Annotated in this window: 42 protein-coding genes and 2 pseudogenes; 19 read left to right on the forward strand and 25 right to left on the reverse strand. The window is 37.3% G+C overall.

Annotated elements, in window-relative coordinates; translation table 11 throughout:
* Window positions 1-239: 239 nt before the first annotated feature.
* The 6 genes from cas5d to AN490_RS05635 form a co-directional block, all read right to left on the reverse strand.
* Entirely contained in the window at window positions 240-998 is a 759-nt protein-coding gene (cas5d, locus tag AN490_RS05610) for a type I-D CRISPR-associated protein Cas5/Csc1 (protein ID WP_300000756.1), read from the reverse strand.
* 3 nt (window positions 999-1,001) lie between these two features.
* Window positions 1,002-2,027, reverse strand: coding sequence for a type I-D CRISPR-associated protein Cas7/Csc2 (gene cas7d / locus AN490_RS05615; RefSeq protein WP_300000757.1), 1,026 nt, complete (start codon window positions 2,025-2,027; stop codon window positions 1,002-1,004).
* Window positions 2,028-2,055: 28 nt separating this feature from the next.
* Window positions 2,056-4,785 carry a CRISPR-associated protein Csc3 gene (locus AN490_RS05620; RefSeq protein WP_300000758.1) on the reverse strand — a complete coding sequence of 910 codons (2,730 nt, stop codon included), beginning with the start codon at window positions 4,783-4,785 and terminating at the stop codon, window positions 2,056-2,058.
* Complete coding sequence (locus AN490_RS05625) at window positions 4,778-5,221, reverse strand: DUF86 domain-containing protein (RefSeq protein WP_300000759.1); 444 nt, start codon at window positions 5,219-5,221, stop codon at window positions 4,778-4,780. Before AN490_RS05625 ends, AN490_RS05620 begins: the two co-directional genes overlap by 8 nt.
* Complete coding sequence (locus tag AN490_RS05630; RefSeq protein WP_300000760.1) at window positions 5,218-5,706, reverse strand: nucleotidyltransferase domain-containing protein; 489 nt, start codon at window positions 5,704-5,706, stop codon at window positions 5,218-5,220. The genes AN490_RS05625 and AN490_RS05630 overlap by 4 nt, the downstream gene beginning before the upstream one ends.
* 78 nt (window positions 5,707-5,784) lie before the next feature.
* Window positions 5,785-5,979 (reverse strand): hypothetical protein, encoded by a 195-nt coding sequence (locus AN490_RS05635; protein ID WP_300000761.1) that lies wholly within the window; start codon window positions 5,977-5,979, stop codon window positions 5,785-5,787.
* Window positions 5,980-6,464: 485 nt separating this feature from the next.
* On the opposite strand from AN490_RS05635, the gene AN490_RS05640 reads away from it, so the two are divergent.
* The 3 genes from AN490_RS05640 (at window position 6,465) to AN490_RS05650 (ending at window position 8,289) form a co-directional block, all read left to right on the forward strand.
* Window positions 6,465-7,337, forward strand: coding sequence for a WYL domain-containing protein (locus AN490_RS05640; protein WP_300000762.1), 873 nt, complete (start codon window positions 6,465-6,467; stop codon window positions 7,335-7,337).
* A 326-nt stretch (window positions 7,338-7,663) separates the two neighbouring features.
* Window positions 7,664-7,879 (forward strand): hypothetical protein, encoded by a 216-nt coding sequence (locus AN490_RS05645; RefSeq protein ID WP_300000763.1) that lies wholly within the window; start codon window positions 7,664-7,666, stop codon window positions 7,877-7,879.
* 2 nt (window positions 7,880-7,881) lie between these two features.
* On the forward strand, window positions 7,882-8,289 hold the full coding sequence (locus AN490_RS05650; protein WP_300000764.1) for a type II toxin-antitoxin system VapC family toxin: 408 nt from the start codon (window positions 7,882-7,884) through the stop codon (window positions 8,287-8,289).
* 76 nt (window positions 8,290-8,365) lie between these two features.
* On the opposite strand, the gene AN490_RS05655 is transcribed toward AN490_RS05650, so the two are convergent.
* The 3 genes from AN490_RS05655 to AN490_RS05665 all read right to left on the reverse strand — a co-directional run bounded on the left by AN490_RS05655 (window position 8,366) and on the right by AN490_RS05665 (window position 9,853).
* Entirely contained in the window at window positions 8,366-8,656 is a 291-nt protein-coding gene (locus tag AN490_RS05655) for a hypothetical protein (protein ID WP_300000765.1), read from the reverse strand.
* Window positions 8,657-8,872: 216 nt separating this feature from the next.
* A complete protein-coding gene (locus AN490_RS05660; RefSeq protein WP_300000766.1) occupies window positions 8,873-9,355 on the reverse strand; it encodes a DUF29 domain-containing protein in 483 nt (160 codons plus the stop codon).
* A 30-nt stretch (window positions 9,356-9,385) separates the two neighbouring features.
* Window positions 9,386-9,853 carry a DUF29 domain-containing protein gene (locus AN490_RS05665; RefSeq protein WP_300000767.1) on the reverse strand — a complete coding sequence of 156 codons (468 nt, stop codon included), beginning with the start codon at window positions 9,851-9,853 and terminating at the stop codon, window positions 9,386-9,388.
* 414 nt (window positions 9,854-10,267) lie between these two features.
* On the opposite strand from AN490_RS05665, the pseudogene AN490_RS05670 reads away from it, so the two are divergent.
* Together AN490_RS05670 and gatB are read left to right on the forward strand one after the other, a co-directional pair.
* Window positions 10,268-10,387 (forward strand): annotated as a pseudogene (locus AN490_RS05670) (toxin-antitoxin system HicB family antitoxin); the annotation flags it as partial.
* Between the two features lie 60 nt (window positions 10,388-10,447).
* Window positions 10,448-11,929: an Asp-tRNA(Asn)/Glu-tRNA(Gln) amidotransferase subunit GatB gene (gene gatB / locus AN490_RS05675; protein ID WP_300000768.1), complete on the forward strand. Its 1,482-nt coding sequence runs from the start codon at window positions 10,448-10,450 to the stop codon at window positions 11,927-11,929.
* A 290-nt stretch (window positions 11,930-12,219) separates the two neighbouring features.
* Here gatB and AN490_RS05680 read toward each other — a convergent pair whose 3' ends face one another.
* From AN490_RS05680 to AN490_RS05705, 6 genes are all read right to left on the reverse strand, one after another.
* A complete protein-coding gene (locus AN490_RS05680; protein ID WP_300000769.1) occupies window positions 12,220-13,176 on the reverse strand; it encodes a hypothetical protein in 957 nt (318 codons plus the stop codon).
* Window positions 13,177-13,193: 17 nt separating this feature from the next.
* Window positions 13,194-14,360 carry an AAA family ATPase gene (locus tag AN490_RS05685; RefSeq protein ID WP_300000770.1) on the reverse strand — a complete coding sequence of 389 codons (1,167 nt, stop codon included), beginning with the start codon at window positions 14,358-14,360 and terminating at the stop codon, window positions 13,194-13,196.
* A 213-nt stretch (window positions 14,361-14,573) separates the two neighbouring features.
* Complete coding sequence (gene leuS, locus AN490_RS05690) at window positions 14,574-17,150, reverse strand: leucine--tRNA ligase (protein WP_300000771.1); 2,577 nt, start codon at window positions 17,148-17,150, stop codon at window positions 14,574-14,576.
* A gap of 195 nt (window positions 17,151-17,345) precedes the next feature.
* Window positions 17,346-18,233 (reverse strand): DUF4351 domain-containing protein, encoded by an 888-nt coding sequence (locus tag AN490_RS05695; RefSeq protein WP_300000772.1) that lies wholly within the window; start codon window positions 18,231-18,233, stop codon window positions 17,346-17,348.
* 238 nt (window positions 18,234-18,471) lie between these two features.
* Entirely contained in the window at window positions 18,472-20,613 is a 2,142-nt protein-coding gene (locus AN490_RS05700; protein WP_300000773.1) for an SUMF1/EgtB/PvdO family nonheme iron enzyme, read from the reverse strand.
* On the reverse strand, window positions 20,606-21,001 hold the full coding sequence (locus tag AN490_RS05705; RefSeq protein WP_300000774.1) for a hypothetical protein: 396 nt from the start codon (window positions 20,999-21,001) through the stop codon (window positions 20,606-20,608). Before AN490_RS05705 ends, AN490_RS05700 begins: the two co-directional genes overlap by 8 nt.
* A 750-nt stretch (window positions 21,002-21,751) precedes the next feature.
* Between AN490_RS05705 and AN490_RS05710 the strand changes: the two genes are divergently transcribed.
* A complete protein-coding gene (locus tag AN490_RS05710) occupies window positions 21,752-22,147 on the forward strand; it encodes a hypothetical protein (protein WP_300000775.1) in 396 nt (131 codons plus the stop codon).
* A gap of 100 nt (window positions 22,148-22,247) precedes the next feature.
* Here the strand turns inward: AN490_RS05710 and AN490_RS05715 are convergent, their stop codons facing one another.
* A complete protein-coding gene (locus tag AN490_RS05715) occupies window positions 22,248-24,440 on the reverse strand; it encodes a recombinase family protein (RefSeq protein ID WP_300000776.1) in 2,193 nt (730 codons plus the stop codon).
* A 145-nt stretch (window positions 24,441-24,585) separates the two neighbouring features.
* Between AN490_RS05715 and AN490_RS05720 the strand changes: the two genes are divergently transcribed.
* The 3 genes from AN490_RS05720 to AN490_RS05730 all read left to right on the forward strand — a co-directional run bounded on the left by AN490_RS05720 (window position 24,586) and on the right by AN490_RS05730 (window position 28,610).
* A complete protein-coding gene (locus AN490_RS05720; protein ID WP_300000777.1) occupies window positions 24,586-25,827 on the forward strand; it encodes a transposase in 1,242 nt (413 codons plus the stop codon).
* A 69-nt stretch (window positions 25,828-25,896) separates the two neighbouring features.
* Window positions 25,897-27,210: a proton extrusion protein PcxA gene (locus AN490_RS05725; protein ID WP_300000778.1), complete on the forward strand. Its 1,314-nt coding sequence runs from the start codon at window positions 25,897-25,899 to the stop codon at window positions 27,208-27,210.
* A gap of 194 nt (window positions 27,211-27,404) precedes the next feature.
* Window positions 27,405-28,610 (forward strand): MltA domain-containing protein, encoded by a 1,206-nt coding sequence (locus tag AN490_RS05730; RefSeq protein WP_300000779.1) that lies wholly within the window; start codon window positions 27,405-27,407, stop codon window positions 28,608-28,610.
* A 242-nt stretch (window positions 28,611-28,852) separates the two neighbouring features.
* On the opposite strand, the gene AN490_RS05735 is transcribed toward AN490_RS05730, so the two are convergent.
* Window positions 28,853-29,050, reverse strand: a complete 198-nt coding sequence (locus AN490_RS05735; protein WP_300000781.1) for a hypothetical protein — start codon at window positions 29,048-29,050, stop codon at window positions 28,853-28,855.
* Between the two features lie 165 nt (window positions 29,051-29,215).
* Here AN490_RS05735 and AN490_RS05740 point away from each other — a divergent pair, with 165 nt between their 5' ends.
* Complete coding sequence (locus AN490_RS05740; protein WP_300000783.1) at window positions 29,216-32,857, forward strand: Ig-like domain-containing protein; 3,642 nt, start codon at window positions 29,216-29,218, stop codon at window positions 32,855-32,857.
* Here the strand turns inward: AN490_RS05740 and AN490_RS05745 are convergent.
* Complete coding sequence (locus AN490_RS05745) at window positions 32,810-34,066, reverse strand: transposase (protein ID WP_300000809.1); 1,257 nt, start codon at window positions 34,064-34,066, stop codon at window positions 32,810-32,812. The two genes, AN490_RS05740 and AN490_RS05745, sit on opposite strands and share 48 nt — an antisense overlap.
* Window positions 34,067-34,450: 384 nt before the next feature.
* Between AN490_RS05745 and AN490_RS05750 the strand changes: the two genes are divergently transcribed.
* The 6 genes from AN490_RS05750 to AN490_RS05775 all read left to right on the forward strand — a co-directional run bounded on the left by AN490_RS05750 (window position 34,451) and on the right by AN490_RS05775 (window position 40,069).
* Window positions 34,451-34,909 (forward strand): hypothetical protein, encoded by a 459-nt coding sequence (locus AN490_RS05750; RefSeq protein WP_300000785.1) that lies wholly within the window; start codon window positions 34,451-34,453, stop codon window positions 34,907-34,909.
* Window positions 34,906-36,189, forward strand: a complete 1,284-nt coding sequence (locus AN490_RS05755; RefSeq protein WP_300000787.1) for a pesticin C-terminus-like muramidase — start codon at window positions 34,906-34,908, stop codon at window positions 36,187-36,189. Before AN490_RS05750 ends, AN490_RS05755 begins: the two co-directional genes overlap by 4 nt.
* The gene (locus tag AN490_RS05760; protein WP_300000789.1) at window positions 36,129-38,171 is read left to right on the forward strand and encodes an Ig-like domain-containing protein; all 2,043 of its coding nucleotides are present in this window, start codon (window positions 36,129-36,131) and stop codon (window positions 38,169-38,171) included. Before AN490_RS05755 ends, AN490_RS05760 begins: the two co-directional genes overlap by 61 nt.
* A 40-nt stretch (window positions 38,172-38,211) precedes the next feature.
* The gene (locus AN490_RS05765) at window positions 38,212-39,174 is read left to right on the forward strand and encodes a hypothetical protein (RefSeq protein WP_300000791.1); all 963 of its coding nucleotides are present in this window, start codon (window positions 38,212-38,214) and stop codon (window positions 39,172-39,174) included.
* Window positions 39,175-39,594: 420 nt separating this feature from the next.
* Complete coding sequence (locus tag AN490_RS05770) at window positions 39,595-39,867, forward strand: BrnT family toxin (protein ID WP_300000793.1); 273 nt, start codon at window positions 39,595-39,597, stop codon at window positions 39,865-39,867.
* A 4-nt stretch (window positions 39,868-39,871) separates the two neighbouring features.
* Window positions 39,872-40,069, forward strand: coding sequence for a hypothetical protein (locus tag AN490_RS05775; protein ID WP_193964000.1), 198 nt, complete (start codon window positions 39,872-39,874; stop codon window positions 40,067-40,069).
* Window positions 40,070-40,262: 193 nt separating this feature from the next.
* On the opposite strand, the pseudogene AN490_RS05780 reads toward AN490_RS05775, so the two are convergent.
* Window positions 40,263-40,811 (reverse strand): annotated as a pseudogene (locus AN490_RS05780) (transposase); the annotation flags it as partial.
* 16 nt (window positions 40,812-40,827) lie between these two features.
* On the reverse strand, window positions 40,828-41,130 hold the full coding sequence (locus tag AN490_RS05785; protein ID WP_300000797.1) for a hypothetical protein: 303 nt from the start codon (window positions 41,128-41,130) through the stop codon (window positions 40,828-40,830).
* Between the two features lie 107 nt (window positions 41,131-41,237).
* Here AN490_RS05785 and tnpA point away from each other — a divergent pair, with 107 nt between their 5' ends.
* The 3 genes from tnpA to AN490_RS05800 all read left to right on the forward strand — a co-directional run bounded on the left by tnpA (window position 41,238) and on the right by AN490_RS05800 (window position 42,731).
* Window positions 41,238-41,639: an IS200/IS605 family transposase gene (tnpA, locus tag AN490_RS05790; protein WP_300000799.1), complete on the forward strand. Its 402-nt coding sequence runs from the start codon at window positions 41,238-41,240 to the stop codon at window positions 41,637-41,639.
* Window positions 41,640-41,746: 107 nt separating this feature from the next.
* Window positions 41,747-42,169 (forward strand): VapC toxin family PIN domain ribonuclease, encoded by a 423-nt coding sequence (locus tag AN490_RS05795; RefSeq protein ID WP_366925022.1) that lies wholly within the window; start codon window positions 41,747-41,749, stop codon window positions 42,167-42,169.
* 4 nt (window positions 42,170-42,173) lie between these two features.
* On the forward strand, window positions 42,174-42,731 hold the full coding sequence (locus tag AN490_RS05800) for a Uma2 family endonuclease (RefSeq protein ID WP_300000801.1): 558 nt from the start codon (window positions 42,174-42,176) through the stop codon (window positions 42,729-42,731).
* A 194-nt stretch (window positions 42,732-42,925) separates the two neighbouring features.
* Here the strand turns inward: AN490_RS05800 and AN490_RS05805 are convergent, their stop codons facing one another.
* The 5 genes from AN490_RS05805 to AN490_RS05825 all read right to left on the reverse strand — a co-directional run bounded on the left by AN490_RS05805 (window position 42,926) and on the right by AN490_RS05825 (window position 46,556).
* On the reverse strand, window positions 42,926-43,582 hold the full coding sequence (locus AN490_RS05805; RefSeq protein WP_300000803.1) for a polysaccharide deacetylase family protein: 657 nt from the start codon (window positions 43,580-43,582) through the stop codon (window positions 42,926-42,928).
* Between the two features lie 135 nt (window positions 43,583-43,717).
* Window positions 43,718-44,908 (reverse strand): TRC40/GET3/ArsA family transport-energizing ATPase, encoded by a 1,191-nt coding sequence (locus AN490_RS05810; RefSeq protein ID WP_148764960.1) that lies wholly within the window; start codon window positions 44,906-44,908, stop codon window positions 43,718-43,720.
* A gap of 43 nt (window positions 44,909-44,951) precedes the next feature.
* A complete protein-coding gene (locus tag AN490_RS05815) occupies window positions 44,952-45,344 on the reverse strand; it encodes a DUF2358 domain-containing protein (protein WP_168697187.1) in 393 nt (130 codons plus the stop codon).
* A 77-nt stretch (window positions 45,345-45,421) separates the two neighbouring features.
* A complete protein-coding gene (locus tag AN490_RS05820) occupies window positions 45,422-45,901 on the reverse strand; it encodes a hypothetical protein (RefSeq protein ID WP_015080011.1) in 480 nt (159 codons plus the stop codon).
* Window positions 45,902-45,992: 91 nt separating this feature from the next.
* Window positions 45,993-46,556, reverse strand: a complete 564-nt coding sequence (locus AN490_RS05825) for a hypothetical protein (RefSeq protein ID WP_168697186.1) — start codon at window positions 46,554-46,556, stop codon at window positions 45,993-45,995.
* Window positions 46,557-46,904: the final 348 nt, after the last annotated feature.

Consider the following 46,904-nt stretch of genomic DNA (forward strand, 5'->3'; position numbering starts at 1 on the left):
ACTTTTCAAACACCCTCTAACAGTCAAGTGATAGGGGTAAAAACCAGAATATTATTCAGTATCTTTTGTCAGACTATCAACCAGGTATTTATTTATTGGAGGGAGTGTTACAAGAAGATAATGGTAGCCAAATTAGTCAAAAACTTAGTTACACTGGGAGAGCTTTTTTACTCACTCACCGACTTTTCAAACATCCTCTTATCCTTTCATAAAGGGAGCGGTAGAACCATAAATTTTGATTACTCATTTCTGTTTTCTCTACCACAATAATGTAAACCTGCGGGTACAATCATTTCGCCAATTTGCCAAGCTGCACCTCGAAAATGAAGATTTTTTAATATCGGTGCAGGAGGTATAGAGATTAAATCAAAAGCAAATATTTCTATTTGTCTTGGTAAATCAGCAACATTTAGATAAAATTGACTTTTATATTCGCCTTCTGGGAGTAAAGTTATAGGAAACTCTTTTAAGACATTCACTTTAACTTTACTAGCGAATTTTCCCACACGAATATAATCTGGTAATTGTTGATTTCCAAATACTAATGTTTGGAATTTATTACCCCTTTCAATCATGCGTAATCTTCCAGTTTGAGGAAAATTACTTGCTCTAAATGAACTAGGTTTTGTACCTTGACGTTGTAATGGTAAATCTTCTCTGGCAGTTGCTACACGATTATTAGTCATGGTGTACCAATAAGCATCAGAAAGAGCGTTAAATCTTTCAAATCTAAATGTAACTCTGCCTATTGGTGAAGCTGGTAAAATGTAGCAGGATTGAGCTATTGCTTGAAAATCTTCTTTGTAGGTTGGTCGTCCTGTAGCCTGACCTTGGAGACGATAGGGGGAATTTACCCAACCTAAAGCATAGGTTAAAGCATAATTCCCAAGTAACCCCTCAGTGTAATAGGTATCAGACAACTCCCTAGAGGCAAAAAAGACTGGTTCAAGACAGTTTAATTCAATAAGTTTTGCCTGTGAAAAAGGAATTGTTGACATAATTTAACTCTCTACTTCAACTGGATTATTTTTGTTTTTACCTTTACCTTTACCTTTGTTTTTTTCAGGTGCAACTTGACGGAAAGGTTCATAGGATTGACTTAAACGCTTGAGAAAAGTATCACGTTCTGCTTCTGACCAGTGGGTTTCTACATCAGTAATTAAATTTCCTAATTCTTCATCAGATAGTTGCACAGAAACCCCTCTTCTGTTTTGCCAATTTGTAATTACTTGCTTGGTTGCTGTGATGACTCTATTAATATTTAAAGGGTGTTCTAAAGGTTCTCCTAAAACATCATAGGTAGCTTGTACAAGTTCCAAGGAGCTAGGTAATTCGGTAATACTGCCAAAAATACCTAATATTTGATTTTCCATTCTTCCTACACGACTGGAAACAGCACCATAACGACTGGTAAAAAGAATATTTCCGATAATGTAGCGCAGTTCATCAGCAGTTACATCTTTGAGTGTGACAACATCTAAAAAATGAACTCCTGGTTTGATGTATTCGCTGGTATTTAAAGCGGTGGAAGGATTACCTTTTTCATCTCGCATTGTGCCGTTTTCGTAGATGGCGTTAATAGTGCGATCGCCTACCACATCAGTAGCAGATAAAATACTAAAAGCGTCTTCAGTCCAAATACGGCTTTTTTGTGCGCCACCTCCACCGGCAGCGAAACCATAAAGGAAACAATCTACACACATTTCACAAGGTGCATTAGTATTTAAAGAGCAAATAGAGCCATCTTTGACGTTAGTGTATAAAAGTTCGTGCGCTCTTAAATGTTCTCTTCCATAACGTCTTTCTGGTGCTACTTGTTTACGTTTAGTCATCACCAACCGTTGAATAATATTATCATTATTCACACCAGCTTGAACAAATTCATTACACATTGACTCACCAGAACCTTCTGTGCGAAAAATAGTTTCTGAGTGAGTTGTTCTGAGAACGATTAAAGTAATAAACCGACCTTTGGGGAAATTTTCATAGGTGGTTGCAAGAACAGGGGAAAGCTTTTGAATTGACATGATAAACTCCTAGTTAGTTAATGATTAATTAAACAGTTGTATTTGTTTCATCAGAATCATCTTCTGATTTATTTTTTAGCTTTGTACGTGCTTCTTCTAAGAAAAATAAATAAGCAGCTTCTAAAGTCTTTTGATCAGATAACAACTTTTCTGGACGTGCTGAGTAAACTTCCTCATATAGCTTGCGTAATACATCGTAATAATGCTTAACTTGTTCAAGTTTTTTTACTCCTACATGATATTCACTAATTCGATCTAAACGAGTATGATATTGCTGAACTAAAGCTGCAAACATTACCTCCAAATCTAAATAAGGTTTTTGAGTTTTGACAGCAGCAATAAAAGCTGTAAAAGGTTCTGATTGAGCAGTTCTTTTAAATGAACTTCCCCAAATTCTGCCTTCTGCGGCTATTTGAGCAGCTTCTTTTAAATATTTAGTCAAAAGTGAATTTTCATTAGGCATAAGGCTCTCCATTAATGTATTTAAAGGCTGACAAATTCGACTCCAAATAATGCTCAAATTTGGTTCATCTTGTTCTCGTAAAATCCAACGTAACAAAACAAAATAAAGTTCAATTGGTCTATCACAAGTACGAGCCAAATCATATAAACAATCATCAGATTTCTGAATGCTGGCAACAGATATTGCTAGTTCTCCAAGACAACGTAATCTTTCAAGAATTTCTTCTGCACTGAGAGTATTCCTATCTTCCTGGGTCTTTTCATTCTTAAAACGTTCATATTGTCCATTTCCTAGTAAAGGTTGCAGTGCAGCAGGAATACCTTCAACTCTGCCATATACATCATCAAATAAATCTACCTCCATATTGCTGCTTAAAGTAAAAGGAAAACCAATATCTAAAGATAAAGATATTTCTAATCCTAATCTCAGTGATTTGAGTAAAGCTAAAGAAGTATTAACATCTCCCCAAACTAAAGGAATAATCACAGATGTATGAATAAAATCCGGTCGTTTAGGTAATGCTACACCAACTACCTTATTAGCTTTAAATTCAAGTTTGTGATCTCGATAAAGTTGTAATTGATCAACAGTAACAGTACCCCCTTCAGTATTGGTTGCTGCAAGTTGTTTTAACAGTTCGCGCCAAATTCTTAAAAGTTCAGGAGCAGAACCTTTTGGTAATGATAAATGTAAATAAAGAGGTTCTTGTTTGCTAACTTTAGGAAAATTTGCACCCACTGTCATTAGTTGATAAGCTAAAGCAGCAATAGAATCTGCTTGTCTTTTTGGTTCAGCACTAATACCACCTGGTAAACGATTAGAAAAAGCCTGTACTTTTGTGCCAGGAGGCATATTAGCTGAAATTAATTCATCTATTTCACTGGATGTAGAACCTAAAGAACATCTTTGTCTAGGATTAGCTTCTACATAAGCATCTAATTCATTAATTCCAATTAGCTGATTAGCAAAAGGTAAATTTACCATTCTACTAACTGCTAAAATCATTTCTTCAGATATTTCTATTTCTTCAGAAGTTTCTGTACTGTTATTTCTTAGTTGAAAAGACTCTTGGAGAGATTCGTTAATACCTTCAATGCCATTAATAGCGGCTTTTGCTGCAAATAAAGGTCGTCCATACTGACCATTAAATGGTTCAAGTGCAAGGCGTTGATGTTCAGAAATTCCAGCATGATGAGAGATTTTATCCCAAACTTCTTTAGGATTTAAACCTGCTTCTCGATAACTCAGATAAGCTGCTTTCAAACCTTCAGATATAGCAAATTCTTCTGCATTACTTACAGGCAATAATCCCAGTTCAGCAGCTTTTTCTAGTGCTTCCTCACCAGCATCTTCACCCCATTTAGTTACAGATTCAGCAACTTTATCTGATTTATAACCTGCTTTCTTCTTTTCTAAAAGAGCCTGAATATTGACTAAAACCTCATCAACATTTTGTTGAATAGCCTGATGAGTAACTTTGATACCATCTTTAGTGGCTCTGACAAGTTTTTCAATATTGTTACCAAAAACTTGATCAATTTTACTTTGCCAAACAGTAGCGATTTCTTTGGTTAAATCTACATTTGGTAAATTTCCACCTTCAAAAAGTTCGCTATCTGGAAAAATGGCGATGGGATGAAAGCCATATTTTTGTAAAACTTCTTCACAAGCACCCAGTAACAAGGATGTAATATAACCTTTATCTTCTGATAAACGCACTCGAAAAAGATTACATTTTCTGCCAAAAGCGACTGTTAATTCTGTTTCTATTTTGCGAAATCGTTGTGCATCAGGAATACCTAAATCAAACAAATCAGCAGCAACTAACATTGCAGCCCAACGTTCAATATTTGGGTCTTCTGGTAAAAATCTAGCACCATCACTGACGCTGTGACCTGAATGACGTTCAATCAACTTTCTGACTAATTCTAAGTCATCATCTGTGACTACAAAGCTAAGAACACAAGCTTTTTCAAGTTGTTCTTTTAAAAAGTCTTTATCTCTAGCTAAGGTTTTAACATTTCGTCCTTGAGAACCTTCTAATTTATTGAGGTCATGAACAGCCGTCGCAGCTAATAATAAAGGTCGTTTATCTTCTGCTACTTGTGCTATACGGCTGACTGTTAAAATGAACTGACAAGCAGAGTCTAAATGTTCTGCAAGAGTTGTACCTGTTCTCACACCATATTGAGGATGATGTGCATGATTTTCATAAAGCCGGGGGCGAATTTCACTGAAATAACGTTCCTCTAAGGATTTAGGAGGACGATTTAAAAGCCGACCGCGTTTAATCATTTTCTTCTTCCAATTTAATTAAATAAGAGTTGATTTGTCTCACATAAAGCGGATATTGCTGTAAAGCAAAACTAATTGCCATGAAAACCTGATTCGGATCTATATCATCATATTCATGAACCAAACGATTTCTTAAACCTGATGATGGCGCAATTTGTTTTGCTAGTTCAGGAGTAAGAATTTGATATTTACCTAATTCAATAAAAGCCTCAAAATTAGTGTAAGACTTTCCAGATTTGAGTTTTGACAATATATGATCATTGATGTCTATTGCGGCTTGAGTCATTAATTGCAATAGTCTTTCTACAATTAGTTGTTGACGAAAATCACCTAAAAATTCATCAAGACTCAAAGAATTAAATTCTACTAAGGTGTTGTAATATTTGGTAATTAACCTTAGTCTTGATAAAACTATTTCAGAATCTATATTATTCATGCTCCCCACTTATTTAACTCTATTTCAATAATTCGTTGTTGCTCTTTACGAAATTTCTTTAACTCTGATTCAGCTTTTAAGGAATTTAAGCAAAAATCATTAAATTGTCCAGTAAATTTTTCATATAACATAATTCCATCACGCGCTACAAAATGACTAATTAACCAAGAACATTTATTTAGTTCTACAATATCTATAATATCAGGATTAATTTGTAAAACTTCACCAATCACAATTGGCAGTTCAAATAAAACAGCAATATTATTTGCTATGTAATTCTGACGTTTTTCTTCATCATATAAAACTGCAAAATCCCAGTCACTATCAGCTTTAGTTTTACCAGTTGCTCTAGAACCAAATAAAACTAACATTTTTAAGTAAGGTATTTTCTCAGGAATTTGTGAGGATAATTCTTGAAGTTCTGTAATTGTGGGAGTATTGTTTTGCATTTGCTTTAGTCCAGCTATAGGAATTATTTTCTTCAAGAAATTTCTGCATTACTAACTACTATTTTCAAGAAATGGGAGTAGGAGAAACTACCCCCAATATGTTAGAAATTCTTTTTAAGCGAACTGCTTGCAGCAGCGCTTCGCTATCGCTTTTGACTCAATTACAAGTCTATACTCATGCTGTTGACCTTGAATACGACGTTTATTAAACTGATAACCTCTTTTCTTGAGGACGTGCATAGTTGCAGAAAATCGGTGGCTAATTTTTTCGACTAGTTCTTCTGTAGAATGCCAGCAAGAATCTGACATAACTTGAAGCATACGATCTGGAAGATTATCTTTCACAAAAAATTACCTCAATAAGTTTGCGCCGAAATAGCCATATCAGTGCTAACCTATGAGATACCACTCAACATAGGTGAACTGAAACAGCTTTGTTTCGGTTCTCTTTAATTTAATATAGCACCAAAATTTTGTCTGTAGTAAAGAAGTGAGTAAAAATCTGGTAATGAAAAAAATTGTTCCATGAAACTTTTGAGATATATACTAAAGAAGCCTTGAGACTAGACCCTAATCCCTATAAGGGATTGAAACTGTAGTAAAGATGTGATCGAGGCATTAACATAACTCATTAATCCCTATCAGGGCTTGTAAGCCAGAGCTAGACTCTGGCTTTTTTAATATCTTTTTTAAATACCTCATATTGTGTCCGTAACTCGTTGTTAAAATCTATAATGACACCGAAAATAGAAATTGGCAAGAGAAAACAAGTACAAAATACACGGACACTTATAATGAGTCGAAAAGGTCAGTCTATCACTTTGTCGGTATCAGAACGTGACAAAGCCGAACTAGAAGCGATCGCTCTCGAATTCGGGATGATGTGGGGAGAAGATCCCAATATCTCCAAACTTATCAAAGCGATCGCTCAACATGAGTTAATCATTGGCAAAAATCATGACTGGCAGGAATCACGTATCCGCGCCTTACACCGTTGTATAGGTGCATTAACAGACATTGGACAAGTGGAACAAGCGCAGATTATCGCTAATTTGTTACTCGAACGCAGTGAATTGTCCATACCAATGCGAAAAGAAATTGAAGGGGTTTTAAATAATTCACTTCCATCTTGGCGGTTACAAATTGACCACTATATCTTGCGTCAACAACCGTTTCAACTTTCCTATCAAGATGCAACAGAAAGAATATTAAATTATACGGTTCACTATGCTAAGATTAGCCCCCATGAAAAACGCCTCTATCTTGATTGCTGGTGTGAGGAAACATTAAATAATCATGACATAGAAGAACTACAGCATAACTGGTGTTTTCGTTTAGACAGAATCAACGAAGCTGCTATTACGGAAATTGCTGGTAAATGGCGATCGCAGTTAGATCAAATAGATGTAGAAATGCACCTACTAAACAACTTAGCCTTTGCCTATCAATCTAAACCAGAGGATAAAAGAGTTGAATGGATACCAGAAAAATCAAAGGTGAAGCGAGTGATTAGAGGAATATCTAATACGTTCTGGTTTATCCGGGAAATCATGCAGTATTCCTCTGATTGTATTGTAGTTTCACCGGAGGATGTGCGATCGCGCATTAAAGGAAAACTCATCAATCTATGTCAAAATTATGACTTGACTGCATCACTCACCAGTTAATATCATTACAGGTAATAGCTCAAAATTTAGAAATACCTTAGAGGATGTTTGAAAAGTGGTATTCCGTAATTTTCATCACATTGCTACCCCCCTTAGTCCCCCCTTGTAAAGGGGGGAAACAATAAAGGTGGGGTAAAAAATATTTGATACATCAACCATAACTTTTCAAACACCCTCTTAGGGAATCCTAATAGACCACATTGTAGAGATGTTTCATGAAACGTCTCTACATCATCCTTGTAATTGATGCAATATGTGGGGTTTTAGCAATGCTAAACCCCTACTATAATGTTAAAATAATTAAAATGTAATCATGAAAAAAATCTATGTTGCAAACCATTCAAGGAATCTATAAAAACGGCAAAATAGAACTTTCTGAAACACCCCAAGGAATTACCGAAAGTTATGTTTTTGTGACATTCTTACAAACTAAACCCACTGCTTGGCCAGAAATAATTATGCAGCATCAAGGTATAGCAGAAAATATTATCTTTGAATCTTATCGAGATGAACTATTACCACCTAAAGAAATAGAATTTTAATCATGGCTTATCTACTCGATACTTGTGTAGTTAGTGATTTTGTCAAGGGAGAACAAAATACATTAAACCAACTTAAATCAATTTCTCCGACGGATCTTTTTATTTCATCTTTAACAGTGATGGAAATAAAATATGGATTAGCAATTAATCCAGCAAAAGCAATCAAAATTCAACCTTTAATTAAAACCTTTTTAATCTCAATTACAGTTTTAACTTTTACTTCACAAGAAGCAGAAAAAGCTGCGGAAATTAGAAGTATTCTTAAAATAGCAGGTTCTCCTATTGGTTCTTATGATGTACTCATTGCTGCAACAGCACTAAGTCATAATCTGATGATTGTGACCTCCAATGTGCGAGAATTTCAAAGAGTGCCTAATTTGCAAATCGAAAATTGGCGATTTCCTGAATAAATCTATACAAAACTTTACCATAAATTATTTTCTAAAAACCATAATAGGATATGAGTATCTAACAGAAAATTCATTATTATTCCCCATAAAAAGCAGCAATAACTTCTTCTGAAGTATCATCAAAATCATCAGCAATCTTCACCTGTCCTTGCCAAAAACCCGCAACTCTTGGCTCTAAAATACCTTGGTTACTCATCTGATTTAAACCCACTTTTTCCACTGTAATATTTTCTGAAGAAATAGGTAAAACTTTCGCCCAAGGAACGCCTTGACGAGTTAAGGTAATTTCCATATTATTTTGGATATCTGATAATAATTCAAGTAAATTATCAGACAAGTAAGCAATATCAAAAGTTTTTTCTGACATTATTATTCATTTCCTACTCACTACAACTATTATAGCAAAATTCAGAAATCATCAATAAACATGGTTCTACCGTTCCCCTTATGATCAAACATCCTTTTAATATATCCAAAACCATTGGTGTACATGGGTTTAATCTAAATTAATAAGCGATGGTGTAGGGGTTTCAGGGATATTTTACCGAAAATATCATAAAGGGAGCGGTAGAGCCATAAACATTTAAAATTCAATATTAATAGTATCAGAAAACCAATCACCATCAATTAACTGTTCTAAAGTATAAGGACATTGAACAGGAAAAATGTTTTTCTTTAATCCTGTTTTTGCTATCACATACTTAATAGCTTTTTGATAATTATTTTCTTTTTCTTCATTTAGGTGTTTTCTTAAATTCGTAGTCATATCTGTTTCTAACTCACTACGAAAATTAACAATTTCCGCCGCCCAATGACGACAATTTATGCTTTCTGCTTCCCAATATTCAATTAATAATAAATGAATGATAATTTGTCTTAAATAACTTTCGCCACTGCGTTTAGTATCTCTAACCAAATTTTCTAAAACCTCACTTAAACTATCTAAATCTACATCATTTAATTGATTATTTTTTATTTGTTCCAAAGTCATTTCATACCAGGCTAAATAGTCTGATTTATATAAATTTTTTAAGTTTATTAAGCTATTTGTGCTTAAAATTTGCATATTTTTACCTCAAAAAATAATATAATTTCATTATACCCCATAAAAATCCTCATCCAGAATTTCCTCTATCCCAAAAGGACAAATTAGAGGATACTCACTCTCTTCCGGGACACCAACCCCAAACTTAGCCAGTTTACCCTCCTTAATTGCCAATTTTCGCCCATCAGGATAGGCTTTTTCTACTGCTTCTACTAAAAAACTTTTCAGAGATGGAGTATCTTCAAGATTATCTAAAACCCGTTGACGATGTTCTACAACAAAACTATACCAACTTGTTTTCATGGAGTCGGGTACATCATGCTGAATTTTTAATTTGAGTAAGTGAGCTAATAATATTTTCAGATTACTTCTGAGTGTATTTTTCTCTGACTTACCCAAATCAACTAACTCCTCAATTAAATTCTCAATATCCAGGGATGTAAATTCACGATTTTGTAATTGTTGAATTGTTTGCTCAATCCATAATTGTAAATCGCTATCATATAGTCTATTAGACATATTTTCGGTGTACTCCCATTAATCAGCCCTACTACCACTGTAACTTACAAATTTTTTGTGATCTGCACTTTATTACCATAAATTAACTTATTTGTCAACAGTACATTTTTCTCCCAGTCAACTTCCATAATTTCTTGGCTAATTTTTGTCCAAATTTCTCTCGAAAATTGCTGCTAATTTATGAAGTTTTGTATTATTTTTAGGGATTGATTTCTGAAACGACTATAAATAAAGGGTTCTGAAGATCATCTTGTCAGACACACACAAAATTGACAACATAAACCCAATTATGAAAATCTTCATGATTATAGCAAATCGCCGAAAGTATTGCAAGCTCGTTGCTAAATAAAAATAATTCTCAATTAATTATTAAGAAAATCTTTATTATATTTTCATAAGTTTTAATTATATTTTATTTCTACTATAGCTTTAGCAGAATTTGATGCTTATACCCGATTTAAAGCAATGACTGTCACAGGAAACCCAGAAGCAGGTTTAAGAATACTGTCTAAACTTGATAATCTCACAGAATAGCGCGATCGCCCTACCCGTAATCTAAAATAGTACCAAAGAGTAAAAACCGTAAATCTGGATATGACCACAGCTACACCCGTAAAAACTGAATACGAAGCGATTATTGGCTTAGAAACCCATTGTCAGCTCAGTACCAACACCAAAATTTTCTCTAACAGTTCTACTGCTTTTGGTGCTGACCCCAATACTAACATTGACCCAATATGTATGGGTTTACCAGGAGTTTTACCCGTACTGAACGCCAAAGTTCTCGAATACGCCGTGAAAACTGGTTTGGCGCTAAATTGTCAAATCGCTCGGTATAGTAAATTTGACCGCAAACAATATTTTTATCCTGATTTACCCAAAAATTACCAAATTTCTCAATATGATTTACCCATAGCCGAACATGGTTGGATAGAAATTGAATTGGTAGATGATGCGGGAAACCCCACCCGCAAACGTATTGGTATTACCCGCTTACACATGGAAGAGGACGCGGGGAAACTCGTCCACGCAGGTAGTGATAGGCTTTCCGGTTCTACCTATTCTCTCGTAGATTATAACCGCGCTGGTATTCCCTTGGTGGAAATTGTTTCTGAACCTGATTTGCGAACCGGACAAGAAGCGGCTGAATATGCTCAAGAACTGCGGCGGATTGTGCGCTATCTTGGTGTCAGTGATGGAAATATGCAAGAAGGATCTCTGCGTTGTGATGTGAATATTTCTGTCCGTCCGGTGGGACGAGAGCAATTTGGCACTAAGGTAGAAATCAAGAATATGAACTCCTTTAGTGCGATTCAAAAAGCGATTGATTATGAAATTGAACGCCAAATCGCAGCCATTGAATCAGGAGAAAAGATTGTTCAAGAAACCCGACTGTGGGAAGAAGGTTCACAACGCACCAGCAGTATGCGGATTAAAGAAGGTTCTAGTGATTATCGTTACTTCCCAGAACCAGATTTAGCCCCCATTGAAGTCACTCAAGCAGAATTAGATTCATGGTTAAGTCAATTACCCGAATTACCAGCCCGCAAACGCCATCATTATGAAAATGACTTGGGACTTTCAGCTTATGATGCGCGGGTCTTAACTGAGGATAAACCAGTTGCGGACTATTTTGAAAGTGCAATATCTAAAGGTGCAAATCCCAAATCTGCGGCTAATTGGATTACTCAAGATATCGCTGGGTACTTGAATAAACAAAAACTCACCATCTCCGAAATTAAACTGACTGCTGTTAATCTAGCAGACGTGATTACTCGCATTGAAAATGGTAAAATCAGCAACGCTCAAGCTAAGGAAAAACTCACAGACTTATTAAATGGAGTTTCTCCAGAAACAGCTTTTGCTGGTCAAGAACTCATTTCAGATCGTACCATTCTTGAACCGATTATTGATGAAATCATGGCTGCTAACGCCCAACAAGTCGAAAAATACCGCAAAGGTAACACCAACCTCAAAGGCTTTTTCGTCGGACAAGTCCTGAAAAAAACCGATAAACGTGCAGAACCCAAACTCACCAATCAATTGTTAGAAGAGAAACTCAATGCCCCAATGTAGGGTGACACCCCTCACCCTGAAAATGGTATAGTGTGATAATAAGACGCAACTTGATTATCGAGAGAGCTAGTTTAAATTGGCTCTCTTTCTTTTTAGAGGGAACAGGGAACAGGGAACAACGGACAACGGACAACGGACAACTGACAACTGACAACTGACAACTGACAAAAATAAAAAATAGGGGGTTTGACCCCTTGGTGCTAGAATTATATAATGTGCTAAGTAGATGCACCCTGATGATTTTAGAGAGCTATCCAAGTAGCTCTCTTTATTTGCCCTAACTTGGCGGTTTATTCTTCAATTAATTTATATAGGGTCTTAAAGAAAAAAGGAATATGATTTTCAACAATACAATCTTGTTTGGAATAAAATTTACCAATTTCTAAAGATAATTGTTCTCTAAATTTGGATTTTGAATGAGGCCAATTATCATCAGGTAAAATTTGCTTCCAATATTCTTTAGATTTAACCAGCATTAATACCGCATTTATTAACTTATTTTTATAATGTAAATCTTGATTATTTTCATACTCTTCTTGCCAAGAATGTTGAAATTTATCTATTTCCATACCATCAAAATTAGAAAGGTGACTGATTCTCTTAATTACCCTTGACCAATGAATTTGTAAATCTGCATCATTAGTCATATCATTAACCATATCTAAATAAATATTTTCTAAATTAACAGTATTTTCTTTATATAAAGGAGAAATAGTATATTGATTATCAAAAACTTCTTGAATATCAGGTTTTAAAAAATAAGCTTCTTTATGAATTAAACCAGTAATCCATATACGATGATGGTTTAGATCAGTTTCATTAATCTTTGTTTCATCATAAATACTATAGAAAATATCATCAGTATTTTGAAATTTGTAATCTTCCTTTATTTCAGCAAGTTGAATATCTAAATCTACAATAGCAAAAAGTTTATCAGGAGTTAAAAATGATTGACTATAATCAGCATTATGTAAATCTAAAAGCCCAAAAAATGTATTTAAAACATCATTTCTATCTCCACAATTAAAAAAAACTGGTCTATATTGCTTCCACCATGTTGGTACACAAGCATTATAAAAATTAGCATCTGGCATTTGTTCCATTTGCTTATATAATTGAGGTGAGCGTCTACCTTCAACTTTTGGGGGAATAAGACCTTCACAGAGAATGACAATTTTATTTTTAATTCTGCTATCTTGAATAATCTTTAAACAATGTTCTTTTAGTTCCTGCTCATTAAAACTCATATTCTTGATTAGGTTGATTATTGAATTGTTCTTGCTTGTAATTTTGGGTCTAATTCCTTAACATGAGCAGGTGTAACTGCATTACATAATTCATAGGAATGAGTTGCAAGAATATATTGATTAGTCGCACCCCATTCTTCTAAATCTCTAACTATTTGATATTGCCAATCTGGGTGAAATGATATTTCTAATTCATCCATTAATACAATAGCATCTTCTATCTTATTATGTTTTAACCACATATATATACATAATCTTTTTAATTCTCCATGACTTAAATCTTCTGGGTAAAGTTCTGTATCATCACCATCAATTTTAAAATTAATTCCAGATAAGTCTGGTTGTACATTAATTTTTTTGTTACTCAAAAGATTGTTGAGTTCATCTAATAATTTTACATAATTATTTCCATAATTTCCCCCTTTTTCGACAGCTTGTTTAAAATCATCATCCCGTGCTTTTTTAAATGCTTCAATAAGAATATCTATTGATAGGAAGTCATAGGTAAAAAATCCAGGTAATTTAGAATTAGCTGTTTTTATTTGTTGGTAATAGTTAGTTTGATTGTTAGCTTGAGTTTTAAATAGTGATTTTCTGTTGTCTGGTTCTAGAAATAGGAATATTTGAGAAATATGAGCAGTTAGAAACATTTTATTTGATAAGTCAGTTAAAAATGTTTCAATTTCAACTATATCTGTATCTGTATCATTGGTCTGACAAACTAATCTTTCTCCAAAGTTAAAAGAATTGTTGTCCCTAGGATTCAAATTAGTAATATCCAATAGATTATGCTTTTTCAAAATATTCGCACGTGGACTACGTCTACTCAATGTACGTTCATTATCTTCCGTAACCTCATTATCTTTTGGAATGAAAGACTCATTGCAAACAAAAAAATCAAGTTTTACAGTTTTACTACTATCCCAAATATCAATGATAGCTAATGTCCTCTTTCCAGATTCATCATTCACCTCAAAACCATGTAGTAAATTCTGTATAAACGCCACTCTATCAGGATTACCAGCACAATGTAACAATACAAAAATCAATTGTAATAATGTACTTTTACCACCACCATTTTGACTACCAAGGGGAAAAATACGCGGAGTAAATTCCTTCTCAAAACTAATATCTACATCTTTTAAAACCCGAAAATCAGGTACTTGAATTCTTTGTAAGTGCATAAATCAATATAGTGTTTTAACTTTACGAGTGGATTATACCTATAATACTCTATTCTCAGTCTAAAATTACTTATCTTCTTCTTTCTTCCTTCGTGTCCTTCGTGTCTTCGTGGTTTAATCACTCCGTAGGTTGGGTTGACGCAAGGAAACCCAACATCAACCAATAATAATACATAAGTTGGGTTGCATTTCATTTAACCCAACCTACAAAAACTAACCCAAAACGAAATTCACCAACTTACCAGGAACAACAATCACCTTCTTAACTTCCTTCCCTTCCAGATAACGTTGTCCAGCTTCCGACTCCCGCGCATACTTCTCCAACTCCGCTTTATCAGATTGGGAAGGAACTTGAATAGCACCGCGAGTTTTACCCATAATTTGAATTACCAAAGTAATTTCATCAGCTATCAAAGCCGCAGGATCAAAACTTGGCCAAGTTTGGGTATGCACAGAGTTTTTATTCCCCAACAACTGCCATAATTCATCACCAATATGGGGGGCAAAAGGCGCTAACATAATCACCAAAGTTTGAATACCTTCCGCGTAAATTGGTGAATTATGACAATCAGCATCAGTCAAGGCATTACTTAACTTCATTAATTCCGAAATTGCCGTATTGAATTGATATTCATCTACCACATCTTCCGTAATTGCTTGAATAGCAATATGAATGAAGCGACGTAAATCTTTTTCGGCTTTTGTCAGTTGTCCGTTGTCAGTTGTCAGTTGTTTTGGACTTGCAGCATAATCAGTAACCAACCGCCAAACCCGATTTAAAAAGCGGAATTGTCCCTCAACATCAGCCTCATCCCATTCTAAATCTTTTTCAGGAGGTGCTTTAAATAAAATGAACATTCGCGCCGTATCAATGCCATATTTATTAATTACATCTTCCGGTGCAACACCATTACCTTTTGATTTGGACATGGTAGCATATAGCTTTTGTAAAGGTTCGCCAGTTTGCGGATCTATAGGATTATTAGCATCAACTAAATTAGAAGGAATCCATTTATCCTTACCACCTTTATTTGGGTTCATGTAAGTTAAACCCTGTACCATTCCCTGAGTTAACAACTTTTGAAATGGTTCATCAAAGTTAAATAAACCTCTATCTCTTAATACCTTAGTGAAGAAACGCGAATACAATAAATGTAAAATTGCGTGTTCAATTCCCCCCACATATTGATCTACGGGCATCCAATCATTTACTTTATCAGAATCAAAAATCTTTTCTTCATTCTTGGCATCAGAATAACGTAAGAAATACCAAGAAGAATCAATAAAAGTATCCATTGTATCGGTTTCCCGTTTCGCAGGAGTACCGCAAGTTGGACAAGGCACATTTACCCAACTTTCTAATTGTGCTAAAGGTGAACCACCACGACCACTTAATTCAATATCTTCCGGTAATTGTACAGGTAAATCTTTGTCAGGTACAGGCACAATTCCACATTCAGGACAGTGAATCACAGGGATAGGTGCGCCCCAATAACGTTGTCGAGAAATTAACCAATCTCTGAGGCGATATTGTATTCTTAATTTACCAAAATTTTGTTGTTCTGCAAATTCGATAATGGCTTTTTTCGCATCTATTGAATTCATGCCATTAAAGTCACCGGAATTAACTAAAATTCCCGCTTCTGTATAAGCTGATTTTAAAGTTTCCTCTGCACCAATTTCCGGGACAATTACAACTTTGATGGCTAAATTTTGTTCTTTAGCAAATTTGAAATCTCGGACATCATGTGCCGGTACACCCATTACCGCACCTGTACCATATTCATAGAGTACATAATCTGCAATCCATAGGGGTACTTCTTCCCCAGTGAAGGGATTCACGACTTTTCCCCCGGTAGGAATACCCCGTTTAGGTTTATCTTCCGCAGTCCGTTCTAACTCGCTTTGGTTGCTGACTTCCTTGATAAAGGCTGCTACTGCTGCTTTTTGGTCTGATGTGGTAATAACCTGAGTTAAGGGGTGTTCTGGGGCTAAAACAACGTAACTCACACCATAAATGGTATCGGGACGGGTGGTATAAACGCCGATTTTTTCATCTAAGCCCACAATAGGAAATTCTAAATAAGCGCCTGTGGATTTTCCTATCCAGTTGGCTTGCATTAATTTAACTCGTTCCGGCCAACCTGTGAGTTTATCTAAGTCATTTAATAATTCTTCGGCGTAGTCGGTAATCTTAAAAAACCATTGACGTAGTAATTTACGTTCTACTATTGCCCCACTGCGCCAAGAACGTCCTTCGTTATCAACTTGTTCGTTTGCTAATACAGTTTGGTCAATGGGGTCCCAATTAACTGCGGCTTCTCTTTGGTAAGCTAAACCGGCTTGTAAAAATTGCAGAAAAATCCATTGTGTCCATTTGTAATAATCGGGGGAACAGGTAGCAAGTTCAGTTTCCCAATCTAAGGATAAACCCAGACGTTGTAATTGTTGCCGCATTTGGGCAATATTTTGATATGTCCATTTGGCAGGGGGTACACCTCTATCAATGGCGGCGTTTTCTGCGGGTAGTCCGAAAGCATCCCAACCCATTGGATGTAATACTCGATACCCTTGCATCCGTTTGAGGCGAGCAATCACGTCTGTAATTGTATAGTTACGGACGTGACCCATGTGCAAGCTACCGGAGGGGTAGGGGAACATGGAAAGCGCGTAGAATTTGGGCTTGTTTGTATCTTGAGGGGTTTTATCTAAGCCAAGTTCTAACCATGTTTGTTGCCATTTTTCCTCTATTGCGGCTGGTTGGTATGACGGTTTTTGGGGGGACTCCACAATTAAAACTCCTAATGCTTTTATCTAGTTTCGCTATTGTGGCATAATCTAGATATATTTTTTTCTCACGCAAAGGCGCAAAGACGCAAAGGTAAGAGTTTTTAGAATTAATTTCAGCGAAGTTCGTCCACGATTTAGCAATGTTCTAACTGTTGTAATCAAAAGATTAGCGAACATTAAGATACAATGCAGCAGCTAATTAATGAAATTATGTTCTAGCCAGGTTTCTAAATCTGTAACTGAAGTAAAATCTAATAAAGCCTCTCCTAATTCTTCCAGTTTTTCAACTGGTAATTCTTGGACTTTTTGAATTAATGATGAATCAATTTCTCCAATTCGGCGATTTAAGAGACGGATAATTAGACGTTGTTCTCCTTCTTGTTTAGCTAGTTCTCTATCTTGTTGGTAAAGTGGTGCTAATCGCATAATCAACTCCTGATCTTCTGTTTGTGAACTTTGATTGATTTTTAAGTTTTTCTGGAGGTTGTAGAGTAGTTCTAAGGTGATTTTGACGTAAGGTTGATTTAATGGTAACGCAGCTAATTCATCAATTGCTCGTTTTTGGACTGTACCTCTACCTAAAAGTCTTAACCACAGTGTTTCTTGAGTTTGTGGTAATTGATGAATAACAACAATTGCGGCGTGTAATGATTTTGCTAAATAGTATATTCCGGGTAAGGAATCTGTTTGTGTTGTGCCGCTAAATCCTGATATGATGTTTCTTGAGGCTGTGGGTGTGAGAATCCACAATTTAGGAATCTCAATTTTTGCGCTGGTGGTTTGTTCGCGTTTGGCTGCTCTTCGCAATGCACCTCTGACTTCTAATGATTTTAACAGACAATCACAAATTTCTTCTGTTGATGCTGGGTTACGAAATGGCTCGAATATGGCTGGTGTTGTGGCTAATTTGCCTAATAATCCTAATAGTTCTACGTTGGTTGTTTGATGGGGAAATGGTGTAAATAATACGTCTATTTCTCGGATTTCTCCAGCTACTTGACTGGCTGCTTGAACTTCTCCATAAGGTTTGAGTAATTCTTCTAAATAATCTTTTGCGAATTGGTCATGTATAAAGCGTGTCATTTTCGTGTTTACTTTAAAGATATCTTAGATGTTGCCAGATCCCCGACTTCTTTAAGAAGTCGGGGATCTATTCTATGCTATTATCTACTTGACTAAATCTAAAGTTTTCTGTACTATGGACGAAGCACTCATCAAGCATCCGAAAATCTAAAAAAATATTTTTTATCGCTCCACTCCGTTACGCTAGGGAAGTGAAAAATAAAGAGCGCAAAGCGCAAGAGGGGAAAAGTATAAAGGGCTACTGAAGAATTCTCCCAACAACGCAGACAACACGAAAACCAACATGGTCGTAGATGAAGCCGCGCTCGACCCAATTGACGTAATTACGAGACGCGGAACGGCAGAAATGAGGAACGTAGACCCAAGACCCGCCCCGCAGGCTCATGTAATTATTGCTACCATTTGACCACGCACTACCATCAGTAGGAGCGTTTATATAATTTCCGTGCCACTCATCCTGACACCATTCCCATACATTACCACACATATCATATAAACCGCAAGGGTTTGCAGGAAATTTTCCTACCTCTGTGGTTTTTCCTCGATATTCTCCTTTTGCACCACCACCATAGGTGTAGTTACCATGATAATTTGCCAATTCTGTGGAAATTGTTTCCCCAAAATAAAATGGTGTAGTAGTTCCCCCACGACAAGCATATTCCCATTCGGCTTCACTAGGTAAGCGATAGGTTTGATTTGTCTTGAGGGAGAGTCTGGCGCAAAATTCTTGAGTATGATTCCACGATACACACTCAACTGGCAGATTATCACCTTTAAACCTCGATGGATCAGATTCTAAATCAATCTTAACCTTGGGTAAAGCAGCTACAAGTCGCCATTGTTTTTGAGTGACTGGATATTTACCCATGAAAAACGAAGGAACGGTAACTTGATGCTGTGGACTTTCTGAAGAAATTGGGCTTTCGTCACTTTCTGGAGAACCCATTAAAAAAGTTCCTCCAGGAATATGTACCATTTCCAGAAATACACCATTTCCTAAGTCTTGGGTAAAATACTCGGCATTTTTGGTAATACGTTTAATTCCTGTACCATTCTTATTTATCTGAGCAGTTTCAAACTGGAAAGTCTTTAACTGATAACCAGATTTATTTTTTTCTGCTTCTGCTTCTCGCTGACGTTGCAATATTTCTGCTTCTTGCTGCAATCTTAGTTGTTCGGCTGCTTCTGCCTCTCGTTGGCGTTGCAATCTTTCTGCTTCTTGCTGCAATCGTAATTGTGATAATGCTTTTGCCTGTTGCTGAAGTTGCAATGCTTCCTCTTCTTGCTGCCTTTGTATTTGAAGTTGTTTTTGATATTCTACTTCTTTAACAGATGTAATTTCTAACTCAATTGATGCCACATCCTCATCTCTCAAACCTAAAATATATTGCTGATAATCTTTTAATATCTTCAAAATATGTTCATCCAGAGGATATTTTTGCTCAACAGCTTTAGCAAAAGCTTGTTTGTAAATTTGCAAATTTGCTAACCGTCTACGAAAAGGTTCGAGAAATTCTGTTTCTATTTCTTCGGCTTTTGTATCTGTGATTCCCAGAATTTTCCGTTTTGGCTTTAAGACTAAAAAAGCCAATTCATTTAGTTCACCATTTGGAGCATATTGTTCAACCAATTTGCGATACTCTGCTTCTGGATTTTTGGGAGCATAAGCCAATAAAATATTGTATCCTTCCTTGTCCAGAATGATATCTGGTGTCATGTTAGGCTTCACTGCTTGGACTTTGGCTTTAGCGTAAGTGTGTAGTTCCTGGACATGAATATTGCCATCGTTATCTGTATCTGCTGCACCTGTCTCAATTCCCTCAACTAAATATTGAGTATAGAGGGAAAGTGTTGCACCTTCTTGTGCAAAGGAAGTTTGAGTTGCACCAGAAGATGTCAGCACAACTCGACCTTCCGCACCTAATTGCTTTTTGATATCTACTCCAATACTTTTTGTGTGCCAACCATTAGCAAAAGCACCACTATAACAAGCATCTAAAATTAAAACTTGTCGTTTGGAATAACAACTTTTTGATTGTGTTTGAATAAAATTTGCATCTACAGCAGTGGCTTCAAAGTTATCTTTTGCTGTGTCGCGAGTTGCTAAATAGAGATGATTGTCATCATTAGTAATCCCATGTCCAGAAAAAAAGAATAATAATAAATCCTCCTTACCTGCATTCTTAAACAGCTCTTGAATTGCTATTCTCATAGCTACTGAATCAGGATTCAGCAGCCGTTTTACCTGTGCAAAATTTCCCAAGTTGGGATTTTGCAAAACTCGTTCCATAGCCTCGACATCATTGAGTGCAGATAATAGGGGTGGGATACCTGCACCATATTCACTGACTCCAATCAGTAGAGCCATTTTTTTAGCCATTGTCACCACCCATTGCGGCTAATAGGTCTTTTGCTATTTTTTCGCTTTCTAGCAGTTCTTGGCGGCTTTTGGCTTTGATACTGACTTCTTTATCACCGACTTTGACAGTCAGTTCGATGGGTTTGTCTCCCAAGCGATCGCCCAAAAAGGCTAAAAATGTTTTAATATTTTTTATACTGACTTGCGCTGTCAGCACTCCGATCAAAGTTGCAAAACCTGGCTTACTTCCTGCTTCTGGGTTAAGATCTTCAGCACGGTCTGCTTTTTCCACTTCGTCGGAATCTCGTAATTCCCGCAGCAACTTACTTGCTATTTTTAGCCGTCTGTCATCATCTAATTCTGGGTCATCAACAGCAAAAGTAAATTGAATTGTGTAATCATCTGTCATATTCACCACCACACTCCGATTATTTCCCTAGTAATATAGCATACGGTAAAACTCTCCACTGTCTTGTCAAAAAAAGCCGAGAATTTTTTTGTTCCCTATTTTCTTACTACCCACATTCCGCACTTCATTTTCTAGTACAGACACAAGTGTAATAAGTAACATAATAGCTTAAATATAAAGTTGCGTAAGAGGATGTTTGAAAAGTGGTATTCCGTAATTTTCATCACATTGCTACCCCCCTTTCCCCTTGTAAAGGGGGGAAACAATAAAAATCCGGGTGGGGTAAAAAATATTTGATACATCAACCATAACTTTTCAAACACCCTCTAAATCCTGTTAATAAGGTATTGACAATAAATTCAGAAGAAAAAATGAGAAGATGAGTCTGAATGAAATCAAAATACCAAAAAATATAAATAACCAAAAAGAAGAATTTGAGTTTCTTATTTGTGAATAATGACTTTTATTTTCATAGTTTGAATTTCAAGTTTTTCAGTAGGGGATGATTTTAAATCCTTATATCTTAATAATAAGGTTGAGAGCCTGTGGTTGGTACTTTCTTAAAACCTATCTTGAAAAGCAATTGTTCTAGGTCAGGAAACTGAATATCTCTCATCATATTAATGTCAGTCATCTATCTTAGGGTTAATTTAAAATATCTAACTCAGGATTAATTAAATTACTTTGATTAAAGCATAATCTGTTTATAGCAGGTTAATTCCAACTATTTTATTTTGGAGATATAAGATTATGTTGCAAGCAAATTTGACGACTTCCCAGACAAAAAAAGATACTTCTTTAAACGCTTTTGATGAAAATTGTTTATCGGAATTAAGTTCGGAACAAGCTTCTAATATTGTTGGAGGATTTACACTTAAAAATAATACAGAAGCACCGAGGATTTTTTATAATTTTGGGGAGAAGTCACCCCTACAACAACAAACTTTAAAACCGGGAGAAAGCGGCACTTATCCGGGAGAGTTTCTTTTGTATAATTCTTCAGCAGGAAGTTCCGGAATTAGCCCCGCAGTATTCAAAGCAGATCCTTCCGGTACATTCAGTTTAAATCAATCAGGAACTAAGATAATTCCTACTGATCTTAGCTCTTCTAATGGAGGTGGGAATGGTGGAAATGGGGATTGCTAAAAAAGCAATGAAAAGCCCAGAGTCGGTAAATAGATTTTAAATAGAAAGCCTCTATAATTCCATAGAGGTTTTATTTATAGTTATGGAAATTGCCAATTATTTACACCACTTCACAAGCATGAACTAAAGGTAATAAAGGGCCAATTTGTTCCTGTCCATTGACAGCCAAATCACTGTGACACAAATACAATTTATCAGACACCCGCGCCAGCAAATCAGCGACAATTCTTTGTAATCTTTCTTCTTCGGCTAATTCTTCATCTGCTGCTGTCCAAGGTTGTCCTAACCTATCCTGTAAAAATAAAGTAGCACCAAATAAAGTCGCCGCACCACCTTTAGCCCATAGCGGTGAACCAATATCTAACCAAAAATGCCAACGGTGATTTTTGCGACTCGCTCGGTATTGAAATATAGTTGCTAAAGTTACAGCTTTTCTACTGCTACCAATGGGACGGATAGGATAGGGATTTGCAGTAATTGTCCCCCGTCGCAGCAGTTGAATAAATATGGCTATCGCCACGCTATCGCTATCAATAATGGTAATGCTGAGAGTTTCTGGTGTATGCAGCGAAAGAAATAGAGGATCAGTTTGTTTTAAGCGGGTGTCTATTTCCCAATAATGTTGGGCTGTTTCTAGTAATTCTCTTAATACTGCTAATTCTTGATATGAGGGGTTTTTATCATTACACACAAAGTCTTGAATAGCTTGGTATAAGAAAAAAATAGGTGTGAGGAGAAGGCGCTGGTGATATTGCTCCCGTTGTGCTTGAATCCATTGTAATATTTCTTCATAGGACTGAGTAGCAATATAGCCAATTCTATCCCAGCGTTCAAAGGTTTTCACGGGTAACAAATTGGGTGTGTCGGGGTGGGGAACAAAACAAGCATCGGCGATTAACCCAGCCCGCACTGGATCTATTTTAGAATGATGGAATTCTTTTTCCTCTCCATTTTGAGTTTGATATTGACTCAAAACCACCAACATTTCCGCCACCGCATCCCTATCTACTAACCGTCCTAAACCGGGGTAAACTAGAGCCATGAGGGTAAGTAATGCTCTGACTACCGAGGAACTGATTAAAGGGCGTTGTTCGTTGAGAGATGCAACTTCGATATTTTGTTTAGTTAATATTTCTACCAAGGTATAACGAGCGATCGCATCTAAACCAGGTGCAATAATTGCTACCTCATCCGCCGCTACTTCCCCGGATTTAACCCCATCAATAATCATCTCGGCTGTTTGGCGTAATAGCTGGGCGCGGGAAGTGGTTTGAATCGGCTGGACATAACTGGGTAAACTCAACATCGTCATCGGCTGTGTTACCAATTCTACCATTTGACTGGTGAGAGAATAACCCAAACTATCCAAAGGTGGGTTAGTTAAATTTTCTACTTGACAACGTGCAGATAATCTGGCTAAATACTCAGGATCTGCACCTAAACCCCAGCGTACCTTCCCATGGGAATTGTAGCTAAACGCACCCACAGCCCCAGCATCTAATAAAAATTCAAATAAGTTGCCAGCGATCGCCGGATAATCATCTACATCATCTGCTATGATGCCCTGATAGCGTTGTTTTAGATGTTCCTGATAGCTACTATTAGTTAATAATTCGTGGTGATACAGTTCAGTAATTAGCGCATAACTCAATAAACCCCGTTCTAAACACCAATTTCGCCAATTTAGTAGTAAAGAACCCAAAAACTGTGGTTCTAAATTGATAGAATTATCTTCTAAACCACTGTGCAATATTTTAGGAATGTCTTCACAGGGTACACCGCTATAAGCTGCTAATTGCCATAAATCCAGGATACGTCTGACCAAACGATTTTCATTCATCCCTACACGCCGCAAAACCTCTGAATTTAACTGACAACTCCAGAGTTTTGTCGCCAATTCTTGTTCCGTTTCTGGGCGTAATCTGACGGGAAATTGAGCTTTAATTGACAACGAATCAATTAGTAACGGCCAAAATAAAATTACCTCATCTTGGAAAAAACCCAAAGCTGTTTTAACACGAATAGGATATTTTCCTAATGTTAAAGTGGTAACTCTATCAGCTAATTCCCTGCGGTTATCATCATTAGCAGCTAACAATAAAATATTTAGTTCTTTTTGGTGTAAATTCACCTTTGAATCTATAGGTTGAGGTTGGGAATTGTGAATATTTTTATTATAAAATAAATCAGGTACTGGACTATCAATTTGCAACCAAGCACTAAACTGGTTTACCAAGCGAGTAGTTTTACCACTACGACTAGTACCAAAAATCCAAAGGGAATCAGAAATCATAAGACCTTGTAGTAAGCGGGAAACGAGCGTGTCTTTAGACCTGAGAGGGAAGCGGCACGAGCGGTTTTAACCGCTGTGGTCTTTCGGACATCTTGACAACCTCTATATCTTTCGCTAGGATAACTTGAGTTACAGCGAAACTAAAATGTATCTGACTCAAAAGAATCAAATACGGGGACTCAAAGCTAATAAATTTACAGCCCTGAAAGAACTCTGTAGACTGAGTAAGAATCTCTACAATGTAGGACTTTACACAGTTAGGCAGTATTACTTTCAAGAGCGGAAACATTTAAAATATGAGTCCAACTATCACTATTGTAAAGGAAATGAGAACTATCGGATGCTTAACACCGATATTGCTCAACAAACACTGAAGGTAGTTGATAGAACTTTTCGCAGTTTCTACGGATTGATTACCTCAGTTAAATCTGGATCTTACAGTAGTAAAGTAAGACTACCTCATTATCTGCCCAAGGAGGGATATTTCCCTTTGATCATGCCCAGAGTCAAAGTCAAAGATGGGAAATTTCGGATTCCTATGTCTACCGCTTTCAAGGCTCAATATGGTGAAATCTGGATACCATTTCCTAATAGATTAAACCAAGAGACTCTTAAAGAAGTTCGCATCCTCCCAAAATATAATGGGCGTTTTTTTGAGGTTGAATTCATCTCTGAAGCTGAAGAAACACCGATTGAGACTAAAGCCGAAAGTGCTATTGGCATTGACTTGGGACTTGATAATCTAGCGACTTGCATTGACACCAATGGGGCATCCTTTATTTTGGATGGCAAACCACTTAAATCCTTCAACCAATGGTTCAATAAGGAAAATGCTAGACTGCAATCTATTAAAGATTTGCAGAAAATCAAGGGAACTACAGAGCGTCAAGCTAGACTAGCTGTTAATCGCAATGCCAAAGTTCGAGATTATTTAAATAAAGCTGCTAGGTACGTTATCAACCATTGCATTGAGCATCGCATTGATAAGCTGGTAATTGGATTCAATATTGAGATGAAGCAATCCATCAATATTGGTTCCCGTAATCATCAGAACTTCATACAGATTCCCCACAGTAGTTTTAGATTTAAACTGAAAGCTCTCTGTGAGAGATACGGAATCAAGTATGTAGAACAGGAAGAGTCCTATACTAGTAAGGCTAGTTTTTTAGACAATGATAATATTCCTGTTTTTAATGCCGACAATCCCAAAAAGCACGAATTCTCTGGCAAGCGAATTAAGCGGGGTCTGTATCGTACTCAATTTGGTATTTTAGTGAACGCAGACTGCAATGGTGCAGCCAATATTCTCAAAAAAAGTAAGCACAATGCTTTAAGCGGAGTGTCTAGTGGCTGTTTGGCACAGCCTTTACGAGTGAAAATCTCCTAAGAATCTCAGCGGCTTTTTGCGTTAACTTAAGTTTAAGAATTTAGTGAATAATGCCAAATAATTGTCTTGATGAAAAATACCGTGTTTAGCCAAAAAATATACCCATTTTTACTAGCTGCTTACAGATGGTATCTACTGACACCAGAACGTTCTTTAGATACAGCTTATCAAGCGGCTATACAAATTAAGGAAATTGAAGATAAACACTTCAATGGTAACAAAATAGACTCCGAATTTACCATGCACAGCACCAGCGTCATGGATTATTTTCAAGGAGATTTGCAAAAGTTATTAAAAACTGTCCAAATGCGGCTGACGGAATTCAAAGCCAGTCGGTGGTTTGCGAATGAATCTAAACAAAAAGCTGCTATGAAAGTGGGGATAGAATATTCTAGCCCAGCATCAATTTTAGAGAAACTAGAATTCATTGATCAAATTACATCTAAATACACTAATAATGATATAGATGCAAATTATACAAATGTCAATTCTCAACCTGTTGAACCTTCCACAGATTTAGTTAGTTCTCCACAATTTACACCAAAAACATCACGGAAAGTTACCCAAAATATATCTAGAGGAAAAGCCAATACTACAGGTATTTTACCTCGTTCAATTTTAAGTACAATCACGCGGCTACAAGTAGAATTAGATCCAGAATCTGAACAAAATGTAGTTAAAAATTTTCGTAAAGCCCAACAAAGAAGTATTATCTCAATTCGGTTTATCCTTTTACTTATTATCGTTCCTCTTCTGACTCATCAATTATCCAAAGCTTTAATTGTTGGTCCATTGGTAGAACATTTCCGAAATGAGAAAACAGTAGAAGTTTTCTTAAATGGAGAAATGGAAGAAGAAGGATTATTAGCATTACAAAGGTTTGAAGAAAGAATCAAATTTGAAGCCTTAATTAGTAATGCACCTGCGCTTGGGGCTGAAGAATTAGAAACAAAAATGAAGGAGAAAGCAGAGGAAGTAAAAAAAGAATTTCGCAAAGAAAGTGATAATGCCATTAAGAATGTATTTGCTGATATTTTCGCGGTAATTACTTTCACTATCTTATTACTTGTTAGCAAATCTGATATCGCTGTATTAAAAGATTTCTTTGATAATGTAGTCTATGGTTTAAGCGATAGTGCTAAAGCATTTATTATCATTTTATTTACCGATGTTTTTGTCGGCTTTCACTCTCCTCACGGTTGGGAAGTTCTCTTAGAAGGAATATCACGACATTGGGGATTAGCAGCCAATCGAGATTTTATTTTCTTATTTATTGCCACATTTCCCGTAATTTTAGATACGATTTTTAAATATTGGATTTTCCGCTATTTAAATCGGATTTCACCTTCTGCCGTTGCTACCTACCATAACATGAATGAATAACCAGGATTTTGCTAACATTACTATTAGCTTACCTATATGGTTCTACCGTTCCCCTTATGATCAAACATCCTTTTAATATATCCAAAACCATTGGTGTACATGGGTTTAATCTAAATTAATAAGCATCGGTGTAGGGGTTTCAGGGATATTTTACCGAAAATATCATAAAGGGAGCGGTAGAGCCACCTATATTTATGGCCAGTTTGATTGTGGGCATACAACCACTCCCCAATCAAGAACTTAGTCCCCCAGAATGTCGGTTAGGAAAATGGAATTTACCAGCGTTAGTAAATCCAACAAAAAAGAAATTACCTGTACTTATTCCCAGAGTCCCAGTTACCTGTTGTCAAGAGGATATTTCTTGTTTAGATCAGGCAATTTATGATGAGAAGAATGACAAAATTGCTAATAAAAAAGCATTATTACAATCTATAGATTACAGTCTTCAATATTTGCAAACAGAACAGGCAATTACGGCTTATCAAAAATCAGAAATTACCAGAGAAAGAGTTTATAATAGTCTGCAAAGATTTCGGCAATTATTGATTTCCACAAAATCGCCTCAAGCACTCCAAGCAGCTATCGAAAAAGAGTTTGTTTTTTATCAATCTGTAGGCAGAGATAATAAAGGAACAGTTTTATTTACCGCTTATTATGAACCTTTGTATTTAGCCAGTCGTCAACCAACAAAAGAGTTTCGCTATCCAGCTTATCGTTCTCCTGCTGACTTAGAATCTTGGGCTAAACCCCATCCTAGCAGATCAGAATTAGAAGGTGTAGATGGTTTACAAGGTAGCAAAGGAAAATTAAAAGGATTGGAGTTATTTTGGTTTAAAGATCGTCTTGAACCTTATATGATTCAAATTCAAGGTTCAGCCAAACTCAAATTAACAGATGGAACTCAGACAACTATCGGTTATGCAAGTAATACAGCTTATAATTATCGAAGTTTAGGCAGATCATTAGTTGATGATGGTAAATTTCCCTTAGAAGGGTTAAATATGCCCATTATCCTCGACTATTTCCGCAAACATCCCCAGGATTTAAATATTTATATTCCTCGTGATCAGAGTTTCGTATTTTTTCAGGAAACCTACGGAAAACCAGCCCAAGGTTCTATTAGTGTACCACTAACTCCAGAGCGTTCTATTGCTACAGATAAATCTCTCATGCCTCCCGGTGCTTTAGCATTAATTCGCGCTCCTTTTCCCTATATTAATAAGAGTAATAAAATCGAAAATCGGCTGGTAAGTCGTTACGTTTTAGATCAAGATACAGGTGGCGCAATTAAGGGCGCAGGGAGGGTAGATTACTTTCTAGGAACAGGTGAAGCCGCAGGAGAAAGGGCTGGGGTAACAGTCAGTAATGGACAATTATTTTATCTGTTACTAAAACCGTAATTTTCAACTCTTACTCTCTGTGCCTCTGCGCCTCTGCGTGCAGTAAAATCATGCTTTTAATCAGCATTAAGATGAAGCTGCGTAGAATAATATTTTCAGGGTAATTGACCGCAGATAAACAGATTGTTGATATCTGACGCACCTTACCAATGTGCCAGTTGCGTAAATTGTCAAATTAGTTAATTTTTTAATACAAAAATACATAAGTCTTTACAAAAAACATCTTGTTTATACCATACTGTTCAGGGTATATTCCAGTAGAGCCGTTGCGGTTTAGTAGCAAATTTACACACTCTGGACAAATATACAACCAAAAGTTGAGCATCTATGGATATATCTAATGTTCGTGACGACTCCAATTCACCACTTGTCACTTCTAGTATATTGAGTAACGACTTTTTACCCATCAACCCGCTAGATAAAAATTCCCATTCATTCATTCATTCATTCATTCAGAATTTGATTCCCTTGCTACTATTACACCAACACAATATCTGAATCAAGAAATTCTCCCAATTACACAAATAGCACTACAAAAATTTTCAACTTCTTCTAATTTCTCTAATAATATAGAATTAGCTTTTGGCTATGGTTGCAATGTTGAATTGGCACATCAAATAGTTGACAATTTAGCCAATGGTCAAGGAATTCCCGATATTCAAATTATCCCTCAATCTCAATTAAAAGCTGATGGAGCTTTTGGCAATCATACTATTTATATTTCTCAAGATTTACTTAACCCACAACAATCTAATCCTACTCAAGTTGTCAATGTCCTCTTAGAAGAAATGGGACATTATCTAGATTCGCAAATAAATATTCAAGATGCTCCCGGAGATGAAGGAGCGATTTTCGCCAAACTCGTCCAAAATCAACCTTTAGCAGCAGGAGAACTAATAGCATTAAAAGCAGAAAATGATCATGGGATTTTAAACATTAACGAGCAAAATATCGCTGTAGAACACGCGGATACTCCAGGAGTATTTTCGGTTGATAATACAGGGAAAATCTCTATTGACTTCTTAGCTGATTCCGGTAGTTACGATAACGAAATGGCTATTTTTAGCCTTCAAAATATGGATAATTTAACACCTGGTTCAGTGGATTATATCAAAGAAGCAGCTCGTCGAGCTTTGAGTAATTCAACATTAGGTTATACAGTAATTGTTGATATTAATGAAGGAGCAAAATTTGTTGGAGAACTAGGAGAAAGTAATAAAAATGATGGAAATTATTCTGGTTTAAAAACCTTCAGTTTTACCCCTGGAGGTAAAATTGCATTTATGTTAGTTCCCCAAGGAACTGTTCAACAAGTATTTGATAATCCCAACGCAGGTAATAATCAACGTCCCTTATTTTCTATTGCTGCTGCTAATCCCAATAATGCCACACAAATAGGACAATTAGTGCCAGGTACTTTTGGTTGGGAAGATATTAGAAATGACCAAAATACAGATGCAGATTACAACGATATTATCTTTAAAATCAAAGGTGCAACGGGAACATTAACAGATATAGGAGGATTATTTGCACCAGGTAAAGATTGGCGGAATGTTCCATTAGCTAAAGAACTTATTACTTTTGCTTCCCAAGACAATAATATAAATTTAACAGCCAAATTATCTCAAGATACAGGAATTAGTAACTTAGATGGGATTACTAATAATTCAGAAATTTCCGGTTCTGTCAACAATGCTGATAATATTAGCAAATTACAGGCTAAATTCAGTGATGGTAGTAATTTCGTTGATATTTTATCTGAGTTAAAAGCCAATGGCGGCTTTGTTTTAAATAAGGAGAAATTAGCTCAAATTAAAGGTGGTCAAATCGCAGACGGAAACTATCAATTAAATTTACGTGCTGAAGATAAATTTGGTAATATTTCTGAATTTTTAGTTAAATTCACCTTGGATACAACTAAACCAGGAATACCGACAGAAGTAGGTTTGAAAAATGATGGTGATAGAGTCACAAATCAAAATACACCAACTATTACAGGTAACGGAGAAAATGGTGCATTAATAGAACTATTTGATGGACAAAATAAATTAGGACAGACAACAGTTGTTAATGGTTTTTGGGAAATTACCACATCTCAAGTTACTGATGGTTTGAAAAAATTAACTATCACAGCCACCGATATTAGTGGTAATCAGAGTGATGCGAGTAATACAGAATTTACCATTGATTCAGCCTTACCACAAATTAATATTACCAATCCTCAAACTAATGCAATATTGAATCCAGGTGCAAGATTGCAAGGTACTGTAAATGGTACAGGTTCAACAATAGATAAATTAAGTTATCGTTTTGGTAATGGTAGTGAAATTAATGTACCAGTAAATGCTCAAGGTGCATTTGATGTTGAATTGAATTTAACAGGTGTATCTGGACAACAAAACCTAATTATTAAAGCGGTTGATTTAGCTGGAAATAGTAAAGAAACAACTCAACCTGTGGAGATAATTTTAGATAATACACCACCCCAAAAACCGGGATTCATCCTGGATACTCTATTTGATTCTGCCCCTATTGGTGATTCTCAGACAACTTTTGAAAAAGTCAATCTTATAGGACAAACAGAAGCAAATGCCACTGTAACATTACAAGGGACGCAAATCTCAACTACTGCTGATGGTGCGGGTAAATTTAAGTTGATTGATGTACCTTTGACGTTAGGTGATAATCCCTTGAATGTCAATGCTAAAGACATAGCTGGAAACACCAGCACATTTACCACCATTATCAAACGAGTTTCTCAAGATAATAGCGATGTGGTTTTAGATTGGAACGCTACCCTGTTAAATGCTATTTACACAGATAAAACAACGCCACCAGTTGCTTCTCGGAATATGGCGATCGCTCAAACCGCCGTCTTTGATGCTATAAACAGTATTACTGGAACTTATAAAAACTATCATTTCACAGGTACAGCCCCGAAAATTGTATCAGCCTCAGCCGCCGCCGCCTCAGCCGCTTATACCGTTCTCGTCAATCTCTATCCCAACCAAAAAACATTCTTTGATACTGCTTTAACAGCCTTCCTAGCTAAAATTACTGACGGTGAAGCCGAAAATACGGGAGTAACCTTTGGTCAAACTGTTGCTAATGACATCCTCACCTTACGGAGTACAGATGGGGCAAATACAACTGTAAATTATACACCTGGAACTAACCCTGGTGATTGGCAACCAACACCACCAGCTAATGCTTCAGCCTTGTTACCACAATGGGGACAGGTGACACCATTCGGATTAACCAGTGGTTCTCAATTCCGTCCTGCTGGTGAACCCGCTTTAACGAGTGATAAATATACTACAGAGTTCAATCAGGTTAAGGATTTAGGCAGTATTAATAGTACCACCCGCACTGCTGACCAAACAGAAGTTGCCAAATTCTGGGCAGATGGTTCAGGTACATTTACACCTGCTGGACACTGGAATCAAATAGCCCAAAATGCCGCTGCAACTAAGGGTAATTCTTTAATAGATAATGCCCGTTTATTTGCCTTACTGGATATTTCTCTCGCAGATGCAGGTATTGCTGCTTGGGATGCAAAATATACTTACAATTCTTGGCGACCCATTACCGCAATTCAAAAAGCTGATACAGATGGTAATCCTAACACCACTGCTGACCCGAATTGGAAACCGCTAATTACCACACCACCATTCCCCAGCTATATTTCTGGACATAGTACCTTTAGTGGGGCTGCGGCAACGGTATTAACGACAATTTTGGGCGATAATGTCAGTTTTAGTGTAAATTCTCTGGGAACTCCTGGTATTAATCGCACCTTCACTAATTTTAATGCGGCAGCAAATGAAGCGGGAATTAGTCGGATTTATGGTGGGATTCATTTCAATGCAGACAATGTGGATGGATTAGCTACTGGTAAGTCGGTGGGTGATTATGTCTTGCAAAACTTGTTAACGAAGGATGTTCAGGCTCCTGTTATTCAGGCAAGTTTAACTAATGATACGGGTAGCAGTAATAGCGACAAGATTACGAATAATCCTGCTATTTCTGGCACAGTTACGGATGAAAATGCGATCGCGTTTTTCCGTGCTAAGTTGGATAATCGATCTTTTGTGGATGTGTCGGGAATTCTGCAAAATGGAGCTTTCAGTTTAGATAGTGCCAAGCTGAAGGAAATTAATGGGAATACGGATTTAGGTCAAGGGGGACATACTCTTGGTTTAGAGGCAACGGATAGCAAGGGCAATGTTTCTGCGTCTACCCAGTAAGCCTAAGTCTAAGCTTAGATTGCTGGCTACTTTTTTTAAAATATTCGCACTGCCGTTTAAATCGGCGTTAACTATTGAGCCATTAATTGACTGATATAAGCCACGTTTAAGACGCTTTCCTGATGCTTTCCACCCTTCTGGCTTTTCGCCATACTTGGGTAGGGAGTCTCCATCTAGAAAACTAGCTTTTGACGTATATGCTTCTTCAGTTTCTTGAAATCTAATACCGTGCAAATCACAAAGTTGTTTCAACCTATCTTTGAGTTTACCCAAAGGCATTTGAACGAACTTTTGGTTATTGATTCTACCCATGGTGGCATTAGATTTAAAGCCTTCGTTCCAACCAATTACTAATGTGCCAATGCCATATTTTAAGCAATGGTCAATAATTAGTTTCGCTGCTTTATTAATACCATCACGCATTTGATGGTTACGTTTACGGGTTACACGGTCTAACCAAGCATCCCAATAAGCTTCTGATTTCCCCTCTTTTCTTGTTGATATTTTCTTGTTCCAAAGCTGATTCATGGCTTTCATTGACCGGGCATCAATCAATAGGGAATTACCCAATGTATCAACACAAGCCGCTAAATTATCAGCCGTTCCCAAGTCAATAGACAGAGCTTGATTAATGTCTAAATCATGCTGTTGTTTCTCAACTTCGTAAGACATCTCTAAATAAAAAGCACCATTTTTAGGTATGATAGTAAACTCTTTAACATTGGCTATGTTTAAATTTGACGGCATTGGTAGAAAAAATTCAGAAATTCCAACCCATCTTTTAACTGTTAGTCCCAACGAAAATCTAAGTTGTCCATTAACTAGAGTTGGTTTTTGTCCACCGCTATTAGGATAGGCGACTTTAAAAAGTTTAGAACTTGTTAGATATCCGGGTACTTTGGGTTGAAAGTGTAATTGTCCTTTAAGAAACAAAGAACGCAATTCTTTAAATGATTTAAATGCCTCAATTACAGACAATAAAGTTTGTTGTGCGGGTGTAGAAGGCAAAGATTTCGCAACCATAGTTTTAGAAACTGAAGGTTCGTAAGCTAAATCAAATTTACCTGTTAACAACTTTCCAGTTTTAAAAAAAGTTTGTCTAGCGAAATAAATACCGCTGTTGTACAACTTCCCTGACTGCTGACAGAGATAATCTAATACCGCTTTTGTTTCATGATCGGGAGACAACAAAATCTGCTGTACTCCCATTGACTTTTTGAGTTTAGACATTGAGTTTAGACATTGTTTCGACCGCCAATGCTGTGACAATATAATCATATCATATTAATAGCAGATTGAGTGTATGTCTAGAAAAAAAGGAACTGTTATTTATTTGTCTGACGAAGATAAGGCAAAGTTAGAAAGAATTGCCGCAAACTGGGGAGTGTCTCAGTCATCGGCTACGCAAAGATTGATCAGAGAATACAAGCTAGAGTAGAAAATACCACAGCGGTTAAAACCGCTCGTGCCGTTTTCCTCTCAGCACTAAAGTGTCTGAGTTTCCCACTTACCGCGAGGTTCTATGATTCCTACAATAAAAATCCTGATGGCACGAATAAGCCGTTACAAGGGGTAGAAATTCGCTTAGATTTCTTGCCCGATGTGAAGGCGGTGACGGATGCGAATGGCTATTTTATCCTTAAAGATGTGCCTGCACCAGAGTTTTTTGTTTACATTGATGGTTCTAAGGCGGCCAATGCGCCGGCAGGAACGCAATATGCGAGTTTAGGTAAGGCGTTCCATAGTGTGCCTGGCCAATCCACTCAGTTATTCATGGATGGGGTGCCGTTTAATATTTATTTGCCGCCGATGTTTGCGAGTGATGTTAAGGCTTTATCTACAACGGAAAATACAGATGTAGGTTTTGGGGATGCGTCTAAAGCGTTATTACAGCAGGCGTTACCTAATGTTGATCCATCGGTATGGGATGAGGTTAAGGTGATGTTTGCGCCAGGTTCGGCTCAGGATCGTGAGGGGAATGCCGCGACTCAGGCGATGATTGTCCCTGTGGCTCCTGGTCGTTTGATCATGTTGCGGGTCAGTGGATTGTGATCGGGACAGGGACGGTTAGTGAGGATGGGAAGGTTATTAAGTCTGATGAAGGGGTGGGAGTTTTGGCTCCTGGTTGGCATTTCGTGAATCCGGGTGCTACTGCGGGAGCAGGCAATCCACCAGGAAATAATGGAAGTGGTTCTGGAGGTGGTTCTGGCGATGGCTCTAAAAAGCCTAAAGATACTCAAATAGATAGAAATTTTCTTGGTGATGTAGAGGGTAAGGGTAAAACTGAAGGTTATGTTCCTAAAGACAAAGATGGAAAAGCCATCGAAAACAGTGGAGTTACAGTTGGCACTGGTATTGATCTTGGGCAAACTAATGAGGCAGGCATTGATGCACTTAATATTCCACAAGAATTAAAAGACAAATTAAAGCCATATACGGGAAAAACAAAACAAGATGCGATCGATTATCTTAAAGATCATCCTCTAACTCTTTCAAAAGAAGAGGTTGCTAGTTTAGACAATGTAGTTATCAACAAAGTAACCGATAATTTAATCAAAAAATATAATGCTGATTCAAAAATTCCTTTTAATGAACTGCCTTCAGAAGCTCAGACTGTTATTTATTCTGTAGAACATCAGTATGGAAATGCAAAAACAAAAACTCCTAACTTCTGGAAACAGGTAACAGAACAAAGGTGGGACGATGCCGTTAAAAACCTAGAAAATTTTGGAGATAAATATCCAACACGTCGGAATAAAGAAGCAGACCTCTTACAAAATGTTATTAATGCTAATGCAGGAAAACCTGGAGGTACTTCAAATGGGAACGGAGGAGGAACACCTGTTGTCTCAACTCCTAAAATCACTCCAAAAAATATCATTCTTCCTCAGTCTCTAGCTTTTGCTCAGTTGAATCAATCTATTTCTGTTGAGGAGTCTAATTTCTCTATAAATTCTCTATCTTTAAACTTAGTTCAATCAGATGAACCGGATTGGATTCCTCAAACTGGCACTCATTATTATACTATCTTCAATCTAGATCGAGACACGATAGATATCAGAGGAAGTTCTAGTAATGGTATTTTGCTTAATCAGCAAGTCGTACTAGCCCCAAACACCAACTATCGAATTTTTGTATTGCAGGCGACGACTCAGTGGTATGGATACTATGACTTCTATACTAAGGAAAGTGGTAGTGGAGTTGGGATTGGTAATGTAGTAATCGGTACAAAGAACTTCTTTGACTCTGATGAAGATGGTTTATCTAATATTTGCAAAGATTTATTCTGGGTACAGATGCCGCCAAATATAGTACTTCTAACGACGGGATAGGTGACGGTACTAAATTTCAACAAGGTCTTGACCTTTTTGATGGTCGTGCCTTCCCCACTGGCATTATCTCCTCTCTCCCCCTATTCGGTGAAGCTAAAGGAGTAGTCGTAGAAGGTTCAACTACTAACACCAGTCAACAAACTGCCTACGTTGCCACAGGTTCCTACGGTTTAGCTGTTGTTAATACTTCCCAATTTAATAATCCAATTATTTTGGGACAATTAGACCTAGCAGGAGATGCCACCGATGTTGCAGTTGATGCCAACTTAAAAATTGCAGCAGTCGCAACTAATAATGGTGGTTTACAGTTGGTAGATGTATCTGACCCCATGCTCCCCGTCCTCAAACAAACCATCAATATCAACGCCAGTCAAGTTGAAGTTGTAGATGGTATTGCCTATGCCACCGTCGGCACATCTTTACGCGCCGTTAATTTACTCAGTGGAGAGCAAATCCAACAGGTAACATTGCCTAGTTCAGGAACAGTTACTGGTTTAGCGCGAGATGGCTCCTATCTCTATGGTTTCATCAGTGGACCCGATATTTTCTTCACCGTTGATATTAGTAACTCCGCCGCCGTAACTCTTAAAGGACAGCTAACGGTTTCCATTGCTTCGACTGATGTGGGCGTATTTGCAGGTAATGGAATTGCTTCTATTGCAGGTAGTGGGTTAAGCACAATTGATATTTCTAATCCTGCCAATCCTACCTTAATCAGTGGCTCAGATAATTTCTTTGTAGCCCGTAATGTGGCCCTTAATGGCTCAGGATTAGGTTTAGTTTCTCAAGAAGGATTAGGAGTCGGTCTTTATAGTCTTAGTGACCCCCAAAATACCAATAACTTTATTACCTCCTTTGACACTCCTGGCTTTACCTATGGTGTAGCCTTAGCCTCTGGCATTGCCTATGTTGCCGATGGTACTGGTGGTTTACAGGTTATCAATTATCTACCCTTCGATAACAAAGGTGTTGCCCCGACCGTTACGATTACCAGCCCTGTGGTTGACTTAGACCCCAATCAAACAGGTATTCAAATTACAGAAGGTGCATCTATTTCCATTCAAGCTAATGTCACCGATGATGTTCAAGTTCGTAATGTCGAACTATTAGTTAACGGGCAAGTCGTCAGCAATGATCTTTCCTTCCCATTTGATTTACAAGCGATCGCGCTGAGTAATGATCCTAATGCACCAGTCGTTAACGTACAAACGCGAGTGACAGATACAGGTGGCAATACCAGCCTCTCCAATATCCTGACCTTCGATCTGGTTCCCGACACCATTGCGCCTAGTATTGATAGTTTCTCTGCCAATATGCGTACTGCGACTATTCGTTTCTCAGAAGCCTTAGACACAACTAAGATTACTGCCGCTAACTTTACTTTGATCAATAGCTCTAATCAGACAATTGTGCCTGAAAATATTCAATTCCGAGATGGCGATCGCACCATTCAACTTACCTATCCCGCTTTAGCAGTGGGGAATTATCAATTAGTTATTGATGCCGCTCAATTAAGCGATCGCGCAGGTAATGCCCTCGGAGTTGAAGATGTCATTAAAACCTTTGATATTACCCCAGAATTAATTCTCACCGCTCCTCAATCTAATTTTGTCGGTTATTCAGGAACTCCCGTTAATATCACAACCTTTGAGATTGCCTCCAACACGACCCTACCTACTCAAATTCAGGATATTGAGATTAGCTTTGTTATGGATGATGGTGACAGCGCACCAGGAGACTTTGATTTTAAGGATCTAAACCTCTATCTGGACGACATCAATACGGGCATTATCTTAAATGGTTGGCCGAATGATGCCAGTGATTTCAGAAATACAGTTTCAGGAACGCCTCTGAATGGAGATGCAATTCTAGCCGCCCTTCAAGCGGATGGTAAATTAATTGCTACATTTAGTGATGCTGATCCAAGTGATAATTACTGGGATTTAAGTGGTGGTTTCGATGCAACCCTTAAAATTAAGTAAAGTTATCTTGCCATTATTCCCAAACAAGGTTTGGAAGTAGATGAATAAAACAACTCTCAGAGGTCTAGGTTTATTGGCGGTAATGCTATCTTTGGCTACTGGTTGTGGTCTAAGTAATTCCCCCATTGCGCGGAATCAAGGATCAGAACGAACTCTTAATTTTCCGACTAATCGTTCTTTAGGTAAACTCTATATCCTAGAAGAAAATCTTCATTTTCTGAGCGGTTCGGGTGGGGAAGAAAAAGGAGAAGCACAAGGTAGCGTTCGTATTTTTGTACCAGATGGGTGGCTACTAGAATTGCGAGTAAGTCCCGAAGCATCCACTGATCTTTCGACCCTTTCTACTCTTAATCCAAATGATTTACAGGCAATATCTTTATACAATACCCAAGTAACAGATGAAGGATTAAGCCATCTTCAAAAATTATCAGGTTTAAAAAGCCTTGATCTTTCTAACACCCAAATCAATGGCACTGGGCTTGCTTACTTTAACGGACTATCTGGATTAAAAGCGTTGAATCTAACCTTCACAAGCGTTACCGATTCAGGATTAGCTGACCTAAAAAAGATCCCGAATCTTCAATCATTGAGTCTTTCTAAAACAAAGATTAGCGATCGCGCATTGGCTTACGTCAAAGAATTACCACAATTGGAGAATCTGGAACTTTACTATACGAATGTGAGTGATTCTGGTCTTCAGCAGATTCAACAACTTACTCAACTTCAATCTCTGAATATTGGATGGACTCAAGTAACAGATGCTGGACTATCTTATTTAATAGGACTCACACAATTGAGGAAATTAAATTTAGATTCAACCAAAATTTCTGATATTGGACTTCAGAAACTGGAAACATTAATCAATCTTCAAGGTTTAAGTTTAAATGACACAAATATTACTGAAAATGGCTTCAAAAACTTGAGTCAATATATCTCACCTTGCAATATTGATACTAATACAATTGATAAAAAAAGACTTTTTCCTTCTTGTTATGCGCCATAGTGCGATAGCGAAGCGCTCCGTAGGAATCGCTTTTTGGGATGATGGGATGCGATAGCGAAGCGCTCCGTAGGAATCGCTTTTCGGGGATGTTAGGGGTGATCGTTTTTGGGATGTGGAGGTGCGATCTCTTTTTGGGGTGTGGGAGGGCGTAAGCGTTGCGCTGCTGCAAGCAGTTCGCTTTTTGGGATATGGGAGGGCGTAAGCGTTGCGCTACTGCAAGCAGTTCGCTTTTGGGATGTGGGAGGGCGTAAGCGTTGCGCTGCTGCAAGCAGTTCGCTTTTTGGGATGTGAGAGGGCGATCTCTTTTTGGGATATGGAGGGCGATAGCGAAGCGCTCCGCAGGAATCGCTTTTTTGGGGTGATAGGTGCGATCGCTTGTAATAATGTTATAATTACTGCGTCTAAAATTTAATTATATGTATGGAATTTGAATGGGATACACAAAAAGCAAAATCTAATTTATCTAAACACAACGTTTCATTTGAAGAAGCTCAAACAGTTTTCGATGATCCACTCTATGTTGATTTTTATGATCCGGATCATTCTGAAGACGAACATCGTTATATTATTATAGGGGAATCATCAAGAAGTCGGATTTTGCTGGTTTCTTATACAGAAAGAGAGGATATAATTAGAATTATTAGTGCAAGACTTGTGACAAAACAAGAATTAAAAGCTTATCAAGAGGGTTAAAACAATGGAAGATGAACTTAGAGATGAATATGATTTAAAAAGTTTAAAAGTTAGAAAAATGGGAGCTAAACGAACAAATTTTGGTAATACAATCATTAAATTAGATTCAGATGTTGCTGAATTATTTCCTAATGCTGAATCTGTTAATGAAGCTTTACGATTTTTGATTAGAATTACTAGAGAAAATAAAGCTATATTTTAATTGTTCGCTTTTTGGGGATGTAGGGGTGCGATAGCGAAGCGCTGCTGCAAGCAGTTCGCTTTTTGGGATGTGGGGGGGCGATCGCTACGATAGACTACGACTATGCACTAAATAGGGAAAGTTTTGGAAGTTAATCTGTTAAAATTTGTTCAGGTAAACAACTGAAAATGTAAAATCCTTGACACTCTCAGCCCTAAAGGGACTGAGATTCTGCGGACAGAGTAAACTTAGGTAACGCCCAAAGTCTAGTTCTCGCTACGGTCGTCAAGACCCGTCTACCCAGTGAGCTTAGGTCTATGCCTAAATTGCTGGCTACTTTTCGCAGAATGTTAGCTGCGCCGTTCAAGTCTGCATTTATCATTGAACCATTACCCGACTTATACAATCCCCGCTCAATTCGTCTTCCTGACGCTTTCCACCCGTCTGGTTTTTGACCATAAACGGGTAGGGAGTCTCCATCTAGAAAACTAGCAATTGAAGTATACGCCTCTTCGGTTTCTTGAAATCTAATACCGTGTAAATCGCATAGTTGTTTTAACCTATCCTTGAGTTTACCTAACGGCATTTGGACAAACTTTTGATTATTAATTCTCCCCATGTTAGCGTTAGATTTAAAACCATCATTCCAGCCGATTACTAATGTACCAATGCCGGATTTTAAGCAATGATCAATAATTAATTTTGCAGCTTTATTAATGCCGTCACGCATTTGGTGGTTACGTTTACGGGTCACACCCTCTAAGAGGGTGTTTGAAAAGTTATGGTTGATGTATCAAATATTTTTTACCCCACCCTAACCCTCCCCTTGTAAAGGGGAGGGAACTGGTGATGAAAATTACGGAATACCACTTTTCAAACATCCTCTGAGCGACCATAGTTTTAGCTACTGAAGGTTCATAAGCTAAATCAAACTTACCCGTCAACAACTTCCCAGTTTTAAAAAATGTTTGTCTAGCGAAATAAACACCACTGTTATAGAGCTTACCCGACTGTTGACAAAGATATTCTAATATTGCCTTTATTTCATTGTCGGGAGACAACAAAACCTGTTGTACTCCCATTGACTTTTTATTTTTTACCACCAATTTACGATGTAATTTTGTTGACTTCTCAATAATAATTGATTAAACTAGGATTGTCAATAGGTATAGAGAAAACAACACAAAATATGTTAACGCAAGAAGACTACAAAACCCATGATCACGTTAAATTCTTGGTTAATTACCACTTTGTATTTATTCCTAAGCGCAGGAAAAAGGTTTTAGTAGGGGAGATAGCAACAAGAACGAGACAGATTTTTGCTGAACTGGCCATAGAAAAAGGTTGGGATATTTTAGCCTTAGAAGTGGCTCCAGACCATATCCATTTATTTATTAGCGTCAAGCCTACAGACACCCCACATTTAGTTATCAAGGCATTTAAAGGGCGTTCTAGTTTCTACCTGAGAAAAGAATTTCCCCAATTAAAAAAACTACCGTCTCTTTGGACAAGTAGTTATTTTGTAAGCACCGCAGGGAATGTTAGTAGTGAATCGGTGAGGAAATATATTGAAGATCCGCATCACGGATAATACAGAAAATACCGCAGCGGTTAAAACCGCTCGCGCCGCTTCCCTCTCAGGTCTAAAGACGCGCTCGTTTCCCACTTACCGGGTATTCTTATGATTATCCTCCTATTATTCTTACTGATAGTAGTATTTTATTCGCTTACTACAGCGCACAAGATAATTATCATAAATCCGTTTGTAACTTTTTTGAACAATGTTCAAGTGAACTGATTACAACTATTCCTTGCGTGACCGAAGTGATGTATCTTTTGATCAGAGATTATCGTACACAAAATGAATTTCTCAACGATTTAGCTCAAAAACTTTATCGTTGTATTCCTCTAATACCAGAAGATTTTACTCGCATTAGAGAACTTAATCAACAGTATGCAGACTTACCAGGGGATTTTGCTGACTTGTCGTTAATTACTATCTCTGAACGGCTCAATATTTCATCAAATATTACATTAGATAGTGATTTTGATATTTACCGCCGTTATCGAAAACAACCTTTTGAAAGACTGTTAAAATTAAAGAGATTTTGGAGGGTATGAAGCGATGACAGTTACAGCAATTAGACCCGTAACAATCGAAGAGTTTTTGCAATTACCAGAAACAGAACCTGCTTCCGAATTTATTAATGGACAGATCATACAAAAACCGATGCCTCAAGGGGAACATAGTCAACTTCAGATTGACCTCTGCGAAACAATTAATCAAATTGCCAAACCTCAAAAAATCGCCAAAGCCTTTCCCGAACTACGCTGTGTTTTTGGTGGATTAGCGATCGTTCCCGACATAGCTGTATTTCGTTGGGAGCGAATTCCTCGATTGTCGTCAGGACGGATTGCCAATCGTTTTGAAATTTATCCCGATTGGGCGATTGAAATTCTCTCTCCCGATCAAAAATATAAACAAGTCCTAGCCAAACTATTACACTGTGCCGAGTATGGGACGGAATTGGGATGGTTGCTAGATGCTGAAGATGAAAGCATTTTAGTTGTAGATAGTGATCGCCGAGTGAGGGAATTTAAAAATAGTGATCGTCTGCCTGTTCTTACAGGGATTTCATTAGAGCTAAACGTTCAAGAAGTCTTTAGCTGGTTGATTTTTTGACAGGATCGCTTTTATGGAATGTGAGGGAGTGCGATAGCGTTGGCGGAGCGTCCTGGAGGGAACTAGCACTGCCGCAAGCAGTTCGCTTTTTGGGAATGTGGAGGGGTGCAATAGCGTTCGCGGTAGCGTCCCGGAGGGAACTAGCGCGACCTAGGAATCGCTTTTAGGGGATGTGGGAGTGATATTAACTATTACTATAAACTATCAACAGTCACAAACTCATACCCTTCTTGTAATAATCGAGGAATCAAAATATTAATAGTTTCTGCCACATCTTTACCACCAAAATAGCCATCATGTAACACAATTAATGAACCGTTTTTAACTTGCTTCATGACTCGATTTACCACAACATTGACACCAGGATGTACCCAATCTTCAGGAACTACACTCCACATGACTGGACGATAATTCCACTGTTGAAATAATTGCAATGTTTGAGGTGTGAAAAACCCGTTGGGAGGACGCACATCTCGTACTTTTTCCGGTGATAAATTACAAGCATTGTAAATAGCAATTTGGGTTTTTTCTAAACTCTGTTTTAACTGAGTTGGGGAAAGCAAGGGAAAAGAATCATGTTCATAACCATGTAATCCGATCCAATGTCCTTGTTCGCTGACTGTTTTTCCAATGTCTGGAAACCGATTCACACAATTTCCTAACCAGAAAAAACTAGCGGTAATGTTGTAACGCTTTAAAACCGATAATACCTGGGGTGTATATTGGGGATGAGGTCCATCATCAAAGGTAAGGGCGATAGTTTTGCCGTTGGAGTTTCCACACCATAGACAATGGGGAAAAGTGGGTTGGAGAAGCCGATAAACAAGGGGAAATAGAGGTGCAAATTCCATTGTTAAAAATAAATTTGTACGTAAGAATTCAGGTTATTTAATAAATAGTTGGGTAAGATCCCCGACCTCTTAGCATTAATTATAATTTCTTAACACAATCAAGGAAGAAGTCGGGGATCTAAAAGTTTTGAAAGTTTAGATAGAATTTACATTGTCAGCAAAGCGAATTTTCAGATAATCATCTTCCATTTTTGCTCCTGCTGGTTGCAGTGCTGCCAAAGCTTGAGGTAATACCAAATTACGGCGATGATTGCCAATAGTAATGTTTAATTCATCTCCCGTTTTTTTCAGTTGAATTTGGCTTTTAGGAATATTGGGTAGATAAAGTTCCAAACTGTATTGGTTATTATCTTTTACCACTCTGATTGTGGTTTCTTTATAATAAATCTGAGTTGGATCTTCATCTTTGTACAGAGTTTCTTTCAACCTTTCCAAAGCTGCTAAACCACACAGTTCCTCAGAGTAGAGAGGGACTTCTTTGACTGGGAGAGGGAGAAAATTGTCGTGAATTTCTTGACGGTATTGTTCTTGATTTTCCTTCCACCGTTGGAAAAATGGATCTGTAACTTCTTGAGGAATAATCCGGTTAGCAATAACTAAATCTGTGGCTACATTATACAAACTTAGATAAGCGTGAGCGCGAAGAGATTCCTTAATTACCATTTTTTCGGGATTGGTAACTAGACGGACTGAGGTTTGAGTATTATCAGTTAAAACTTTTTCCAAAGCTTCAATTTGCTCGTAAAACTCATAAGGTGCGTCCATTACCTCTTTATTTGGTAAAGAAAAACCAGCAATGGGTTTAAAAATAGGTTCTACAAATGGTCTTAGGGCTACGGAAATATTTTGGAACGGTTTATAAAAACGACGCATATACCAACCGCCAACTTCAGGCAAACTTAACAGCCGTAATGCTGTACCAGTCGGGGCAGAATCAATAATTAAAACGTCAAATTCCCCTTCATCATAATGACGTTTCATTCTCACCAAGCCGAAAATTTCATCCATGCCTGGTAAAATTGCTAACTCTTCCGCTTGTATCCCGTCTAAACCACTGGCTTGTAAAACTTGGGTAATATAGCGTTTGACAGCCCCCCAATTACCTTCTAATTCTCGCAGTGCATCCAATTCTGCACCCCATAAATTAGGACGAATAAGGCGGGCATCATGGCCTAATTCAACGTCAAAGCTATCAGCAAGGGAGTGGGCTGGGTCCGTACTTAAAACCAATGTCCGATAGCCGAGTTCTGCACAACGGAGTCCAGTGGCTGCGGCAACGGAGGTTTTACCCACGCCACCTTTCCCTGTCATTAAAATTACTCGCATCAATGATTCCTTACTGCCTGAATTTTGTTTACATTTATTTACATTATGATTGATTTTTCACAGAAATGAAATGCTGCTTAATGACATCCAAACGGGAACAGTGCCAATAATCAATATGGGAAACGATTAAACCGTCAGCATTTAGACGTAATTCACTCCAACCAGAAACAGAAATGTGAGGTTTCCAAGGTAAAGGAGAATTCCAACTCATAGTCCATTCAGTTTTAATATTTTCTTGCTGAGATTGGATATTATGTAAATCTAGTTTGAGATTGGAGAAAAAAGTTTGAATGAATTTAATCATCCATTTATAAAGTTCAATTCCCCGAAACTTAAAAACAGCATCTTGAAAATAAACATCATCGGCATAAATGCTGTAAGTTTGATTTACCGGAAATCTAGCATAATCGGCTTTAAGAGTTTCAACAATATCCATAAATTGATGTTTTGCTGGTGGTAATAAATTTATTACGGAAGTTAAGCAGTTTTAGGAATTGACCCGGACGTTCATTACTACTTTACAAAATTACCTATGATAGATTGTAGCTTTACTCTTGCACAATCTCTTTCTTCTACAGGTAAACAGGATAAAGCAAATTCAAAATCATCTAGTTTCTCCGTTAAGGCATTGACCAATTCTTTTTGACCTTCTGCAATACTAAGTTCAGATTTTTCTAGATCAATTTCTATAGACCCTAAAATTAAACTATTCTGGTTATATTCTTCTATGTCAAAGTCATTTTCTCCTTCAGGGCTAATCATTTTTGATTTAGTGATGTCGAGAATATCTTCATTCGTAAACTCTAAATCAGCTTGGGCTTCTCTTAATAACTGGACGGCGGCTTTAATTTTTTTGTATGCTACTTGTTCCATGATTTTTTTCTTCTCCAAAAGCAAAGATAATTCTTTTTGAGAATCTAACAATGCTTGTTGTTGCTCTTCAATTTTAGCTACTTGGTTTTTGATTTGAGTTTGGATTTCTGCAAGTGTCATTCCCCGGATTCCTTAGAGTCTGCGTTAATAATTTTTATGATGTTGTTATTTGTAATTGGTAAATATCTCCCCTATTTCCCGATTACCTTCATTACATTTCCACCCAAAGACGTTCTAATTGTCGTTGCCAAGCTGCTAAAACTTGTAATCTTGTCTGGGGATTTTGGTCAATATCTCCTAATAATCCTTCCGCATAAAAACGATCTAAATTTTGCATAGTGGCTTCGAGAGATTGTCCCTGTTGTTTAGCTGCTTTAATAATTTCGCGAATCCGAGCTTCCACCAAATTATTAAAAACATCATTAACACCGACTTGATATAATGAAATCAGGCGAGCGATGGCATTAGCAAAATCTGCATTACTTAAAGTGCCACTATTATGCTGAAATACCCCCCATACGACCCCATCATATACAGCATACCGTGCTTCTTGGGTATCATCAAAATTAGCTTCTAGAAACTGGGTGAGAAATGCTGCGGCCTCTTGTAAAGGCATAATTGGCAGCAATACTCGCAACCAAGAATTATCATCTGAAAGCAGCACCAATAACCGAAAATCAGGAGTTTCTACCTGCCAAGAACCAGGGGCAATAGATTTTACAACTTCAGCACTAAATAACTCTGTTAACGTACCTGCTATTTCTTCCGGTGTCATAATAATATTTGAACTTTACCGTCTAGAGTAACGCTTATTGGATAATTAAAACTTCAAATTTCCAAAAATTTCTTCCTTTGCGCCTTTGCTCCTTAGCGTCTGGGCGCGAAACCCTCGTTAACTTTTCATCCCCTTAAACCGTTCTTTTGCCCCTGTAAAAGCCTCTTGCATGACTGCTTGAATTTTTTGAGGATCGGGTTTTTTCCCACCCATTAAATCGCCAAAATACACACAAGCAGCTTCACCTAAAGCCCATGTATAAGTAGGTCGGCGGAAAAGTTTCTAACTATGTAACGAAAAGTTAAGAATGGTTATTTTTGTTAAAATGAATACGTTCTGTACTGTATT

Origin of the sequence: Anabaena sp. AL09 (genome assembly GCF_001672255.1) — a bacterium.
Lineage (GTDB): Bacteria > Cyanobacteriota > Cyanobacteriia > Cyanobacteriales > Nostocaceae > Dolichospermum > Dolichospermum lemmermannii.

Coding starts and splice junctions, on each gene's coding strand:
- AN490_RS05660 (WP_300000766.1), bottom strand. CDS start 9,355: ATGCAAATTTTAAGCACAAATAGCTTAATAAACTTAAAAAATTTATAT.
- AN490_RS05815 (WP_168697187.1), bottom strand. CDS start 45,344: ATGGATATTGTTGAAACTCTTAAAGCCGATTATGCTAGATTTCCGGTA.
- AN490_RS05775 (WP_193964000.1), top strand. CDS start 39,872: ATGGAAGATGAACTTAGAGATGAATATGATTTAAAAAGTTTAAAAGTT.
- AN490_RS05620 (WP_300000758.1), bottom strand. CDS start 4,785: ATGATTAAACGCGGTCGGCTTTTAAATCGTCCTCCTAAATCCTTAGAG.
- AN490_RS05735 (WP_300000781.1), bottom strand. CDS start 29,050: ATGAATGAATGGGAATTTTTATCTAGCGGGTTGATGGGTAAAAAGTCG.
- AN490_RS05665 (WP_300000767.1), bottom strand. CDS start 9,853: ATGTCTAATAGACTATATGATAGCGATTTACAATTATGGATTGAGCAA.
- AN490_RS05705 (WP_300000774.1), bottom strand. CDS start 21,001: ATGACAGATGATTACACAATTCAATTTACTTTTGCTGTTGATGACCCA.
- AN490_RS05720 (WP_300000777.1), top strand. CDS start 24,586: ATGTATCTGACTCAAAAGAATCAAATACGGGGACTCAAAGCTAATAAA.
- AN490_RS05655 (WP_300000765.1), bottom strand. CDS start 8,656: ATGTCAGAAAAAACTTTTGATATTGCTTACTTGTCTGATAATTTACTT.
- AN490_RS05680 (WP_300000769.1), bottom strand. CDS start 13,176: ATGAGTTTTAATGAGCAGGAACTAAAAGAACATTGTTTAAAGATTATT.
- AN490_RS05800 (WP_300000801.1), top strand. CDS start 42,174: ATGACAGTTACAGCAATTAGACCCGTAACAATCGAAGAGTTTTTGCAA.
- tnpA (WP_300000799.1), top strand. CDS start 41,238: ATGTTAACGCAAGAAGACTACAAAACCCATGATCACGTTAAATTCTTG.
- AN490_RS05635 (WP_300000761.1), bottom strand. CDS start 5,979: ATGTCAGATTCTTGCTGGCATTCTACAGAAGAACTAGTCGAAAAAATT.
- AN490_RS05745 (WP_300000809.1), bottom strand. CDS start 34,066: ATGGGAGTACAGCAGATTTTGTTGTCTCCCGATCATGAAACAAAAGCG.
- AN490_RS05710 (WP_300000775.1), top strand. CDS start 21,752: ATGTTGCAAGCAAATTTGACGACTTCCCAGACAAAAAAAGATACTTCT.
- AN490_RS05820 (WP_015080011.1), bottom strand. CDS start 45,901: ATGACACTTGCAGAAATCCAAACTCAAATCAAAAACCAAGTAGCTAAA.
- AN490_RS05645 (WP_300000763.1), top strand. CDS start 7,664: ATGTTGCAAACCATTCAAGGAATCTATAAAAACGGCAAAATAGAACTT.
- AN490_RS05700 (WP_300000773.1), bottom strand. CDS start 20,613: ATGGCTAAAAAAATGGCTCTACTGATTGGAGTCAGTGAATATGGTGCA.
- AN490_RS05725 (WP_300000778.1), top strand. CDS start 25,897: ATGAAAAATACCGTGTTTAGCCAAAAAATATACCCATTTTTACTAGCT.
- cas5d (WP_300000756.1), bottom strand. CDS start 998: ATGTCAACAATTCCTTTTTCACAGGCAAAACTTATTGAATTAAACTGT.
- AN490_RS05770 (WP_300000793.1), top strand. CDS start 39,595: ATGGAATTTGAATGGGATACACAAAAAGCAAAATCTAATTTATCTAAA.
- AN490_RS05640 (WP_300000762.1), top strand. CDS start 6,465: ATGAGTCGAAAAGGTCAGTCTATCACTTTGTCGGTATCAGAACGTGAC.
- AN490_RS05685 (WP_300000770.1), bottom strand. CDS start 14,360: ATGCACTTACAAAGAATTCAAGTACCTGATTTTCGGGTTTTAAAAGAT.
- cas7d (WP_300000757.1), bottom strand. CDS start 2,027: ATGTCAATTCAAAAGCTTTCCCCTGTTCTTGCAACCACCTATGAAAAT.
- AN490_RS05650 (WP_300000764.1), top strand. CDS start 7,882: ATGGCTTATCTACTCGATACTTGTGTAGTTAGTGATTTTGTCAAGGGA.
- AN490_RS05785 (WP_300000797.1), bottom strand. CDS start 41,130: ATGGGAGTACAACAGGTTTTGTTGTCTCCCGACAATGAAATAAAGGCA.
- AN490_RS05715 (WP_300000776.1), bottom strand. CDS start 24,440: ATGATTTCTGATTCCCTTTGGATTTTTGGTACTAGTCGTAGTGGTAAA.
- AN490_RS05805 (WP_300000803.1), bottom strand. CDS start 43,582: ATGGAATTTGCACCTCTATTTCCCCTTGTTTATCGGCTTCTCCAACCC.
- AN490_RS05810 (WP_148764960.1), bottom strand. CDS start 44,908: ATGCGAGTAATTTTAATGACAGGGAAAGGTGGCGTGGGTAAAACCTCC.
- AN490_RS05625 (WP_300000759.1), bottom strand. CDS start 5,221: ATGAATAATATAGATTCTGAAATAGTTTTATCAAGACTAAGGTTAATT.
- AN490_RS05765 (WP_300000791.1), top strand. CDS start 38,212: ATGAATAAAACAACTCTCAGAGGTCTAGGTTTATTGGCGGTAATGCTA.
- gatB (WP_300000768.1), top strand. CDS start 10,448: ATGACCACAGCTACACCCGTAAAAACTGAATACGAAGCGATTATTGGC.
- AN490_RS05825 (WP_168697186.1), bottom strand. CDS start 46,556: ATGACACCGGAAGAAATAGCAGGTACGTTAACAGAGTTATTTAGTGCT.
- AN490_RS05730 (WP_300000779.1), top strand. CDS start 27,405: ATGGCCAGTTTGATTGTGGGCATACAACCACTCCCCAATCAAGAACTT.
- AN490_RS05695 (WP_300000772.1), bottom strand. CDS start 18,233: ATGACACGCTTTATACATGACCAATTCGCAAAAGATTATTTAGAAGAA.